The 55,471-nt window shown below is 71.9% G+C and carries 59 protein-coding genes and 4 pseudogenes (2 of these 63 only partly in view); 29 read left to right on the top strand and 34 right to left on the bottom strand.

Annotated features, from left to right (window positions below; genetic code table 11):
- Positions 1-738 carry the final stretch of an MFS transporter gene (locus tag OG562_RS00780; protein ID WP_266392205.1) on the top strand. Its footprint begins 780 nt before the window's first position, so the window shows 738 of its 1,518 coding nt (coding positions 781-1,518); its start codon lies off the left edge, out of view; it ends in the stop codon at positions 736-738.
- Positions 739-887: 149 nt separating this feature from the next.
- Complete coding sequence (locus tag OG562_RS00775; protein ID WP_266392202.1) at positions 888-1,793, top strand: hypothetical protein; 906 nt, start codon at positions 888-890, stop codon at positions 1,791-1,793.
- Position 1,794: 1 nt separating this feature from the next.
- On the opposite strand, the gene OG562_RS00770 is transcribed toward OG562_RS00775, so the two are convergent.
- The 8 genes from OG562_RS00770 to OG562_RS00735 form a co-directional block, all read right to left on the bottom strand.
- Positions 1,795-2,607 carry an SDR family NAD(P)-dependent oxidoreductase gene (locus tag OG562_RS00770; RefSeq protein ID WP_266392199.1) on the bottom strand — a complete coding sequence of 271 codons (813 nt, stop codon included), beginning with the start codon at positions 2,605-2,607 and terminating at the stop codon, positions 1,795-1,797.
- Between the two features lie 40 nt (positions 2,608-2,647).
- Positions 2,648-3,643, bottom strand: a complete 996-nt coding sequence (locus OG562_RS00765; RefSeq protein WP_266392196.1) for a LysR family transcriptional regulator — start codon at positions 3,641-3,643, stop codon at positions 2,648-2,650.
- A 148-nt stretch (positions 3,644-3,791) separates the two neighbouring features.
- Positions 3,792-4,748 (bottom strand): fumarylacetoacetate hydrolase family protein, encoded by a 957-nt coding sequence (locus OG562_RS00760; RefSeq protein WP_266392193.1) that lies wholly within the window; start codon positions 4,746-4,748, stop codon positions 3,792-3,794.
- 3 nt (positions 4,749-4,751) lie between these two features.
- The gene (locus OG562_RS00755; RefSeq protein ID WP_266392189.1) at positions 4,752-6,125 is read right to left on the bottom strand and encodes an FAD-binding oxidoreductase; all 1,374 of its coding nucleotides are present in this window, start codon (positions 6,123-6,125) and stop codon (positions 4,752-4,754) included.
- 11 nt (positions 6,126-6,136) lie between these two features.
- The gene (locus tag OG562_RS00750; RefSeq protein ID WP_266392186.1) at positions 6,137-7,105 is read right to left on the bottom strand and encodes a cyclase family protein; all 969 of its coding nucleotides are present in this window, start codon (positions 7,103-7,105) and stop codon (positions 6,137-6,139) included.
- Positions 7,102-8,109, bottom strand: coding sequence for an amidohydrolase family protein (locus OG562_RS00745; protein ID WP_266392183.1), 1,008 nt, complete (start codon positions 8,107-8,109; stop codon positions 7,102-7,104). Before OG562_RS00745 ends, OG562_RS00750 begins: the two co-directional genes overlap by 4 nt.
- Complete coding sequence (locus OG562_RS00740; protein WP_266392177.1) at positions 8,106-9,230, bottom strand: FAD-dependent monooxygenase; 1,125 nt, start codon at positions 9,228-9,230, stop codon at positions 8,106-8,108. The genes OG562_RS00745 and OG562_RS00740 overlap by 4 nt, the downstream gene beginning before the upstream one ends.
- Positions 9,231-9,273: 43 nt before the next feature.
- The gene (locus OG562_RS00735; RefSeq protein ID WP_266392174.1) at positions 9,274-9,576 is read right to left on the bottom strand and encodes an antibiotic biosynthesis monooxygenase; all 303 of its coding nucleotides are present in this window, start codon (positions 9,574-9,576) and stop codon (positions 9,274-9,276) included.
- A 263-nt stretch (positions 9,577-9,839) separates the two neighbouring features.
- Between OG562_RS00735 and OG562_RS00730 the strand changes: the two genes are divergently transcribed.
- From OG562_RS00730 to OG562_RS00705, 6 genes are all read left to right on the top strand, one after another.
- Complete coding sequence (locus tag OG562_RS00730) at positions 9,840-10,808, top strand: fumarylacetoacetate hydrolase family protein (protein ID WP_266392172.1); 969 nt, start codon at positions 9,840-9,842, stop codon at positions 10,806-10,808.
- Positions 10,805-11,737 (top strand): VOC family protein, encoded by a 933-nt coding sequence (locus tag OG562_RS00725; RefSeq protein WP_266392169.1) that lies wholly within the window; start codon positions 10,805-10,807, stop codon positions 11,735-11,737. Before OG562_RS00730 ends, OG562_RS00725 begins: the two co-directional genes overlap by 4 nt.
- A 29-nt stretch (positions 11,738-11,766) precedes the next feature.
- Positions 11,767-13,068, top strand: a complete 1,302-nt coding sequence (hisD, locus tag OG562_RS00720; RefSeq protein WP_266392167.1) for a histidinol dehydrogenase — start codon at positions 11,767-11,769, stop codon at positions 13,066-13,068.
- Entirely contained in the window at positions 13,065-13,835 is a 771-nt protein-coding gene (locus OG562_RS00715) for an SDR family NAD(P)-dependent oxidoreductase (RefSeq protein ID WP_266392164.1), read from the top strand. Before hisD ends, OG562_RS00715 begins: the two co-directional genes overlap by 4 nt.
- 239 nt (positions 13,836-14,074) lie before the next feature.
- Positions 14,075-15,976 carry a hypothetical protein gene (locus OG562_RS00710; protein ID WP_266392161.1) on the top strand — a complete coding sequence of 634 codons (1,902 nt, stop codon included), beginning with the start codon at positions 14,075-14,077 and terminating at the stop codon, positions 15,974-15,976.
- A gap of 135 nt (positions 15,977-16,111) precedes the next feature.
- A complete protein-coding gene (locus OG562_RS00705) occupies positions 16,112-17,401 on the top strand; it encodes an acyltransferase (RefSeq protein WP_266392158.1) in 1,290 nt (429 codons plus the stop codon).
- Between the two features lie 12 nt (positions 17,402-17,413).
- On the opposite strand, the gene OG562_RS00700 is transcribed toward OG562_RS00705, so the two are convergent.
- Positions 17,414-17,821 carry a nuclear transport factor 2 family protein gene (locus OG562_RS00700; protein WP_266392155.1) on the bottom strand — a complete coding sequence of 136 codons (408 nt, stop codon included), beginning with the start codon at positions 17,819-17,821 and terminating at the stop codon, positions 17,414-17,416.
- Between the two features lie 162 nt (positions 17,822-17,983).
- Between OG562_RS00700 and OG562_RS00695 the strand changes: the two genes are divergently transcribed.
- On the top strand, positions 17,984-18,721 hold the full coding sequence (locus tag OG562_RS00695) for a class I SAM-dependent methyltransferase (protein WP_266392152.1): 738 nt from the start codon (positions 17,984-17,986) through the stop codon (positions 18,719-18,721).
- Positions 18,722-18,725: 4 nt separating this feature from the next.
- Here the strand turns inward: OG562_RS00695 and OG562_RS00690 are convergent, their stop codons facing one another.
- From OG562_RS00690 to OG562_RS00665, 6 genes are all read right to left on the bottom strand, one after another.
- Positions 18,726-19,559: an alpha/beta hydrolase gene (locus OG562_RS00690; RefSeq protein ID WP_266392149.1), complete on the bottom strand. Its 834-nt coding sequence runs from the start codon at positions 19,557-19,559 to the stop codon at positions 18,726-18,728.
- 124 nt (positions 19,560-19,683) lie between these two features.
- Positions 19,684-20,850, bottom strand: coding sequence for a serine hydrolase domain-containing protein (locus tag OG562_RS00685; RefSeq protein WP_266392146.1), 1,167 nt, complete (start codon positions 20,848-20,850; stop codon positions 19,684-19,686).
- 124 nt (positions 20,851-20,974) lie between these two features.
- Positions 20,975-21,943, bottom strand: a complete 969-nt coding sequence (locus OG562_RS00680; protein WP_266392143.1) for an acetylxylan esterase — start codon at positions 21,941-21,943, stop codon at positions 20,975-20,977.
- Between the two features lie 87 nt (positions 21,944-22,030).
- Positions 22,031-22,618 (bottom strand): hypothetical protein, encoded by a 588-nt coding sequence (locus OG562_RS00675; protein WP_266392141.1) that lies wholly within the window; start codon positions 22,616-22,618, stop codon positions 22,031-22,033.
- Positions 22,619-22,740: 122 nt separating this feature from the next.
- Positions 22,741-23,508, bottom strand: coding sequence for a ferredoxin reductase (locus tag OG562_RS00670; protein ID WP_266392139.1), 768 nt, complete (start codon positions 23,506-23,508; stop codon positions 22,741-22,743).
- A gap of 63 nt (positions 23,509-23,571) precedes the next feature.
- A complete protein-coding gene (locus OG562_RS00665; protein ID WP_266392136.1) occupies positions 23,572-24,177 on the bottom strand; it encodes a sulfite oxidase-like oxidoreductase in 606 nt (201 codons plus the stop codon).
- Between the two features lie 210 nt (positions 24,178-24,387).
- Here OG562_RS00665 and OG562_RS00660 point away from each other — a divergent pair, with 210 nt between their 5' ends.
- Together OG562_RS00660 and OG562_RS00655 are read left to right on the top strand one after the other, a co-directional pair.
- A complete protein-coding gene (locus OG562_RS00660) occupies positions 24,388-25,320 on the top strand; it encodes an NADP-dependent oxidoreductase (RefSeq protein WP_266392133.1) in 933 nt (310 codons plus the stop codon).
- Positions 25,317-26,045, top strand: a complete 729-nt coding sequence (locus OG562_RS00655; RefSeq protein ID WP_266392130.1) for a GNAT family N-acetyltransferase — start codon at positions 25,317-25,319, stop codon at positions 26,043-26,045. Before OG562_RS00660 ends, OG562_RS00655 begins: the two co-directional genes overlap by 4 nt.
- Before the next feature lie 75 nt (positions 26,046-26,120).
- Here OG562_RS00655 and OG562_RS00650 read toward each other — a convergent pair whose 3' ends face one another.
- On the bottom strand, positions 26,121-26,558 hold the full coding sequence (locus OG562_RS00650) for a MarR family winged helix-turn-helix transcriptional regulator (RefSeq protein WP_266408930.1): 438 nt from the start codon (positions 26,556-26,558) through the stop codon (positions 26,121-26,123).
- Positions 26,559-26,797: 239 nt separating this feature from the next.
- Here OG562_RS00650 and OG562_RS00645 point away from each other — a divergent pair, with 239 nt between their 5' ends.
- Positions 26,798-27,646 carry a putative protein N(5)-glutamine methyltransferase gene (locus tag OG562_RS00645; protein ID WP_266392127.1) on the top strand — a complete coding sequence of 283 codons (849 nt, stop codon included), beginning with the start codon at positions 26,798-26,800 and terminating at the stop codon, positions 27,644-27,646.
- On the opposite strand, the gene OG562_RS00640 is transcribed toward OG562_RS00645, so the two are convergent.
- Together OG562_RS00640 and OG562_RS00635 are read right to left on the bottom strand one after the other, a co-directional pair.
- On the bottom strand, positions 27,639-28,343 hold the full coding sequence (locus tag OG562_RS00640; RefSeq protein ID WP_266392124.1) for a hypothetical protein: 705 nt from the start codon (positions 28,341-28,343) through the stop codon (positions 27,639-27,641). The two genes, OG562_RS00645 and OG562_RS00640, sit on opposite strands and share 8 nt — an antisense overlap.
- Before the next feature lie 168 nt (positions 28,344-28,511).
- Positions 28,512-30,584, bottom strand: a complete 2,073-nt coding sequence (locus OG562_RS00635) for a SpoIIE family protein phosphatase (protein ID WP_266392121.1) — start codon at positions 30,582-30,584, stop codon at positions 28,512-28,514.
- A 332-nt stretch (positions 30,585-30,916) separates the two neighbouring features.
- On the opposite strand from OG562_RS00635, the gene OG562_RS00630 reads away from it, so the two are divergent.
- From OG562_RS00630 to OG562_RS00615, 4 genes are all read left to right on the top strand, one after another.
- Complete coding sequence (locus OG562_RS00630) at positions 30,917-31,801, top strand: hypothetical protein (RefSeq protein ID WP_266392113.1); 885 nt, start codon at positions 30,917-30,919, stop codon at positions 31,799-31,801.
- A gap of 86 nt (positions 31,802-31,887) precedes the next feature.
- A complete protein-coding gene (locus OG562_RS00625; protein ID WP_266392105.1) occupies positions 31,888-32,256 on the top strand; it encodes a hypothetical protein in 369 nt (122 codons plus the stop codon).
- Between the two features lie 131 nt (positions 32,257-32,387).
- Complete coding sequence (locus OG562_RS00620) at positions 32,388-34,403, top strand: NADPH-dependent 2,4-dienoyl-CoA reductase (RefSeq protein WP_266392102.1); 2,016 nt, start codon at positions 32,388-32,390, stop codon at positions 34,401-34,403.
- A 22-nt stretch (positions 34,404-34,425) separates the two neighbouring features.
- Positions 34,426-34,983 (top strand): PadR family transcriptional regulator, encoded by a 558-nt coding sequence (locus OG562_RS00615; protein ID WP_266392099.1) that lies wholly within the window; start codon positions 34,426-34,428, stop codon positions 34,981-34,983.
- Here the strand turns inward: OG562_RS00615 and OG562_RS00610 are convergent.
- A complete protein-coding gene (locus OG562_RS00610; RefSeq protein WP_266392096.1) occupies positions 34,980-35,537 on the bottom strand; it encodes a hypothetical protein in 558 nt (185 codons plus the stop codon). The genes OG562_RS00615 and OG562_RS00610 overlap by 4 nt on opposite strands.
- A gap of 165 nt (positions 35,538-35,702) precedes the next feature.
- Positions 35,703-36,665 (bottom strand): fibronectin type III domain-containing protein, encoded by a 963-nt coding sequence (locus OG562_RS00605; RefSeq protein ID WP_266408927.1) that lies wholly within the window; start codon positions 36,663-36,665, stop codon positions 35,703-35,705.
- 367 nt (positions 36,666-37,032) lie between these two features.
- Here OG562_RS00605 and OG562_RS00600 point away from each other — a divergent pair, with 367 nt between their 5' ends.
- On the top strand, positions 37,033-37,845 hold the full coding sequence (locus OG562_RS00600; RefSeq protein WP_266392093.1) for a glycoside hydrolase family 75 protein: 813 nt from the start codon (positions 37,033-37,035) through the stop codon (positions 37,843-37,845).
- Between the two features lie 133 nt (positions 37,846-37,978).
- Here the strand turns inward: OG562_RS00600 and OG562_RS00595 are convergent, their stop codons facing one another.
- Positions 37,979-38,740: an SDR family NAD(P)-dependent oxidoreductase gene (locus tag OG562_RS00595; RefSeq protein ID WP_266392089.1), complete on the bottom strand. Its 762-nt coding sequence runs from the start codon at positions 38,738-38,740 to the stop codon at positions 37,979-37,981.
- Positions 38,741-38,884: 144 nt separating this feature from the next.
- Between OG562_RS00595 and OG562_RS00590 the strand changes: the two genes are divergently transcribed.
- Positions 38,885-39,523 carry a TetR/AcrR family transcriptional regulator gene (locus tag OG562_RS00590; protein WP_266392086.1) on the top strand — a complete coding sequence of 213 codons (639 nt, stop codon included), beginning with the start codon at positions 38,885-38,887 and terminating at the stop codon, positions 39,521-39,523.
- A 21-nt stretch (positions 39,524-39,544) separates the two neighbouring features.
- On the opposite strand, the gene OG562_RS00585 is transcribed toward OG562_RS00590, so the two are convergent.
- The 10 genes from OG562_RS00585 to OG562_RS00540 form a co-directional block, all read right to left on the bottom strand.
- Entirely contained in the window at positions 39,545-39,955 is a 411-nt protein-coding gene (locus OG562_RS00585; RefSeq protein ID WP_266408925.1) for a PTS-dependent dihydroxyacetone kinase phosphotransferase subunit DhaM, read from the bottom strand.
- A gap of 52 nt (positions 39,956-40,007) precedes the next feature.
- Entirely contained in the window at positions 40,008-40,607 is a 600-nt protein-coding gene (gene dhaL, locus OG562_RS00580; RefSeq protein WP_266392083.1) for a dihydroxyacetone kinase subunit DhaL, read from the bottom strand.
- Between the two features lie 144 nt (positions 40,608-40,751).
- Entirely contained in the window at positions 40,752-41,744 is a 993-nt protein-coding gene (gene dhaK / locus OG562_RS00575) for a dihydroxyacetone kinase subunit DhaK (RefSeq protein WP_266392081.1), read from the bottom strand.
- A gap of 415 nt (positions 41,745-42,159) precedes the next feature.
- Positions 42,160-42,738 carry an IS3 family transposase gene (locus tag OG562_RS00570; protein WP_266408923.1) on the bottom strand — a complete coding sequence of 193 codons (579 nt, stop codon included), beginning with the start codon at positions 42,736-42,738 and terminating at the stop codon, positions 42,160-42,162.
- 39 nt (positions 42,739-42,777) lie between these two features.
- A complete protein-coding gene (locus OG562_RS00565) occupies positions 42,778-43,002 on the bottom strand; it encodes an IS3 family transposase (protein WP_266392078.1) in 225 nt (74 codons plus the stop codon).
- A 67-nt stretch (positions 43,003-43,069) separates the two neighbouring features.
- Entirely contained in the window at positions 43,070-43,456 is a 387-nt protein-coding gene (locus OG562_RS00560) for an enoyl-CoA hydratase/isomerase family protein (protein ID WP_266392075.1), read from the bottom strand.
- Between the two features lie 10 nt (positions 43,457-43,466).
- The gene (locus OG562_RS00555) at positions 43,467-44,036 is read right to left on the bottom strand and encodes a TetR/AcrR family transcriptional regulator (RefSeq protein ID WP_266392072.1); all 570 of its coding nucleotides are present in this window, start codon (positions 44,034-44,036) and stop codon (positions 43,467-43,469) included.
- A 233-nt stretch (positions 44,037-44,269) separates the two neighbouring features.
- Positions 44,270-44,431 (bottom strand): hypothetical protein, encoded by a 162-nt coding sequence (locus OG562_RS45910; RefSeq protein WP_323187462.1) that lies wholly within the window; start codon positions 44,429-44,431, stop codon positions 44,270-44,272.
- Between the two features lie 374 nt (positions 44,432-44,805).
- Positions 44,806-45,555 carry an MFS transporter gene (locus tag OG562_RS00545; RefSeq protein WP_266392069.1) on the bottom strand — a complete coding sequence of 250 codons (750 nt, stop codon included), beginning with the start codon at positions 45,553-45,555 and terminating at the stop codon, positions 44,806-44,808.
- Positions 45,552-46,304, bottom strand: coding sequence for an MFS transporter (locus tag OG562_RS00540; RefSeq protein WP_266392066.1), 753 nt, complete (start codon positions 46,302-46,304; stop codon positions 45,552-45,554). Before OG562_RS00540 ends, OG562_RS00545 begins: the two co-directional genes overlap by 4 nt.
- Before the next feature lie 495 nt (positions 46,305-46,799).
- Between OG562_RS00540 and OG562_RS00535 the strand changes: the two genes are divergently transcribed.
- From OG562_RS00535 to OG562_RS00495, 9 genes and pseudogenes are all read left to right on the top strand, one after another.
- The gene (locus OG562_RS00535) at positions 46,800-47,501 is read left to right on the top strand and encodes an SDR family oxidoreductase (protein WP_266392063.1); all 702 of its coding nucleotides are present in this window, start codon (positions 46,800-46,802) and stop codon (positions 47,499-47,501) included.
- Positions 47,502-47,532: 31 nt separating this feature from the next.
- The gene (locus tag OG562_RS00530) at positions 47,533-48,432 is read left to right on the top strand and encodes an alpha/beta fold hydrolase (RefSeq protein ID WP_266392060.1); all 900 of its coding nucleotides are present in this window, start codon (positions 47,533-47,535) and stop codon (positions 48,430-48,432) included.
- A 10-nt stretch (positions 48,433-48,442) separates the two neighbouring features.
- The gene (locus OG562_RS00525; protein ID WP_266392058.1) at positions 48,443-48,580 is read left to right on the top strand and encodes a hypothetical protein; all 138 of its coding nucleotides are present in this window, start codon (positions 48,443-48,445) and stop codon (positions 48,578-48,580) included.
- 11 nt (positions 48,581-48,591) lie between these two features.
- Positions 48,592-49,128 carry a CocE/NonD family hydrolase gene (locus OG562_RS00520; protein WP_266392055.1) on the top strand — a complete coding sequence of 179 codons (537 nt, stop codon included), beginning with the start codon at positions 48,592-48,594 and terminating at the stop codon, positions 49,126-49,128.
- Positions 49,129-49,183: 55 nt separating this feature from the next.
- On the top strand, positions 49,184-49,411 hold the full coding sequence (locus tag OG562_RS00515) for a gas vesicle protein (RefSeq protein WP_266392052.1): 228 nt from the start codon (positions 49,184-49,186) through the stop codon (positions 49,409-49,411).
- Positions 49,408-49,687 (top strand): annotated as a pseudogene (locus tag OG562_RS00510) (gas vesicle protein K). The gene OG562_RS00515 and the pseudogene OG562_RS00510 overlap by 4 nt, the downstream one beginning before the upstream one ends.
- Positions 49,688-49,843: 156 nt before the next feature.
- Positions 49,844-49,999 carry a DUF6131 family protein gene (locus OG562_RS00505; protein WP_189713852.1) on the top strand — a complete coding sequence of 52 codons (156 nt, stop codon included), beginning with the start codon at positions 49,844-49,846 and terminating at the stop codon, positions 49,997-49,999.
- A 394-nt stretch (positions 50,000-50,393) separates the two neighbouring features.
- Positions 50,394-50,543 (top strand): annotated as a pseudogene (locus OG562_RS00500) (SRPBCC family protein); the annotation flags it as partial.
- Positions 50,541-51,522: pseudogene (locus tag OG562_RS00495) on the top strand (phytoene desaturase family protein); the annotation flags it as partial. The pseudogenes OG562_RS00500 and OG562_RS00495, both read left to right, overlap by 3 nt.
- 712 nt (positions 51,523-52,234) lie before the next feature.
- Here the strand turns inward: OG562_RS00495 and OG562_RS00490 are convergent.
- Both OG562_RS00490 and OG562_RS00485 read right to left on the bottom strand, forming a co-directional pair.
- Complete coding sequence (locus OG562_RS00490) at positions 52,235-52,621, bottom strand: hypothetical protein (RefSeq protein WP_266392045.1); 387 nt, start codon at positions 52,619-52,621, stop codon at positions 52,235-52,237.
- A 236-nt stretch (positions 52,622-52,857) separates the two neighbouring features.
- Positions 52,858-53,568, bottom strand: a pseudogene (locus OG562_RS00485) (NAD(P)/FAD-dependent oxidoreductase); the annotation flags it as partial.
- A gap of 146 nt (positions 53,569-53,714) precedes the next feature.
- Between OG562_RS00485 and OG562_RS00480 the strand changes: the two are divergent.
- Positions 53,715-54,191, top strand: coding sequence for an SRPBCC family protein (locus OG562_RS00480; RefSeq protein ID WP_266392042.1), 477 nt, complete (start codon positions 53,715-53,717; stop codon positions 54,189-54,191).
- 94 nt (positions 54,192-54,285) lie between these two features.
- Here OG562_RS00480 and OG562_RS00475 read toward each other — a convergent pair whose 3' ends face one another.
- The gene (locus tag OG562_RS00475; RefSeq protein WP_266392039.1) at positions 54,286-54,525 is read right to left on the bottom strand and encodes a hypothetical protein; all 240 of its coding nucleotides are present in this window, start codon (positions 54,523-54,525) and stop codon (positions 54,286-54,288) included.
- A 438-nt stretch (positions 54,526-54,963) separates the two neighbouring features.
- Here OG562_RS00475 and OG562_RS00470 point away from each other — a divergent pair, with 438 nt between their 5' ends.
- Positions 54,964-55,471: the 5' end (the start) of a YihY/virulence factor BrkB family protein gene (locus tag OG562_RS00470; RefSeq protein WP_266392036.1), read on the top strand. The gene runs 554 nt beyond the window's last position; only the first 508 of its 1,062 coding nucleotides appear in the window; it begins with the start codon at positions 54,964-54,966; its stop codon lies beyond the right edge, outside the window.

Here is a 55,471-nt window from a genome sequence, read left to right as displayed (position 1 = left end):
CTGAAGATCCCCTCGTTCGCGGCGGCCGCGGTGGTCGCGCTGGCCGGCATGTTCGGCTTCATCGGCACCGCCTACTGCGTCTCCATCCGCCTCGGGGCCGTCATGCACCTCAGCGCCCTGCGGGCCGGCATGCCCTTCGTGATCCTCCAGCTCGTCCCGCTGCTCCTGGCCCCGGTTCTGAGCCGGATGCTCACCCGCGTCGAACCGCGTTGGCTCCTCATGGGCGGTCTGCTGCCCATGGCCGCCGGCCAGTTCTGGATCGCCGCGCTGCCCATCACCACCACCTCCCTCGCCGCCTTCATCGGCCCGGTGCTGCTGCTCGGCATCGGCTTCATCTGCGTGGTCTCCTCGCTCACCTCGGCCGCCGTGAACGCCGTACCGCTGCACATGACCGGCATGGCCAGCGGTGCGACCAGCCTGGTGCGCGAGTTCGGGCAGGGACTCGGTCCCGCCGTCATCAGCACGGTCGCCATGAGCGCCGCGTCCGCCGCGCTGGTCGGCAAGCTCAGCGGGGCCGACGCCGGGATGGAGGCGGCGGCCGGACCCCTCGCCGTCGTCAACGCCGGCAGCGAGTCGGCTCGCACGGCCGCCCAGACCGCCCTCGGGCACGGGATGGCGGTCGGCGTGGTGATCTGCGGCTGCGCCTCCCTGCTGGGCGCCGTGGTCACCCTGCTGCTGGTCCGCAAGAACACGGCCCGGGTACCGGTCGGCGCGCCGGTGCAGGCCGCCTCTGTCTAGCCGACCGCACACACGACAGAGCCGGGGCGACCGCTGCCGCCCCGGCTCTGTCGTCGTCTTGTGTCATGGACCTGTACCAGATGTCCCCAGACCATAACGATCCGTGACGACAGGGGACTTGACCACCATCATTGCCTTATCTTCACGTCATGTCCACGCCGCCTCAGCCCCCGCAGCAGCCCGATCAGCCGTCCGAGGCGCCGGCTTCGCCGAGCGCATATCCGTATCCGCATCCTCAGTCGCCCGGACCGGCGCCCGTGCCCCCGGCCGCGCCCGGCCAGCAGAACTTCTACGGCCAGCCGACCCTGGTCGGGCAGCCGGGCCAGCCGGGTATTCCGGGGCAGCCGGGTCCGCCCCAGTCGGTCAACCCGTACGCCCAGCCGGGCCCTTACCCCGCGATCGCCCCGCCGCCGGGCGGCGGCAGCGGCGGCCGTGCCGGGCGGGCGGTCCTGTGGGCCGCCGTGGGAGCGGTCGTCGCGTCCGCCGCGTGGGCGGGCGGAGTGTTCCTGCTCGGCAGCGCGGGCAAGGACGCGGACCTGCGCGGGTACACCGCGCCGTCGAACTTCTGCAACTCCGCGGACTACTCGTCGTTCAAGACCGAGTACCCGGACAACGACGGCTCCCCGACTCACACCACCCTGAAGGCCGACGCCCTCGACGAGGGCTACTGCAGCCTCAGCCTGAAGAAGACCACGTCGAGCTACGCCGACGCCTACCTCTCCGTCCAGGTGGACCTGCACAAGAAGACCGACCCGGGGCCGGAGTTCACGGCCACGTGGGAGAACTACGGGGACAGCCACACGGGTTACGACGTGGACACCGTCCCGGGCATCGGCGACGAGGCCTACCTGGTCTCCGAGGACACCACCAGCGGCTCCACCAGCGGCTCGCTCTACGCCACCATCGCCGTACGGGACGGCTGGGTGACGTACACGATGAGCTACAGCGCCTACCTGTCCTCCTATGACGACGACAAGGACCCGCCCACGCTCGACGAGGTCACCGACTGGCTGAAGACGGACTCCAAGTCGACGCTGGAAGGCCTCAAGGACTGAGCTACGGACGGCTCACGACGGGGTTCACGGCGGGGCTCACGGCGGCGACGGCGTCCAGGGCGTTCGTGATCGCCTTGACCCCGCCGTGCGCCGCGTACCCGCCGTCGACCGTGATCTCCGCGCCGTTGACGTACGACGACTCGTCGGACAGCAGGTAGACGACCAGCGGCGCGACCTCCTCGACGGCGCCGGGGCGGCCCTGCGGGGTCATCGACAGATGCGCCTCGACGAACACCGGGTTCGCGGACGCCATCAGCGGGGTCTCGATGTACCCGGGGTGCACCAGGTTCGTCCGGATGCCGCGCGGCGCCCACTCCAGGGACGCCACCTTCGACAGACCCCGCAGCGCCCACTTGCTGGCCGTGTAGGCGACCGCGTGATGGGCCGTCAGGGCCGCGACGGAGCCGACGTTGACGATCGCGGAGCCGGGCGGCATCAGCGGGGCGAGCGCCTGCATGCCGAGCAGGGCGCCGGTCGTGTTGACGGCGAACGCCCGCTCCCAGTCGGCGAGTTCGACCTGTCCGAGCCTGGCGCGCACGGCGATGCCCGCGTTGTTGACCAGACCGTGCACGACCTCCAGCTCGCCGGCCAGGGCAGCCCAGTCGTCCGGCGACGACACATCGAGGCGTCGATAGCGCACGTCCAGGCCGTCCGCGCGCAGGGCGGCGGCCAGCTTCTCGCCGGCCTCGTCCAGGACGTCGGTCGCGATCACCGTCGCGCCCTCGCGGGCGGCCGCCGTCGCCTCCGCGGCCCCCTGCCCCTGCGCTGCTCCGGTGACGACGACGGTACGGCCCGCCAGACGCGTACGGCTCACGGCTCCTCCTGGGGAAGCTGCGGGATGGGTCCCGTCCACGTTAGGAAGCCGCGGACAGCTCCGGAAACGCGCGTTCCCCATGGCTGCCATCCGCGCCGGCGATCTCCGGGCCGGCGATCTCCGGGATCTCCGGCTCGTCCAGCGACGCCCCGACCTTGCGCACGGTCTCCCGCAGCCAGCGGTGCGCCGGGTCGGAGTGCCGGTTGTGGTGCCAGTACATGGCCTCCACCAGCGGTACGTCGGGAAACGGCGTCGGTACGACGGCACAGCGCGCGAACCCCTCGTAGCGCCGGGCCAGCCGCTCCGGGACCAGGGCCACCAGGTCGGTGCCGCTCACCAGGAACGGCAGGACGTTGAAGCCGGGCGTGCTCACCTGCACCCTGGGCGTGATGCCGAGCGTCTCCAGCTGGCGGTCGGCCGGGGTGAGCTTGCCGATCCCGCAGGCGGCGTGCGGCATCTCCGCCAGGTCGCGCAGGGCGAGCCGCCCGTCCGTCAGCCGAGGGCTGTCCGGGTCGACGAGACAGACGAACCGGTCGTGCATCACGGCCTCGCTGACGCCCGGCAGCTGATAGCCGAGCGGCACGATCATCAGATCGTGACAGCGCAGATGCGTCTCCGTCTCCAGCTGTCCGTCGACGATGGGATGGAAGTCGATGCGCACCCCCGGCGCCTCCTGCGCGATCACCCGTAGCAGCGGCTCCACGAACACCGTCATCACGTAGTCGGACATCACCACCGAGAACCGCTGCCGGCTGCGCCCCGGGTCGAAGTGCCGGGTCAGCGACAGCGCCTCCTCGGCCTTGTGCAGGGAGGCCTGCACGACGGGCAGGAGGCGCTCGGCCAGGGGCGTCAGCTCGTACTCGCGGCCCACCCGGATCAGCAGCTCGTCGTTGAAGTGCCGACGCAGCCGGGCCAGGGAGCCGCTCATCGCGGACTGGCTGGTCGACAGCCGCACCCCCGCGTGGGTGACGTTCTTCTCCTCCAGGAGGGCTTCCAGCGCCACCAGAAGATTGAGGTCGATCGCTCCGAGACCCACGTATGTCCCCTTCCGGCCGCGCCGCGTCCTTGAAGCTCGGTGGACTCGGAGCGTAACCACCGCGTTCGCGGCGAGGAAGACTCCGGGAGGCAACTCACAGGGATCCGATAGCAGCCATCGGATCCCTGGATACCCGCAGGTCAACGAATCAGGGCCGGGGTGTGCGGCCCCGCTTGCGGGCCCGCGGGAGGTAGGCGTCCGCGCGGCCGGGCACGATCCGGTTGCGCAGGGTGCCCAGCCGCTCCACGGTCAGCTCCACCTCGTCGCCGGGCACGAGCGGCGCCGGGACGCGCTCCCCGACGCGCCCCCAGAACTCCGCCAGCGCGCCCCAGCCGCAGGTGCCCGAGCCCAGGACGTCCCCGGGGCGCACCCAGGCGTCCCGGGAGGCGTAGGCGACCATCTCGTCGAAGGTCCAGGACACGTTGGCCAGCGTGTCCCGGCCGATCAGCTTCCCGTTGAGGGTGACCGTCATCTCCAGGTGCAGGAACCCGTCGGGATCGCGCCGGTCCGCCACCTCGTCGGCGGTCACCAGATACGGGCCCAGGGTGTTGGCGAAGTCCTTGCCCTTGGAGAAGCCCAGGCCCAGGTTCTTCTCCGGCTTCTGCAGGTCACGGGCCGACCAGTCGTTGAAGACGAGGTAGCCCACAATGTGCTCGTGCGCCTCCTGCGGCGTGAGGTCGCGCCCCGCGCGCCCGATCACCGCACCGACCTCCAGCTCGAAGTCCAGCACCGAGCAGCCCGCCGGGACGGCCACGTCGTCGTGCGCGCCGTGGCCGGCGTGCGGGTTGGTGAAGTAGAAGTTGGGCGCCCGGTACCACTCCTCGGGCACGTGCTCGAGGCCGTCCAGCGACTTGGAGACGCCCTCGATGTGCGCCTCGAAGCCCACGAAGTCCCGGATGGAGGGCGGCTTCAGCGGCGGCAGCAGCCGCACCTGATCCACCGTCAACTCGCTCGGCGTGCGCAGCGCTTCGACCCCGGCCGGGTGCAGCACCCCCTGCTCGACCAGCGTCAGCACGGTGACGCCCTCGGGCAGCGGATGGACGACCCCGTCCCGCACCGCCCCGGCGCGCTCCACGCCCTCGTGCTCGTATGTCGCGAAACGCATCGCTCACTGCTCCCAGTGGTTGGCATTGGTGACGGCCCCCGTGCTGAGGTAGCCCGTGAACAGGCCCTTGGGGTCGCGGACGGCCCGGATCTCCTTCAGCCGCTCCCACTGCGCGTCTCCCATGAACCTCAACTGCCGTACGGTGAAGTCGGAGTCGCCCAGATACTGGCCGACGGTCACCGGCCGCATGGCCGCCGTCGCCGAGTCCAGCCAGGACCGCAGCTCCGCGTCCCGCTCCGGGCCGTCGTCGTGGACGACATAGGTCGCGCAGTAGATCTCCGACTGCAACGAGAAGGCCATGTCGGGCAGTTCGCGCAGGGGCGCCATGGAGAACCAGATGGTGAAGGTCTGCCGGGTGGGATGCTCGGTGAACGCCTTGCGGATCGCGGGGACGACCTGCTCGGCCGGTCCGGTCAGCCAGGCGTTGTCGACGAGATAACGGTGGCCCTCGGGGTTGGCGGCGCGCTGGCCCGCGAGCTGCTCGGCGAGCGTGGTGGGCTGCGCCTCGACGCGGAACAGGGCCCGGTCCGCGTACGGGTTGGCGTGCAGCGGGGCCAGCGCCCGCGCCGCCTGCTCGGGGGTGTCCGTCATCGAGACGCCCGTGACCAGCAGGACTGGCCCGTCGAAGCCGGTCGGGGTCTGTGTGAGGGCGACGATCTCCACCAGGTCCGAGACGGTGTGGTGCATGCCGTGCAGCCAGGTCATGACCTCGTCGAACAGGGCCAGGGGGTAGGCGTGGACCGTGTGCGCGAGGTGCCTGGGCAGCGGGCGGGTGCGCAGATGGAAGCGCGTCACGATGCCGAAGAAGCCCGGGCCCGCCCCGCGCGCCGCCCAGAACAGGTCGCTGTGGTGCTCCTCGTCCGCGCGCACCAGCTCGCCCTCGGCGGTGACGACGTCGATCGCGACGACGTTCTCCGCCGCCCAGCCCCAGCCGCGCGCGTTCCAGCCCTGCCCGCCCTGGAGGAGGAAGCCGCCGATGCCGACGGAGGGACAGTGCCCGCCGTTGAAGAAGCGGCCGAACTCACCCAGATACGGGTTGAGTTCGTCGCCGCCCTTGACGCTGGGCGTGGCGGTCACGATCTCGGCGCCCGGGTCGTAGGCGAGCTCCCGGAAGCCCCCGAGGTCGATCAGCAGCGCCTCCTCGCGCACCGACCAGGCGGCCCAGCTGTGCCCGCCGGAGCGGACGGCGACCTGCCAGCCGCGCTCCAGGGCGAGTCGTACGCCCTCGACGACGTCCTGTTCGCAGACGGCTTCGAGCACGGCGGCCGGCGTACGGTCCGAGGGGCGGCGGGCGTTGAAGACGCGGCCGAAGCACGCCTCTTCGAAGGCGGCGTCCCCGGGGACGTGCAGGGTTCCCCTGAAACGGTCGGTGTTCACCGCGGGCGTCCTCACTTCAGTGCGATCGGGTTGACGGGGGCGCCGACCGCTCCGGTCACCGGCAGCGGCGCGGCGATCAGCAGGAACTCGTAGACGCCGTCGGCCGCGCAGTCCTCGGATAGGGCCTCCAGGTCCCACATCTCGCCCAGCGGCAGGCCCATGTTGGGGATGGCGATCTGGTGCAGCGGGGACATCGCCGGCTCGGCGAACTCGTAGGGCCGTACCTCAAGTCCCCAGGTGTCGGTGGCGATCGCGGCGATCTCCGTGCGGTGCAGCCAGCCCAGGGTGGTGAAGGACAGGCCCGGCGCGTCCCCGGCCGCGTATCCGCCCCACGCCCCGAGCCGTCGTACGCGGCCCAGCTGGCCGGTGCGGACGAGGACCAGGTCGCCGCGGCGGACGGTGGAGGTCGCGCCCTGCGCCTCGACGGCGGCGCGCAGATGCTCCTCCAGGATCGGGAAGCCGTCCGGGAGCTCGCCGTGCTCGTCGCCGACCACCCGGCCCACGTCCAGCAGGACGCCCCGGCCGGTGAACGCGTCCGCCATGTGCTCGATGCCGGTGACGGAGTCGCCGTCGCCGTTCACGATGGTGCACGAACGGCCGTTCCACGCCTGCTTGTTGTCGAAGATATGGCCCAACCCGTCCCACTGGGTGGAGGCCTGGAGAGGCATCACGACATGGTCGTCCGCCCCGCCGAAGCCGTGCGGGAAGCCCTGCGTGCCCGCGGCCGCGTCCGACCCGGTGTCCTTCATGTAGTGCACGGGGTTGATCCGGCCCCGGAAACCGCGCTGCGGCCCCGACTCGTTGAACTCCAGGGCGAGGGAGAAGGACCGCCCGCGGCGGACCAGCCCCGCCGCGTGGGCCCGGATCGCGTCGTCGAGGAAGTTGAGCGTGCCCAGCACGTCGTCCGCGCCCCAGCGACCCCAGTTGCGGTACGCGGCACGGGCCTTGGCCAGCTCCTCCTCGATGGGGCCGAGCGTCATCGGGTACGTCCTTTCAGCAGCAGGTCGAGGGCGTTGCCGCCGGCGACGGCGGCCCGGTCGGACGGGGCGAGCCCGGCGGCGTCCAGCCGGGCCAGCGGGTCGTCGACGCCCATGTCGAAGGGGTGGTCCGTGCCGAGCACGACCCGGTCGGCGCCCACCTCCGCCACCAGGAAGCGCAGCGCCCGGGGCGTGTAGACGAGCGCGTCGAACCACATTCGGCGCAGATAGGCGCTCGGCGGCTCGGCGCACCCGCGCGCGTCCTGACGCACCCGCCAGGCGTGGTCGGAGCGCCCGATGTACGTCGGCAGATAGCCGCCGCCGTGCGCCGCCACCAGCTTCAGCCGGGGGAAGCGGTCCAGGACGCCGGTGAAGATCAGCTGCGAGAGGGCCACCGTCGTCTCCACCGGCTGCCCGACCGTGTTGCCCAGGTAGTGCGTGGCCAGCCGCTCGCCCAGCGAACACCCCCACGGATGCACGAACACCACGGCCCCCGACTCCTCGGCCGCCCGCCACACGGGGTCGTGCGCCCGGTCGGCCAGCTCCCGCCCGTTCACGCTCGTGGAGACGCTGATCCCGTACAGACCGTGGACGCCGACCGCCTCCTCCAGCAGCGTCACGGCCAGGTCCGGATGCTGGAGCGGCACGGTGCCGAGCCCGTACAGCCGCTGCGGCTCCAGGGCGCAGTGCGCGGCGACCGCCTCGTTGACGGTGCGGGCCAGACGTCGGGCGGTGTCCCGGCCCGTCCAGTAGTGGTGCATCGGCATCGGGCCGACGACCTGGAGGTCGACGCCCATCGCGTCGAGGTCGGCCAGCCTGGCCGTCACATCCGTCAACTTCGGCAGGAGCCGCTGGAGTTGGGCCCGGTTGACGGAGAGGGAGGCGGGAGAGTGAGCGCGTTGTTCGACGGCCAGCTCGGCGGCGAAGCCGGGCGTGCCCGCGACGAGCGCGTCGGCGGCGGGGACGGCGAGGTGGCCGTGGAAGTCGACGACGGGAGCGGCGTTCACGCGGCCGCCGTCAGCGAGCGCAGGGTCTCGGACATGATCCGGGCCGGGTCCGCGCCGGGCGTCTCGGGGTGGATCTCCCACTCGGCCAGCCGCAGCGAGTTCTCCAGCACCATCCGCACCCGCGGCAGCCGCCGGGCCATGAAACGGTCCAGGGCCCTCTCCAACGGGTCGTCCCCGCAGACGAGTTCGGCCAGGAGCACCGCGTCCTCCAGGCACATGGCCGCGCCCTGCGCGATGAGCGGCGGACAGGCGTGCGCCGCGTCCCCGATCACCATCGTCCGGCCGCGGTGCCAGTCCCCGTCGACCAGCACCGACTCGATCCAGCGGTAGTCGACCGCCGTGTCGTCCGGCAGCGAGGCGATGATCTTCCCCCACAGGCCGTCGTAGCCCGCCCCCCGTTCGCGCATCAGGGCCAGCGGGGCGCGCGGGCCGACGAGGGAGGGGTCCAGGTTCTCGTCCAGGAGGTAGGCGTAGCAGCGGTCGGCGGCGATCGGGCTGTAACCGGCCTTGAAGCGCGGGCCGCCGTAGTACACCTCGTGGCAGACCATCTCCGGGGGACGGTACGCGACCACCCGGAAGATCGACATGCCCACGGGAGCGGGCCTGGTCGGGATGCCGATCAGTGCGCGCATCCGGGAGTTGATCCCGTCGGCGCCCACCATCAGGTCGTAGCGTCCCGTGGCGCCGTCGGTGAACGTCACGTCCACATGGCCGGCCGACTGCTCCAGCCGTGCCACGCTCAGACCGAGCCGCACGGTGACGCCGTGCGCGTGCACGGCGTCACACAGTGCGTCCTGCAGATCCGACCGCAGCGCACCCGCGGTCGAGGGCAGATCCGGCCCCCCGGTGTGCGGAGTGGGCAGCTCCGCGATCAGTGCGCCGTCGGCGCGCAGCAGCCGCAGCACGTCGAACGGCACCGCCCGATCGAGGACCCGGTCCAGTACGCCTACGGAACGCAGCGCCTTGAGCGCGTTGCCCTGGAGGGTGATGCCGTGGCCCACGCCGAACCACTGGGGGGAGATCTCGACGAGCTCGACCTCCGCGCCCCGCTGGGCGAGGGCGAGGGACAGCACGCTTCCGGTGATGCCGCCGCCGACGACGAGCACCTTCTGTACGGGCATGGCGATCCTTGCGGACGTAGGAACAGGTGGGGGAGGGGCACGTTCAGCGCGGGAGGGGTTCGGGTTCGTCGTAGTGCTCGACGGCCGGCGGCGCGGCGAAGTACGGACCGACCAGCGCCCGCCACCGCCCGAAACGCTCGGACTCCCGGAAACCCACCGTGTGGGCCTCCACGGACTCCCAGCCGACCAGCAGCAGAAACGTCCGCGGCCGCTCGACGCAGCGCAGCAGCCGCGCCCACCGGAAGCCGTCGGCCTGCGCGATCACCTCCCGCGCCACGGCGAAGACCTCCTGGAACTCTTCCTCCCGACCGGCCTCGACGGTCAGCTGGGCATGCTCGACGACCACGGCGATCTCCGTTGGATTCCTCGGGACGGGGTGCTCCGAGCCTGGTCGGCGGCCGTGCCGGGGTCAACGGATCGAGGCATCGCCAAGGGGGACGTCATCCATCCCGTACGACGATGGAGCCGCCGCCCGGCGCCGCCGCACCCCGATGCGGCCAGGGCCGGGGCGCACGGTGATGGCAGCCATCGCGAACGGCCATTTCCGCACCCGGCGTCGGCTCCCTAGCGTCAGGGGCAAGCACCCGAACCGTACGAGGAGAGCCGCCCGTGCCCGACGATCCCCTCCCCGCCCACGCCGGCCCCTTCGCGCTCGGCACGTTCCGCGGCCCCGGCGGCCCCTTCCCCGGCCTGGTCGCCGGGGCACGGGTGCGTGACCTGTCCGACCTGACGCCCTCCGTCCGCGCGCTGGTGGAGGACTGGGACGCCTGGCTGCCCCGGCTCGCCGACCTCGCCGCCTCTCCCGACGGCGGCTGGCACGACCTCGCGGCACTCGACGTCCTCGCCCCGATCGAGCCCGGCCAGATCCTGCAGAGCGGCGCCAACTACCGCAGGCACGTGGTCGACCTGGTCGCCGCCGAGAAGGAGAGCGTGCACGGCGCGACCCCCGAGGAGGCCCGCGCCGACGCCGAGAAGATGATGGACGAGCGGATCCGCAGCGGAGTGCCCTACGTCTTCCTCGGCTCGCCGCGCGCGATGTGCGGCCCCTACGACGACGTCCTGCTGCCCGCGCTCGGCGAGCAGCACGACTGGGAGCTCGAACTCGCCCTGGTCATCGGGAAGCCGGGCCGCCGCATCGCGGCGGAGGACGCCTACGACCATGTCGCCGGATACACGATCTGCAACGACCTCACCACCCGCGACCGCCTCTACCGGCCCGACCTCAAAGCCATCGGCACCGACTGGTTCACCGCCAAGAACGCCGACACCTTCCTGCCGACCGGCCCGTTCCTGGTCCCCGCCGCCTTCGTCGGCGACCCGGACGACCTGCGGATCACCCTGCGCCACAACGGGGTCGTACGCCAGGACGAGTCGACCAAGGACATGATCTTCGACATCCCCCGGCTGATCGCCTACGTCTCCACGACCACCACCCTCCACCCCGGCGACCTCCTGCTCACCGGCTCCCCGGCCGGCAACGGCGCCCACTGGGGCGTCTTCCTGCGGCCCGGGGACCTGCTGGAGGCGGAGATCACCGGCCTGGGCCACCAGCGCAACAGTGTCAGGAGCGCCCTGTGACGTCCCTCATCACCCACCTCCGCCATGTCGACCTGGCCGTACCGGACTTCGACACCCAACGCGCCTTCTACGGCGGTACCTGGGGCCTGACCGAGGTCGCGAGCGACAGCGGCCTCGCCTTCTTCGCCGCGGAGGGCAGCCCCGAGAGTTACGTCGTCCGCATCCGCAGGGACGACCGGAAGCGGATGGACCTGGTGGCCTTCGGCGCGGCCTCCCCGGCGGCCGTCGACGAACTGGCGCTGCGACTGGGCCGGGCCGGAGTCCGACTCATCGGCGAGCCGAAGGAGTTGGACACCCCGGGCGGCGGATACGGGCTGCGCTTCTTCGACCCCGACGGGCGGGTCGTCGAGGTCTCCGCCGACGTCGCCGTCCGCGCCCACCGCAGGATCGAGGAGCGCGAGGCGATCCCCGTACGGCTCTCCCACTGCGTGGTCAACTCCCAGGACCCCGAGCGGCTGCGGGACTTCTACGTCGAGCACCTCGGCTTCCGGCTCACCGACACCCTGTACTCCACGCACATGGGCGACCTCATGTACTTCCTGCGGTGCAGCCCCCTGCACCACTCCTTCGCCATCGCCCGCGGACCCCATGTCTCCCTGCACCACGCCTCGTTCGAGATGCGGGGCGTCGAGGAGTACATGCGCGGCACCGGGCGGGCGCTACGGGCCGGGACCCGGCTGACCTGGGGTCCCGGCCGGCATCTCGCCGGCGACAACACCTTCTCCTACTTCCACGACCCGCACGGCAACACCGTCGAGTACACCACCGAACTCGCCGTCCTCGAAGAGGACCTGTGGCACCCGGGCCGCCACGACGTGGACGACCCGCAGACACAGGACCAGTGGGGCACCGCCGACCCGATGAGCGAGTCGGTGGCCAAGGAGCAGTTCAACGACCCCGACGTGCTGTTCGTCGCTCCTCCGGTGTGATCCGACTACCCGCAGAAGGGCCGCAAACCGTGGCAACGATCCTGAAGAACGCCGTCCCCAAGGCGGAGGTCACCGCCTCGCTCGACCAGGTCCGCGCGACCGTGGCGGGCGTCATCGCGGACATCCGCGAGCGCGGCGACGACGCCGTGCGCGCCTGCTCCGAGAAGTTCGACAAGTGGAGCCCCGAGTCCTTCCGGCTCTCCGACGAGGAGGTCGAGAAGATCGTCGCGTCGGTCCCGCAACAGGTCATGGACGACATCCGGTTCGTCCAGGACCAGGTGCGCGCCTTCGCCCGCCACCAGCTCGCCTCCCTGGGCGCGTTCGAGGTGGAGACCCTGCCGGGCGTGAAGCTCGGCCAGCGGCACATCCCCGTGCAGGCGGCCGGCGCCTACATCCCCGGCGGCCGCTACCCGCTCACCGCCTCCGCCCACATGACCATCGTGACGGCGAAGGTCGCGGGCGTGCCGCGCGTCGTCGCCTGCACCCCGCCCATCCGCGGCGAGATCCCGGCCGCCACCGTCGCCGCAGCCCACCTCGCGGGCGCCGACGAGATCTGGCTGCTGGGCGGGGTGCAGGCGGTGGCCGCGATGGCCGTCGGCACGGACTCCATGGAGCCGGTCAACCTGATCGCCGGACCCGGCAACGCCTATGTCGCCGAGGCGAAGCGGCAGTTGTTCGGCGAGATCGGCATCGACCTGTTCGCCGGGCCGACCGAGATCCTCGTCCTCGCGGACGACGAAGCGGACCCCTTCGTGTGCGCCGTCGACCTGCTCTCCCAGGCCGAGCACGGCCCCGACTCGCCGGCCGTCCTCATCACCACCTCGCGCGAGGTCGCCGAGCGGACCATCGCCGAGGTCGAACGCCTGTTGCCCGGCATGCCCACCCGGGACTTCGCCGGACCCGCCTGGCGCGACCACGGCCAGGTGCACGTCGTCGACACCCTCGACGAACTGTACGAGCTGGCCGACGCGTTCGCCTTCGAGCATGTGGAGGTGCTGACGGCCGACCCACGGCTGGCGCTGGAGCGCATGACCCAGTACGGGGCCCTGTTCCTCGGCGAGGGCACCTGTGTGTCCTTCGGCGACAAGGTCATCGGCACCAACCATGTGCTGCCCACCCGGGGCGCGGCCCGCTACACCGGCGGTCTGTGGGTGGGGAAGTACCTCAAGACCGTCACCTACCAGGAGGTCACCGACACCGCCTCCCAGGCCCTGCTCGGCCGGCTGTGCGGACGGGCCTCGCGGGTGGAGCTGTTCGAGGGCCACGCCCGCTCCGGCGACGTGCGTGCCGCGCGGGCCGCGGGCGACGAGCTGCCCTGGAACACCGCGTGAGCCTCGCCGGGCGGACGGCGCTGGTCACCGGCGCGGGAGGACCGCTGGGCCGGGCGTTCGCACGCGCCCTGGCGGCCGCCGGCGCCCGGGTGGTCCTCACCGGCCGCAGCGAACCGAGCCTCGCGCAGGCGGCGGAACTCGTGGCGAAGGAGGGCGGTGCGGCCCGTACGGCGGTGTGCGACGTCCGCGACCCGGCCTCCGTCGCCTCTCTGGCCGCCGAACTCGCCGACGAGGACGTCTCGTTGCTCGTCAACAACGCCGGAGTCGCGGGCCCGGTGCGCCCGCTCGTCGACGTCGGGCCCGACGAGTGGGACGCGGTCTTCGCCGCCAACGTCCGGGGCGTCTACCTGATGTGCCGGGCCTTCCTGCCGCCGATGCTCGCCGCCGGCCGCGGCGACGTCGTCAACGTCGCCTCCGTGAGCGGCAAACGCCCCCTGCTCAACCGCACGCCCTACACCGCCTCCAAGATGGCCCTGCTCGGCCTCACCCGCACCCTCGCCGGGGAGGTGGGCCCGCAGGGCGTGGCGGTCAACTCCCTCTCGCCCGGCCCGGTGCGCGGCCCCCGCATGGACCGCAACTTCCGCCTCACCGCCGAACTCACCGGCTGCACCGTCGAACAGGCCGAGCACGACTTCGCCTCCCGCGCCGCCCTGGGCCGTCTCGTCGAGGAGGCCGAGGTAGCCCAGGCGCTGGTGGCGATGCTCGCGATGCCGGGGCTGTGCGGAGCGGACATCGACCTGTCGGCCGGGATGATCGCACCGGCCTGAGGCCCCTCGTTCCGCCACGCTGTGTGAGCCCTGTCAACCGGGCCCCGCGATCCGAGGCATCGGGTTCCCGAATGGGTTCGCACAGCGACTGTTCGCAGCTCCGGAGCGCTGGTTCACTCCCTCGTGCGCACTTTCCGCGCCCCGCACGGAACCGTTGCCGCCCCCTCTTCGGCGGCCGGTCCATGACGCCGAGTGACGGGCGTGGGGTGCGTCGTACCCGATCCCTGGAAAGGCAAGCCATGACGCTGATGACCCGACGCTCCGTCCTGATCGCCGGCACCGCGACGGCCGGAGCCCTGCTGGTGCCCGTGGGCGCCGTCCAGGCCGCGCCGGTGAGGTCGGGAGGGCGGCTCACGGTCGGCTCCGGCGAGACGTACGAGGTCCCCGCGACCACCCGGCTGAGCGCCCTGTCGATCGCCGAGGGCGGCACGCTCACGGCCCCCGCCGGCCACAGCCTCACCCTGACCGTCGGCGGCGTCGAGACCGGCCAGCTGCTGACGGCGACCGGCGGCACCGCCACCCTGATCCGGCCCGGCGGCTACCGGGGCGACCTCGTCCTCACCGTGGCCACGGCCAACGAGGTCGCCTACGAGACCCTCGCCTTCCCCTTCCGGCAGGCCCTGTACGTCGACGCGGACGGCGTCGACCGCGACCGGTCCGTCCTCGCCGCGGTGACCGGCGGCAGGCTCACCGACAACCTCGCCCGGAACGTCTCGATCACCTCCACCGGCGAGTGCTTCGACGGCGTCTTCGTGCAGGACGGCGCGTACACACTCCACAGGCCCGTCATCTCCCTGACGGGCAACGGCCGTTGCGACTTCGCCGGCTACGGCGCGGCGGTCGTCGGCGACGGCTCCGCCACCACCCTGGTCCTGGACGGGGCCCGCATCAGCACCGAGGGCGTCGTCCGCACCGGCGTCATCTCCAACGGCGGCGCGAACGTCGTCGTGAAGAACTCCCGGGTCCGCACCCGCAACGGCATCCTGCCCGCCGACTACCAGGCCACCGTCGAGACCCCGTACATGGAGTCCGTGCCCTGGATGCTCGGCCTCGACGGCAACGTCCGCGCCACCAACCTCATCGGCAGGAACAGCAGGGCCACCTACCTCAACTCCACCGTCTTCTCCGAGACGTGGGGCGCACTGTCGGTGGAGGGCGGCAGCGGACTGAAGCTGACCGCGATCAACAGCCATGTCGGCAACACGGGGGAGTACGGCTACGGCACCTACGCCATCGGCGACGTCACCGTGCGCGTCCTCGGCTCCCGGTTCGACGTCGGCAGCTACGCGACGATCATCGCCGGCCCGGCGGCCGTCGTGCACTACGGAGACAGCACCCGCGAAGCGGTCGCCGCGCTCGACGCCGAGCTGGAACTGGGCCTCACCAAGGCCGAGCTGGCGGCCCTGCCGGTGCGCAACACGGTCGTGAACTCCGGCCACTTCGGCTACATGTTCTTCGGCACGGGCACCCTCACCCTCGACGGCGGCACGGTAATCAACTCCGAGCGGGCCACCTTCCTCAACAAGGGCCAGCAGACCGCCATCACCGTGGACGGCTCCGGCGGCGCCCGTCTGAACCCCCGCGACGGCGTCATCCTCCAGATGATCGAGCTGGACGACCCGGGCCCGGTCCCCGTCAACGGCAAGATGATGAACGTCGGCGTCTACACCGAGCCCACCACCGACCCCGCCAAGGACGCCTCCTTCGACGTCGCCGCCGTCCACACCGCCGACGGAGCCGCCGCCTTCACCTCCATCAAGCTCGAGGGCGACTTCTACAACGGCATGCGCAAGGGCAAGAACATGGTCCTCACCTTCGAGGGCTCGACGGTCCAGGGCGTGATCTCGGCGACCCGGGCCAAGCACCGGGTCCCGTCGATCGACGCGTCCACCTTCTACGAGCTGGGCATCGTCGCCAACACCGTGCAGCCGGCTGTCAACAACGGCGCGATCGTCCGGCTGAACAGCGGCTCCGTCTGGACGGTCACCGGCACCTCGTACCTCACCTCACTGACCCTCGCCGCCGACGCCGCCGTCAGGGCCCCGCGCGGAAAGACGGTGACCCTGACCGTCGACGGGACGCCGACGGCCCTCACCCCGGGCACGGCCTACGCGGGCGCGCTCACCCTCACCGTGGCCTGACGCGGGGGCCCTCTCCGTTCCCCGGGAGCCGATCGGCGCGGGGACCTAGGCTGGAGTGGTGGCCGGGCGCGGAAATCATCGGCCCGCCCGTTGAACCTTCCGGCCAGGTGCGACGTATCGGTCACCATGGGTGGCGTGGCGTCACCCGGACGACAGCGGCGCAGGATCGCCGAGGGGGCGGCTCCGTGCGGCGAGCGCGGAGCCGGGAGAGAGGGCCGAACGATCTCAGCGGTAACCAGCCATCCCACCAGCGGCGAGCTCGACCCGCCCGTCCCGGCACGGCAGCCGGACGGGACGGGCGCGGCGGGCGAGCGCCTTCAGCTGCAGGGCCTCGACGGGCTCCGCGGCCTCGCCGCGCTGTACGTGGTCCTCTTCCACTGCTGGCTCCTGACCTTCCCCGGATTCCCCAGGAACTCGGGCCCCGACTGGCTGGGCTGGATGATGTACGGCAGGCTCGCCGTCGTCTTCTTCCTGGTGCTGTCCGGGTTCTCCCTGGCCATCTCCCCGGCCCGCCACGGCTGGCAGCTGGGCGGGGCACGCCGCTTCCTGAGCCGGCGCGCCTGGCGCATCCTGCCCCCCTACTGGGCGGCGCTCGCGCTGAGTCTCGCGGTCGCCTGGCTGGTGGTGCCCGCCTCGCACTTCGGCCCGCCGACCGGAAAGACGCTCCTGGTCTACGGTCTCGTGGTCCAGGACGTCTTCACGGCGCCGACGCCGAACGGGGCCTTCTGGTCGATCGGCGTGGAGGCGGAGCTCTACCTCCTCTTCCCGCTCTTCCTGCTGATCCGGCGGCGGCTGGGCGCGCTGGTCCTGGTCGGGGGAGTGACGCTCCTGGTGGTGGCACGAGGCCTGGCGGCGCCCGACGCGTCCCCGGTGGAGGGGATGAACTGGCTGACGCCGAATCTCGCCCCGGTCTTCGTCGCCGGGCTGGTCGGCGCGGGGATCATCGTCGCGTCGGAGAAGGTCAGGCGGCTGCCGTGGCACTGGCTCGCCGCCCTGGCCGCCCTGCCGATCGGGTCGCTCCTCGTCGTCAGGGGGTCCGTCTGGACGGCGCGCCACTTCTTCTGGGTGGACCTGGCCGTCGTGCCGGCCATGACGATGCTCATCGTGGCGGTCGCCACCGGCCGGCCCGCCCTTCTCATGCGACTGCTGGCCACCCGGCCCATGCGCAGTCTGGGCAACTTCTCCTACAGCCTCTACCTGATCCATCTGCCGATCGTCATGGTCGTCATCCGGAAGATCGCCCCGCACTTCGTGTCGTCCGGACTGCCCGCCTTCTGGTTCACGCTCCTGCTGGCGGTGCCCGTCTCGGTGCTGGGGGCGTGGCTGTTCGCCGCGCTCTTCGAGCTGCCGTTCAAGCGCCACCGGTCCTGGAAGGCCCTGCTCGCGGCGGGCCGTTCACGCGGGACCCGCCTGAGCGGAAGCTGACTCCGGCGCGGCTCAGGAGGCGGCGGCCGACCGGGCCTCCGCCTCCTTCACGATGTCCTCGAACCGTGCGCCCATCGCCGCCGCGAGCGCCTGTGCACCCGACAACGGCCGTACCATGACGGTCAGTTCGTCGATCAGGCCGTTCTCGTCGAGGTGGATGAAGTCGCAGCCGGTCAACTCGCGCTCGCCCACTCGGGCGGCGAACACCAGGGCGTGGTCGCGCCCGTCGCCGCCGCCGAGCTCACGCTCGTACCGGAAGTCCTCGAAGACCTGTGACACCGTGCGCAGGATCGCCGCGGTGATGGCCTTGCCCGGGTACGGCTTGAACACGACCGGGCTGGTGAACACCACGTCGTCGGCCAGCAGCGCCTCTACGGCGTCGAGATCGCCTGCCTCGACCGCCTCACGGAACGCGCGCATCGGATCACCTCATCGTCACAGTCGTAGACACAGTCTCGAGAGACACCGTCACAGGAGACCTGGTCACGGGAGACATAGTCAATTAGTCGAGTAAGTCACGACGAGCATAATCACCTGCTGTCGACGCGTCCATGGGTCCCACGGGCCCGTAGGGTGACGTGGATGTTCAGCCCCGAAGGCCCCACGCTGCGCGAACTCGCCGTCCAGGCCCTGTCGTCGGTAGAGCACGGCTACGACCTGCTCGCGCCCAAGTTCGACCACACGCCCTTCCGCACCCCTGACTCCGTCCTGGACGCGGTCACCGCGGCCCTGCTGCGGTCGGGCCCGTACGACGACGGCCTCGACCTGTGCTGCGGCACGGGCGCCGGGACCGACGTGCTGACGGCGGTGTGCCGGCGCAGTGCGACCGGCGTGGACTTCAGCGTGGGCATGCTCGACGAGGCGCGGGGGCGGACCCGAGGGCGGGCGCCGGCTGCGGGCCCGCGCGTGTCCTGGGTGCGTGCGGACGCCCGGGCGCTGCCGTTCACGGCCCGCTTCGACCTCGTCGTCAGCTTCGGCGCGTTCGGGCACTTCCTGCCCCGTGAGCTGCCGGGGCTGTTCGCCGAGGTGCACAGGGTGCTGCGGCCGGGCGGACGCTTCGCGTTCCCGGTCCTCGCGCCGCCGCGGCCGACCTCGCCGGCCTACTGGACGCTCCTCGGCTTCGACGCCGTGATGCGGGTGCGCAACGCCCTGTGGCGGCCGCCGTTCGTCATGTACTACCGGGCCTTCCGGCTCGGCGAGGTCCGGCGGGAACTGGAGCGCGCCGGCTTCCGCGTGGACCTCCGTAGGCTCCCCGAGTTCGGGACGAGGAGCGACGGCGGTCCACGCGTTCGGATGGTCGAGGCGCGCCGAGCGGATTAGCGGCTCACACGAAGCGGCGCACGAACGACAGGGCCGTGTCCGCGACCTCGTGCCAGCCGTGGTCGATGGTCAGCGCGTGGCCGCGGTCCTTGATCTCGACGATCTCGGTGATCCCCGGGTTGTGCTGCTGCTTCTTGAAGGAGGCGTTGGCGATCGACCACGGCACGGTGTGGTCCTTCTCGCCCGAGATGATCAGCAGCGGACCCCGGTCGGGGTTCTCCGAGTCCACCTTCGCCTCCGTCCACGGGTTGAGGTTCGCCGTCGCCGCCTGGAACAGCGGCGCGCCGGGAGCGGCCACCGCGAACGTCTCGTACAGCTCCTTGGCCTCCTCCTCGCCGACCGCGTTCGCGAACGAGTACCGGAACTGGTCGTAGGTGAGCGGCACGGCCCGGTTGCGGTTGGCCGGATTGCTCAGCACCGGCGCCGACGCGCGGAGCGCGGAGATCGGCAGCGGCAGCACGCCCCGGAACGGCGCGGGGTCGATCGCCACCGACGCGGCCGACAGCCCGCGCCCGGCGAGGATCTGCGCCAGCAGTCCGCCGAAGGAGTGACCGACGATCGCCGGCTTGCGCGCCAGCAGGCCGATCAGCCCCTGGAGATGGTCGGCGACCTGCCCCACCGTCTTGCCCGCGAACACCTCCGGATGCTCCTTGGCCTCCGCGACGGTCTCCGGGTCGTCCGGCCACGACAGGGTGACCGGCGCGTAGCCCGCCTCCTCGAAGCGGGCCGCCCAGCGGTCCCAGCTGCTCGGCAGCAGCCACAGGCCGTGCACGAAGACGACCGGCGTGCGGTCGGTGGCGTTGGCCGCCTCGATCTGTTGGGCGTCATGGGTGGTCATATGAGGGCTGCTCCCTGGGATCCCGCGCGATGAGAGGTGCGTGGAGGTGCGTCCTGCCACCGATACTCGCAGTGAATGCGGGACCTGAACCCACTCACAGCGCACTGTTTCCCGATCGCACCCCTCACAGGGCGCTGTACAGGGCCTCGATCAGCGCCGTCTTGCGTGGGTCGTCGGCGATGTGCGGGCCCATACGGTTCATCACGTACCCCAGGGACACCCCCGCCTCCGGATCCGCGAGCCCGCAGGAGCCGCCGAAGCCGTCGTGACCGAAAGCGCGCGGGTTGGGCCCGTACGAGCCGTTCGGGCCGCTGAGCCAGAGCCCCAGCGCGACCTCCGTGTCGTGGGCGAATCCTGCGCCCAGCACCAGGTCACGGCAGCTGCCCTGCCCCTCCCGCATCCGCTCGGCCGCCTCGACGGACAGCACGCGCCGGCCGCCGAACGAGCCCCGGCCCGCGAAGATCCCGTACAGCGCGGCGACCGCCCGGGCGGTCCCGTGGCCGTTGGCGGCCGGGATCTCGGCGGCCCGCCATTGCGGCGAGTTGGCCTCGGCGGCGCCGGCTACCGGGTTGGTCAGCGCGGCGAGGGCGACGGGCGCCAACTGGCTGAAGATCGCGGCCTGTTCGCTGGCCGACGCGACCGGCGGATGCACCAGCTCGGCGGCCCGCCCGGCCTCCTTCTCCGGCAGTCCGACGGTGAAGTCGACGCCCAGCGGCCCGGTCACCTCCCGCTCGAGGAAGGCCCCCGGCAGCAGCCCCGAGACCCGCCGCACGACCTCGCCGACCAGGAAGCCGTAGGTCAGCGCGTGATAGCCGGACCGCGTGCCCGGCTCCCACCAGGGCTCCATGGCCGCCAGCCGGGCGACGGTCAGCTCCCAGTCGTAGAGCTGCTCCAGCGAGTGCGGCTCGCGCAGTCCGGCCAGTCCCGCGCGGTGCGACAGCAGATGCCGGACCAGGACCTTCTCCTTGCCGGCGGCGGCGAACTCGGGCCAGTACACGGCCACCGGCGCGTCGAGGTCGAGCAGCCCCCGGTCGGCCAGGACGTGCGCGCACAGCGCCACCGGGCCCTTCGTCGTCGACCACACGTTGACCAGCGTGTCCCGCTCCCACGGGCGGGTGTGCGCCGCGTCGGCCCAGCCGCCCCACAGGTCGGCCACGGTCACGCCGTCGACCGTGACGGTCACGGCCGCGCCCAGCTCGTCCCGCTCCCGGAAGTTCTCCTCGAAGGCGGCGCGCACCGCCGTGAAACGCGCGTCGCAGTGGCCGTGAACCTGTGGCACGTGCTCGGACATGGGGCCTCCGTGGTCCGCCGGAACCCCGGACCGCGACGGTGCGGCCCGGACCCCCCGAACATACCGACTGGTCGGACTGGAGGGAAGGACCGGGGACTGGGGCGCTCGGCGCACCCGGACCCGCTCAGACGTACGACCGCAGCCAGCGCAGCTTGGCCGCCTCCTGGTAAGGGCCGCCGCCCTCATGGTCGTTGAACTCGTACACCTCGATCGTCTTGTCGTCGTGCGCCCAGGCGTTGAACGCGGCGAACACGGTCGACGGCGGGCAGGTCTGGTCCTCCAGGGCCGTCGAGAAGAGGGCGGGCGCCGTGCCGCGCGCGGCGAAGTGCACGCCGTCGAAGTAGGAGAGGGTGCGCAGGGCGTCCTCGGTGCGGCCGCGGTGGGTCTTGAGGAACAGGCCGATCTCCCGGTACGGGTGACGGTCCGTCAGTACCGCCGCACGCGGGAAGTCGCACAGGAACGGCACGTCCGGCGCGATCGCCGCCAGGCCCGGCACCAGACCGCCCACGGCGATCGTGATGCCGCCGCCCTGGCTCCCGCCGAGCGCCACCGTCCGGCTCGCGTCGGTCAGCGGGTGCGAGCGGGCCGCCTCGACCGCGCGCACCCCGTCCGTGAACACCCGCCGGTAGTAGTAGTTCTCGGGGGCGTCGATGCCCCGGGTCATGAAACCGGGGTAGGCGGGCGCGCCGCCCACCGGATCGGCGGTGCCGCCTCCGCCGCCCCAGGCGCTGCCCTGGCCGCGGGTGTCCATGATGAAGTGCGCCCGGCCCGTCGACGCCCACAGCAGATGCTCGTGCGGCAGGCCGCGCCCCCCGCCGTACCCGACGAACTCCACGACCAGGGGCAGCGGCTCCTCGGCCGCGGCGGGCACCGTCAGCCAGCCCTTCACCGGATGGCCGCCGTACCCCGCGAACGTCACGTCGTACACCCGCACCGTGGCCAGACCCGTGTCGACCGGCTCGAAGCGGGCGTCCAGGTCGTGCTCGCGGGCCTCCTGGAGGGTCTTCGCCCAGAACGCGTCGAAGTCCTCGGGCTCGGCGGACGCGCTGCGGTACTCGTGGAGTTCCTCGAGGGACAGGTCGAACAGAGCCATGAAGGACCGCCTTTTGTTAAGTGGCCGTACGAATGATCACAAGGTACGTGGCCGCCACGAGCCCTCGCCAGACCACGTCGTCGGGCTTCACGCGGGCCGGCGGCGGGTCCACTCCGGCTCGGTGCGCTCCCACGCGCGGTCCCACTCCGTGAGCCGGTGCCGCATCGCCACCCGGCGGACGACTCCGTGCCCGAGCAGCACCAGGGCGGCCGTCCCGCCCGCCGCGCACACGCCCATCGTGACCGCGTGCTGCCACACCACCGTCCCGGTGGCCGGCGGCGCCACGCTCCGACCCCGCGCGTCGAACCACACGGTCACCACGTCACCCCGGCGCGTGCCCTCGGGCACCCGGGCCGTCGCCGTACGCGCCTGCTCGCCAGGCGGCGTCCAGCGCACCGCCACGCTGTACATCCGCACCCGGACGCCGTCCGCGGAGGGCATCGGGTCCGGCACCCGGCCGACGACCTCCGCCCGCACGCGGTGGCGCTCCGCCCGCTGCTCCGCCACGACCGCGCGCGCGTCGTCGTGGGCCCACCGCCCGGCCAGAGCCCCGGCCAGCGGCACGGCGACCAGCAGCAGCACGGCGACGGCAAGGGCCGTCCACGCCTCCACGACGTCCGACCGGCGCCGCAACGGATTGCTCCGCCAGCGCCAGCCGCGTATCCGGGTTCGCATGTCGACCTCCTCGCCGTCACGCGAGCGCCCACATGCAAGTCGTACCCCCAATGGAGTACAACCGCCACACAGAGCCCGCCGAGCGCACGCAGAGCCCGCCTCGGCCGAACCGGTCCCGGCTCTCAGCCGTACCGCTCGATGCGGATGCGGTCCACCGGCTGTCCGGCCTCGACCAGCAGCCGCGACGCGTGCTCGGCGAACGCGTTGGACCCGCACACGTACGCCTCCCAGCCGCCCGCCGGCCCGTCGGCGAACAACGGCGCCACATGACCGGCGTCCAGCCGCCCCACGGGCGCCCCCTCCGGCGCGCTGCGCGTGAACACGGGCGTCGTCTCCGCGCCGTACTCCCGCGCGTAGATCAGCTCCTGCGGGCCGCGCGCCGACACCAGCAGCCGCAGCGGCACGTCGAGCCCGCGCGCCCGACGGTGGCGCACCATCGACATCAGCGGTACGACCCCGGAGCCGGCGCCGATCAGCAGCGCGGGCCGGTCGCCGGGCCAGGCGAAGAAGCCGCTGAGGGGGCCGCGCACCTCGACCTCGTCGCCGGGCCGGGCGACGGTGTGGAACCAGCCGGAGACCTCGCCGCCGTCCACGTGGTCCAAGGTCAGCTCGATGTGCCCGGCGTCGTCGGGCGCGGAGGCGATCGAGTAGTGCCGCTGGGCCGTGTAGCCGTCGCCGGCGGTCAGCCGCAGCATCAGGTGCTGGCCAGGCAGATGTCCCGCCCAGGCCGGCGTCGCGAACCGGAAGGTGGCCGCGTGGGGCGTCTCGCGGCGGATCTCGGTGAGCGTCGCCGTCTGCCACACGGCGGCGGCCCGGTTGCTCACGGCGATCCGGCCGGGCACGGCGAAGCGCGTCTCGGGGCGCGTCCCGGAAGCGAGGTTCTCGGTCATCGACGTACCTCGGTCATCGGAAGTACCTCGGCCGTCGGAACCGCCTCAGTCACAGGAACCGCCTCAGTCACCGGAGTACCTCTGCTCCTGCCACGGGTTGCCGCGCGCGTGGTAGCCGTTCTGCTCCCAGAACCCCGGCTCGTCCTGGTCGAGGAGACGCAGGCCCGCGATCCACTTGGCGCTCTTCCAGAAGTACAGGTGCGGCACCAGCAGCCGCGCCGGGCCGCCATGCTCGGCGGCGAGGGGCTTGCCGCCGTACTCCCAGGCGATCCAGGCGCGCCCGCCGGTCAGGTCCGCCAGCGGCAGGTTGGTGGTGTAGCCGGTGTGCGAGTAGGCGAGGACGTGCGTGGCGGACGGCCGCGGCCGGACCACGTCGAAGAAGGCGTCCAGGGACACGCCCCCGAACCGCACCCCGAACTTCGACCAGCTGGTCACACAGTGGATGTCGCCCTCGTAGGCCGACCCCGGCAGTGCGTGCGCCTCGTCCCAGTCCCAGGTCCGGGGGGCCTCGACCAGCCCGTCGACCCGGAAGGTCCAGTCGGCGGGCGCGAGGTCGGGCGTGACCTCGGCGGACAGCACGGGCCAGTCGTCGCCCGCGTCGTACTGGCCGGGCGGCAGTCCGGCGTTGACGACGCGGGGGCGTCCGGTGAAGCCTCGGGTGACGTTCATGGGGATCCAGCGTGAGGGCGACGGTTGCTTACGCGTTCCACCGTACGTGCATGTCAGCCGTGCCGTGGACCCGGTCCGCCCGTCGATCGTTAAGCGCGTATGAACACTCCCGCGCCCCGGGAATAGCCACCCGGTACCGCGCCCTTGCAGGTGACGTTGCGGATCCAGCGGTCCGGCGACGGCGAAGGAGCGAGTGAAGGAGTGGGAGCAATGGCGAAGGCGTACGTCTTCACCCGGTACGGCGGCCCGGAGACCGAGGCGCTCGTCGACCTGGACCGGCCTCGTCCCGGCCCGGGCGAGGTGCTCGTCGCGGTGCGCGCGGCGGGCGTCAACCCGGTCGACTGGAAGCAGCGCACGGGCTACCGGCGTCCCGGCGAGACCACCGAACGGATCTTCCCCTCCGTCCTGGGCAACGAGGCGTCCGGCGTCGTCGAGGAGACCGGTGAGGGCGTCACCGGCTTCGCGCCCGGCGACGAGGTGTTCGGCACCGCCGTCGCGGGCGGCTACGCCGAGTACGCGCTGCTCGCGGCCGGCATCACCGCCCACAAGCCCGCCGAGCTGTCCTTCGTCGACGCCGCGACCCTCCCGGTGGCCGCCGCGACCGCCTACGACGGCGTCCACCAGCTCGCCCTGCCCGCCGGGGCCACGCTGCTGGTCACCGGCGCGGGCGGCGGAGTCGGCGTGGCGGCCGTGCAGATCGCCCGCTCCCTCGGGCTGCGGGTGGTGGGCGTGGCCAGCGAGCGCAAGAAGGACGTCCTCGAGGCGCTGGGCGCCGTGCACGTCCCGTCCGGCCCCGGCTGGGCGGACGCCGCGCGCCTGGCCGCCCCGGACGGCGTCGACGGCGTCTACGACCTGGTCGGCGGCGACGTGCTGCACGAGGCCGCCGCCCTCCTGACCGACCGCTCCCGACTGATCACCGCCGGCGCCCCGCCCGAGGAGGTGGAGCGCCTCGGCGGCGCCCGGGTCGCCCGCGCCCGCAACGCGGCCGTCCTGAGCGCGGTGGCCGACCTGGTCGTCTCCGGCGCCCTGAGCCCGCACGTCACCCTCACCTTCCCCCTGGACCGTGCGGGCGAGGCCCTCCGCGAGGTCGAGAACGGCCACGCCCAGGGCAAGGTCGCGATCGAGGTCGGAGCGGACGTATGAGCGACATCGAGCCCCGGCACATCCTGGACAATCCCGCCCTCGCCTCGCTGACCGGCCCGCACGCCCGCTTCGCCGAGCGTCGGGGGCGGATCCTGCGCTACCCCGTCGACGTCTCGCCCTGGCTGGCCCTGCCGGACGAGCCGGACGCCGACGACTGGGCGGATCTCGCCGCGCTCGCCGGACCCGGTGCGGAGGTCCCGTTGCTCGGATTCCGGGGTGAGATCCCGCCCGGCTGGGAGATCACCTTCCGGGCCGAGGGCGTGCAGCTCGTCGACGACGGTCTGGTCACCGCGCCGGACCCGGAGGCCGTCCGCCTCGGCCCCGCAGACGTCCCCGAGATCCTCGACCTGGTCGCCCGCACCCAGCCGGGCCCCTTCGAGGCCCGCACCATCGAACTCGGCACCTATCTGGGCATCCGCCGGGACGGCGCCCTCGTCGCCCTGGCAGGCGAGCGGCTCCACCCGCCGGGCTGGACCGAGATCAGCGCCGTCTGCACCGACCCCGCCTTCCGCGGCGAGGGCCTCGCGACCCGCCTGGTCCTCGCCGTCGCCCACGGCATCCGCGAACGCGGCGAGACCCCCTTCCTGCACACCGGCGCGGCCAACACCAACGCCATCCGCCTCTACGAGTCCCTGGGCTTCCGCCTCCGCCTCAGAACGGCGTTCCTGGCGGCCCGGGTGCCCGAGCGGCTGGGGGAGGGACGGGAGGCGGTTCCGGTGGCGTAGGGGAGCGGACGCAGGGGAGCGGGGCGGGGGGAGCGAGCGGCGGCGCGGCTACTCGTCCCCGCTCCGGCGGCGAGGCTACTCGTCCCCGTCCGCCCCGCCCCACGCGTTGTACCGCTCCAGATACTCCGCGAACCGCTCCAGATCCCCCGCCGGCCATCGTGCGAGCCGTTCCCGGAAGGCCGCGCGGCGGCTCTCGGTGACCTGGGCGAGGATGCGGCGGCCGGCGTCGGTGAGGTGGAGGACCTGGACGCGGTGGTCGTCGGCGTCGGGGCGCCGCGCGATCAGACCGCCGCGCTCCAGGGCGGCGACCTGGCGGCTGACGGTGGACTTGTCCAGCGCGTAGTGCGCGGCGAGGTCGGTGGCCCGGCAGCCGCCCCGCTCCTCCAGGTGGCCCAGGAGCGTGTACGACACCAGGGACAGCTCGGGATGCAGCCGCCCCGCCGAGGCACGGGCGCGACGGGCGAAGATCGTCATCTCCCGCTGGATGGTCTCCACGGCCTCGGCGGTCTCCACGGCCTCGACGGTGTCCATGGGCGCTCCCTCATGTCTCTGGTTGCAGAATACAACTCGACGGTCGGGACTGCGGTAGGGTGATCGCCCGGCTGCGGATCTGCCCAGCCGCGTGAGGCCGAGGAGGTGAGACCCATTACCGCAGTGACAGGTGGGGTGCTCTCTCCTCGTAGCGGCGCGGATCGCCGCCCGTAGGTGACTGCGGGAGCGCCCTTCGACTCCCGAAAGGCTCCCGGCTTCCCATGCCCTCAGTTTCCCCGTCCTCATCCTCCTTCCCCTCTGCTTCGTCCTCGACCTCGACCTCTTCCTCGTCTCCTTCGCCGTCCCGTGACGACGTCGTCGCCGCGCTGCGCGCCGCCGGGTGCGTCTTCGCCGAGGACGAGGCGGAGTTGATCCTCGCCGCCGCCCGCACGCCCGGCGAACGCGACGCCATGGTCGCGCGCCGCGTGGCCGGTCACCCTCTGGAACTCGTCGTCGGCTGGGCCGAGTTCCACGGGCTGCGCATCACCGTCGAACCCGGCGTCTTCGTCCCCCGCCGCCGCACCGAGTTCCTCGTCGAGCAGGCACTCGCGCACGCGCCGCACGCGTCCGTGGTCGTGGACCTGTGCTGCGGCTCGGGAGCGGTCGGCGCGGCCCTCGCCGCCGCCCTCGGCCCCGTCGAACTGCACGCCGCCGACATCGACCCGGCCGCCGTGCGCTGCGCCCGGGCCAACGTCGCCGCCCACGGCGGCCACGCCCACCAGGGCGACCTGTTCGAGGCGCTGCCCGGTCGCCTACGGGGCCGGGTCGACATCCTGGCCGCCAACGTGCCGTACGTCCCCACCGGCGAGGTCCCCCTGCTGCCCGCGGAGGCCCGCGACCACGAGCCGCTCACCGCGCTCGACGGCGGCGGCGACGGGCTCGACGTACTGCGCAGGGTCGCCGCCGAGGCCCCCGACTGGCTCGCGCCCGGCGGGATCCTCCTGGTCGAGACCAGCGAACGGCAGGCCCCGGACGCCGTGGAGGCGTTCACCCGCGCCGGTCTGACGGCGCGGCCCGCCGAGGACCCGGAGCGCTACGCCCATGTGATCGTCGGGACCCGGGTCAGGTAGGCGCGCCGCTGCTCGTGGGGCTGGGGGAGCGGTCGTCGCCCCGGTCCCACGGGCCGTGCCCGGGGAAGCCGCCGCGCCGGTCGTTCCCGTTCGGGCCGCGGTCGGTGAAGTCACCGGACATCACGCGGGTCGCCGTGTACGTGCCGTCCGAACGGGACCCGATCACGAACACCGTGTCGCCCTTCTTCAGCGCGCCGGCCCCGGAGTCGGACGACGTGCCGTCGGTGTGCACGGAGACGTCCGAACCCACCGTCCACGTCCACGAGACGCCGTCCTCGCTCTTGACGCCGACCTGGTCGCCGTCGACCTTCTCGACGGTCCCGCGCTGCCAGACCCGTACGACCCACTCGCCGGTGTCACGGTCCTTGACGGTCGCCTCGCCGTGCGCGGCGTCGCCGCCGACACCGAACATGAACCCTGGGCCGCCCCGGTCGTGCCCGTGCCCGGGACCCTCCGAGGGGGACGAGGACGAGGACGACGACGGGGACGTCGCGGACGCGGAGCCGTCGGCCGAGCCCCCCGACGTCGCCGCGTACGCGACCGTGCCGCCGAGGGCCAGGACCGCGACGGTCGTCGCCGCGATCACCGCCCGCCCGCGGGCCGACCGCCGTTCCCACAGCGCGCGCAGGGCGGGGCGTTCCTTCTCCTCGCCGCCCGGCCCCGCGAGCACCTCGACCTCTTCAGGCTCCTCGATCACGGCTGACCCACCTCGACTCCCAGGCCATGACGACGGCACCGATGCCACGCCTCACTGTGATTGTCCGCAGCACGCGGTAAAGGGCCGGTAACAAAGACCTGTGAATCGGCGTGCACGGCACGGCCGGGCACAGCACAGCACGCCGCGCCGCGGCACGCCATGGCGCCGTCACTCGCTGTCCCGCTCCAGCGCCCGTGCCACCAGCAGCGCCACGTCGTCGTGGTTGTCGGGGTGGTGCAGGGCGGTCAGGAGCAGGTCGCACAGGTCCTCAAGGGGGCGGGCCGGGTCGTCGAGGAGGGCGAGGAGCGCGTCGAGGCGTTCGTCGAGGGAGTGGCGGCGGGTCTCGACGAGGCCGTCCGTGTACAGCACGAGCTGGTCGCCGGGGGCGAAGTCGACGTCGGTCGTGGAGAACGCCACCCCGCCCACGCCCAGCGGCACACCGGTGGGCAGGTCGAGCAGCTCGGGCGGCCGGCCGGGGCGGACGCGGGCCGGCGGCAGATGGCCGGCGTTGGCGATCCGGCACTGTCGCAGCCGGGGGTCGTGGACGGCGTACACGCAGGTGGCGATGGAGTGGTCCAGGCCCTGGGTGATCCGGTCGAGATGCTCCAGGAGGACCGCCGGGTCGAGGTCGAGGGAGGCCAGGGTGGTCGTCGCGGTGCGCAGTCGGCCCATGGTGGCGGCGGCGTCGATGCCGCTGCCCATGACGTCGCCGACGACGAGCGCGGTCTTGCCGTCCGGCAGCGGGATGACGTCGAACCAGTCGCCGCCGACCTCGGTGGTGGCGCCCGCGGGCTGGTAACGGGAGGCGACCTCCAGGCCGCCGATGACCGGCGGGTGGCTGGGCAGCAGACTGCGCTGGAGGGTGAGGGCGGTGGTGCGGGCGTTCTGGTACCAGCGGGCGTTGTCGATCTGCACGGCCGCGCGGGAGGCCAGCTCCCGGGCGAGGAGAAGGTCGTCGCGGCCGAACGGCAGGGGGTTGTGGGTCCGTTTGAGGTCGAGGGCGCCGAGCACCTCGCCGCGGGCGATCAGCGGCACGGCCAGATAGGAGTGGACGCCCGCCCGGGCCAGCAGTTCGGCCGACTCGGGGGAGCGGGCAATGCGCGCGAGGTCCTCGTCCTCGACCTCCGCGACCATGACAGGACGGCCGGTGCGCACGCACTCCGTGACCAGTCGCTCGGGTCCGTAGCGGGCGACCTGCCCGGGCGGGTCGGCGGCCTGGAGGGCCTCGGGTGAGTTGTACACCCGTACGGCCAGGGCCCGGATCACGGCCGACTCGGCGGGCCCGAGGCTGGTGCGCCGGCCGTCCACCACCGCGTCCAGCAGATCCACGGCCGCCACGTCGGCGAGCTCCGGCACGGCGACGTCGGCCAGTTCGCGGGCGGTGCGCTCCAGGTCCAGGGTGGTGCCGATGCGGGCGGAGGCGTCGGCGATCAGGGCCAGCCGGCGGCGCGCGGCCTCGGCCTCGACGCCCGCCCGGTACTGGTCGGTGACGTCCCTGATCGAGGCGGCCACGCCCAGCACCGTGCCGCGCGCGTCCTCCAGGCGGTACAGCGAGATCGACCAGGCGTGGTCCTCGTCCGGCTTCGCGGGGGTGCGTCCGATCGTGGACCGGTCGACGACCGGCGCCCCCGTGCGCAGCACCTCGCGGACCGCCGACTCCAGGGCCTGCGCGTCCAGCAGCGGCAGCACCTCGCGCAGCGTCCGGCCCACGTGCTCCTCGGCCGGCACCCCGCTCGCCCGCTCCAGCGCGGGGTTGACCGAGACGAACCGCAGGTCCGTGTCCAGGACGGCCAGACCGTTCGGGGACTGTGCGACCATCCGGGTCGACAGCGCCACGTCCCGCTCCAGCCGGCGCACCGTCGACCGGTCCGCGGCGAGCCCCAGGGCGTACACCTTGCCCCGCTCGTCCAGGAGCCGCATGTTGCGGAACTCCACCAGCCGGGTCGTGCCGTCCTTGCGCCGGATGGGGAACGCGCCCGCCCAGCTCTGGCCGGTGGCCATCACGTCGGCGAACAGTTTCACGACCAGGTCGACATGGCGCTCGTGGACCATCACCTGGGCCGCGAACCGCCCCAGCGCCTCCGCCGCCGTGTAGCCGAACAGCTCCTCGGCCTGCGGGCTCCACAGCGCGATGCGGCCGTCGGTGTCGAGCACCACCGAGGCCACGTTGAGCACGTCCAGCAGCCCGCTGGGCCCGGTCGGGCCGGCGCCCTCGGCCGCGGACGATCCGGCTGCCGTCATGCCACGCACCGCCTCCACGCCTCGACGCGGCACGTCGTCCCCCGTGCCGACTCCCCTGTTCTACCGCGCTCCACCCTTTTCTCCCACGCCTTGGCGGCCTTCTCCCGCGCTTTGGAGGGCCTCCTCCCACGCCTTGGAGGGCCTTCTCCATGCTCCTCCAGTACGGCTGCGCGCGCCGTTCTCCTCAGGGTCCGCATCCGTCCGTCGAAACGGTCCGCATCCGTCCATCGAATTGGTCTGTACATGCCGATCGTGGCGCGCCAGACTGTGCGCCGAACGCACGCCAGAGCGTGCGCCGCACGCGCCCCCACCCCCCACCGAGGAGCTTCCGCATGCCCCTGCGCCCCGCCCGGCCTCGCCGCCACGCGGTCCGCACCGCCCTGGTCGCCCTGGCCACCGTGGCGGCCGCCGTCCTCGCCTCGGCCCCGCCCGCCCAGGCCGCCGACACCTGGACCGAGGTCGGCTCCGACCGCGCCGATCCGCTGACCGAGAGCCAGGGCCTGACCTCGGTCGAGGTCCCGGCGAACAGCGCCAACCGCTACACCGGCATCGGCACGATCCCGCTCTCCCTCTCCACCCGGGGCTGGAACCACGTCGGCGACCCCGACGCCTCCTACGACGGCTACTACGTCGAGCCCTACCAGGCCGACTCGGGCACGTCGAAGATGTACCGGGTGCAGGCGCCGGGCGGCGCCTGGTCGGAGTACGTCCACACGCTCGCCTCGGGCGAGGCCCTGAACAACTCATGGTCGGCGATCACGCCCAGCGGCCAGTGGATGCTGTCGGGCGAGTACGGCACCATGACCCGCTTCCTCGTCTTCCCGACCCCCGGGGTCAACGCGAGCACCTCCCCCTCGGCGAACCTGCCGCTGGTCTCCACCGTCCGCCTGGACCACGCCGTGCGCGACGTCCAGGGCTGCGACTTCACCGGCCCGACCACCCTGCTGTGCTCCTCCGACGACCCGGCGGGCGCCCTCTTCGGCGTCACCAAGCCCCTCCTCCAGATCGACCTCTCCGCGGAACCCAACGGCACGGCCGACGTCACCGGCCATGTCACGGCGCTGCGCCAGCTCCCGCTGCGCAGCTCCTGCTCGGGCACCTTCGAGGCGGAGGGCATCGACTACGACCGTCGGACGGGCACCCTGCGCGTGATCGTCGTCTCGCCCGGCTTCTGCGTGCTGACCGACAGCAAGACGTACCGCTTCACGCGAAGCTGAGGCTTTCAGTCGACGCTTTCAGGGGATGTACGCGGTTCGCGGGGAACCCGGGTACCGCGCACATCCCCATGAAAGGAGTGATCACGATGGACCGTGAACGGCTGCACGACGAGTCCGTCTCCGTCGAGATCAGCGGATACAGCGAGAAGGACGCCCGGATCGTGCTCGACGCGCTGTGCGCGTGCTTCACGTCCGACCGGGGCGCCGACGAGGCGCCGCGACGGTTCCACGAGACGCGCCCGATGGTGTGGCTCGGCACCTTCGAGGTGACCGACGCCCGCGAATGCGCCCACCCCGCCCGGCTCTCCGCCGCCGTCGAGGCCGACGCCCAGGGCGGCTACTGGGCGGTCGAGCGACTGCGTACGACGCTGGACTCCCTGTTCGCGGTACGCGACCTCTCCTCGGCCTCCGGAGACCAGGAGCGGGAGCTGCACGTCCTGCTCGAAAGCCGGTGAGCAGGCAAGCCGATGACCGCGAAGGCCGGTGACCTGCGGCACACCGTCCCCCTGCTTTTATGCAACTAGTTGCACAACCCGTGCGCGGTCCTCTAGAACTGGAGGAGACGACATCGCGCACGGAGGCCGCCATGAGCCGTTACCCCCACCTGCTGAGCCCGCTCGACCTGGGCTTCACCACGCTGCCCAACCGCGTCCTGATGGGCTCGATGCACGTCGGCCTGGAGGAGGCCGAGCGCGGCTTCGAGCGCATGGCGGAGTTCTACGCCGAACGGGCGCGCGGGGGAGTGGGCCTGATCGTCACCGGCGGCATCGCCCCCAACGACGAGGGCCGCCCGTACGAGGGCGGCGCGAAGCTCACCACGGACGCGGAGGCCGAGCAGCACCGCACGATCACCGACGCCGTGCACCGCGCGGGCGGCCGGATCGCGATGCAGATCCTGCACTTCGGCCGCTACGCCTACCACCGCGACCTGGTCGCCCCGAGCCCCCTCCAGGCCCCCATCAGCCCCTTCCCGCCCCGCGAGCTGACCGACGCCGAGGTCGAGCGCACCATCGACGACTACGCCCGCGCCGCCCGCCTCGCCCGAAAGGCCGGCTACGACGGCGTCGAGATCATGGGCTCCGAGGGCTACCTGATCAACGAGTTCATCGCCGCGCAGACCAACCACCGCACCGACCGCTGGGGCGGCTCCTACGACCACCGCATGCGCTTCCCCGTGGAGATCGTGCGGCGGGTGCGCGAGGCGGTCGGCGAGGACTTCATCGTCGTCTACCGGCTGTCCATGCTGGACCTCGTGCCCGGCGGCTCCACGCTCGACGAGGTGATCGCCCTCGCCCGGGCCGTCGAGGCGGCCGGCGCGACGATCATCAACACCGGCATCGGCTGGCACGAGGCCCGCATCCCCACCATCGCCACCTCCGTGCCGCGCGGCGCCTACACCTGGGTGACGAAGAAGCTCATGGGCGCGGTCTCCGTCCCGCTCGTCACCACCAACCGCATCAACACCCCGGAACTCGCCGAAGAACTGCTCGCCGACGGCTGCGCGGACATGGTGTCGATGGCCCGCCCGATGCTCGCCGACCCCGCGTTCGTCAACAAGGCCGCCGCGGGCACGCCGGAGGCCATCAACACCTGCATCGGCTGCAACCAGGCCTGCCTCGACCACACCTTCAGCGGGAAGATCACCTCCTGTCTGGTCAACCCGCGCGCCTGCCACGAGACCGAGCTGGTCCTCGCCCCGACCCGGCTGCGCAAGCGCGTCGCGGTCGTCGGCGCGGGCCCGGCCGGCCTCGCCTGCGCGGTGTCGGCGGCCGAACGCGGCCACGACGTCACCCTCTTCGACGCCGCGAGCGAGATCGGCGGCCAGCTCAACGTCGCCCGCAAGGTCCCCGGCAAGCAGGAGTTCGACGAGACCCTGCGCTACTTCCGCCACCAGCTCGACGCCCACGAGGTGGACGTACGGCTGAACACGCCCGTCGCCGCCGCGGACCTGGCCGACTACGACGAGGTCGTCGTCGCCACCGGCGTCAGCCCCCGCACCCCCGACATCCCCGGCGTCGACCATCCGAGCGTCGTCGGCTACCTCGACGTGCTGCGCGACGCGGCGCCCGTCGGCGACCGGGTCGCGATCCTCGGCGCGGGCGGCATCGGCTTCGACGTCGCCGAGTTCCTCACCGACGGCGGCGACAAGACCAGCGAGGACCCGGCCGCCTACTTCCGCCAGTGGGGCGTGGACCTCGACTACCAGGCCCCCGGCGGCCTCGCCGCCCCCGAGCGCCCGGCCCCGCCGCGCACCGTCCACCTGCTCCAGCGCAAGACCGGCAAGGTAGGCGCGGGCCTCGGCAAGACCACCGGCTGGATCCACCGCACCGAGCTGAAGCACCGGGGCGTGACCATGGTCCCGGGCGCACGCTACGACCGCATCGACGACGCCGGACTCCATGTCACCGTCGGCGAGGAGAGCACGGTCCTGGAGGTCGACACCATCGTCCTGTGCACCGGCCAGGACCCGCGCCGGGACCTGTACGAGGAGCTGGTCGCCGCCGGCCGCAGCGCGCACCTCATAGGCGGCGCCGACCTGGCCGCCGAGCTGGACGCCAAACGGGCGATCAAGCAGGGCACCGAGGTCGCCGCGACCCTCTGAGCGCGGTCCCTAGGATGACTCCATGTCACTCCCGCACGCGATCCTCACCGCCCTGCTCGAAAAGCCGTCGGCGGGGCTGGATCTGACCCGCCGGTTCGACAAGTCGATCGGGTACTTCTGGTCGGCGTCGCACCAGCAGATCTACCGCGAGCTGGGAAAGCTGGAGGCCGAGGGCCACATCCGCGCGCTGCCCGCCGAGCAGCCGGCCCGGGGGCAGAAGAAGAGCTACGAGGTGCTGCCCGCGGGCCGCGCCGAACTGGAGCGGTGGACGGCCGCGGCCCAGGACCCCAAGCCGCACCGCGACGCCCTGCTGCTGCGGCTGCGCGCCGCCGCGGTCGTCGGCACCGCGGGCCTGGAGTCCGACCTGCGCCGCCATCTCGACCTGCACCGACGGCAGTTGACCGAGTACGAGGAGATCGAGAAGCGCGACTTCCCGCCCGGCGACGACAGCGCGCAGACCAGGCTCCAGCACCTGGTCCTGCGCGCGGGCATCGAACTCGAGACCTTCTGGACGCAGTGGCTCACCGAGGCGCTGACCCAACTGCCGGATCTGCCGGACCTGCCGGACCCAGAGGCTTAGAGCCGGTACGGCTTCGCGCGGCGGCGCAGGAACCAGGCCGCCGCGATGACGCCCGTCCCCACCAGCGCCCCGCCCACCGCCATCGTGACGGTGCCGTAGTCCCGCGCCGCGCCGCCGAAACCGCCCATGACGCCGCGGGAGGGCGAGGCCGTCGCGGAGATCGTCGGGGTGGACGCCGCGGACACGATCACGGACTGGGTGCCCGCGGTGCTGCCGCTGGAGCACATGACGACGACCGTGTACGTGCCCGGCGAGACGCCCGACCAGGCGGCCGACTGGCTGACGGTCGTCCCCGACAGCGCCACCTGGCGCCCTTGGGCGAAGCTCGCCTGGCTGCTGGAGAGCAGGGCCGCCGTGCCCCAGCTGCCGTTGATCTGCGTGCAGACGCTGGTCACCACGGACACCATGGAGCCGGTCGTGCTGACCGAGATGCCCGTGGCCCGGGCGGCGGCCGGCTGCGCGCTCAGGGCGAGCGGCAGCGCGGCGGCCGCTGCCAGGGTCAGTCCTGAGCGGACGAGAGGTCGGGGAGGACGGGGAGGACGGGAGGTGCGCATCGGATTCCCTCCGGCGGCACGGTTGGCGGTACGTCCGTTGCGCCGCCGAGGGTCGGGTACGCCCGTGCTGCCTCAGGGGCAGCCAACGTGCCCCCGGCCCGTCCCGCACGCGGACCGCCGCCGGGCAGGTGACGGATTCCTTCGGACGGCCCAGGTCGGCCGCACTCACGAGGGGTCGCCCGTGGTCACCGTCCGCTCCGCCGAGTACGCGCCCCATGTGCCGTCCGGCAGCCGCGCCCGCAGCCGCACCCGGTGCCCGACCCCGGCGTCCCGCCCGGCGTAGAAGCTGTAGGCCGCCCTGCCGCGCGGCGGGGTCCCGCCCCAGACCAGCGAGGTGGCCGGCTCTCCGTCGAGCTGGACGCCGTACTCCGTGACCACGCCGTCCACGCGCGGCGCGACCCAGGACAGGTCGATGTAGTACGCCCCGTCGGCGGCCCGGTGGGTGCGCGCACGGAAGTCCACGGGCGCGGTGTCGGGCCCCTCGCCCGTGCCCGGCGCGGTGGTGAGGCGCACGGGCGGGCCGGCGGGCGAGACGTTGTCGGCCGCGTCCCGGGCCCGGACGGTGAAGGAGTAGCGCATGCCCGGGCGCAGTCCCGTGACGACCGTCGCCGTCTGGTTCCCGCCCACACTGTGGATCTCCGCCGCGCCCTGGTAGACGTCGTACGACACCACCGCGCGGTCGTCCGTGGACGCCGACCAGGACAGCTGGACCGCCCGGCTCCCTGCGGCGCGGCCGGTGACCCCGGTCGGCGGGGTCGGGGCCGAGCGGTCCGCCGCTGCCGCCGTCGGCGTGGTGGCCCGCACCTCCCGGCTGGGCGGACCGAGCCGCCCGTCCGTGTCGCGGGCGCGCACCGTGAAGGCGTACGCGGTGGACGGCGTGAGGCGGACGACGTCCAGCATGTGCGCGGAGCCGGGCACGTCCCCGACCTTCGCCGTGCCCCGGTAGACCTCGTATGCGCTGATCGCGGGCCCGGCGGGGCCCGCGGCGACGGCGTTCCACATGACGTACACGCTGGTCGCGCTCCCGGCCCGCGCGGTGACCCCGGTCGGAGCGCCGGGCGCCCGTCCGTCGTCGGCGGCGGCCCCCGCGCACCCGCAGGACAGGGTCAGCACCGCCACCCACGGCACAACGCGTCGCACTGCTCTCGCCTCCCGGGCCGGCACGGCGGCAATGGTCCGGACCAATATGGCGCGAGCGGGCGGGCGCGGCAAGAGTGCGTCAAGCGGCGCATCGTTACGTATGCTGAGGATCCTCCCGGCACGAACTCTCCCTTCGGGCTGATGAGTTCGTTCCGGTGGCGCGGACCGCTGTCGTCGCTGTTCCCGCGCCGGCGCAGTGGCCCGGGGGCCGGAGCCGCGACGGCTCCGGCCCCCCGGCCCCTGTCGGGCCGTCAGAAGCCGTGCACCGTACGGCCCCCTCAGGGTGGCCCCCGAACGCGCCCGACACCAGATTGGGCTGGGTGTCCGTACCCGTCCCCATGAGAGGGTCCCTATCGTGCGCGCCCAGTCGCTGACACTGGCCGCGGCCGGCCTGGTCCTGCTGGCCCCGGCCATGCCGCCCGCCTCCTCCCCGGCCCTGGCCGCCGCGGGCGCGCCGGCGCCCCGGCAGGAGGGCTCCGTCCGCGCCGCCGACCTGCTGTCCCGGGTCCGCGCCTGCACCCCCGTCTCCCGCGGCCGCTACCGCACCGACGACGACACGCCGGCCGACATCCCGGTCTGCGGCGCCGGCGAGGCGGTCTTCTGGAAGGCCGACATGGACATCGACTGCGACGGCCGCCCGAGCACGCACTGCAACAGCGACACCGACCCGCTCTTCTCCGACGCCACCGCCTACCAGCAGTCCGACGGCCGCCAGTTGAGCGCCGAGGGCCTGCCGTACATCGTCGTGCCCGGGGTGAGCAGCATCTGGAACCACCGCGAGCACGGGGTGTACGGGGGCTCGGTCGCGGCCGTCGTCTACGGGGACCGGGTGCAGTACGCGGTCGTCGGCGACGTGGGACCGGACGACATCATCGGCGAGGCGTCCTACGCCACCGCCAAGGCGCTCGGCATCCGCCCCGACCCGCGCGGCGGCGGCACGCCCTCCGGCGTCACGTACATCGTCTTCAAGGACTTCCGGGCGACACCCATCGAGAGCCACGCCTCCGCGGTGGAGGTGGGGGAGCGACTGGCCCGGTCGTTCGTGACGCAGACGCAGACGCAGACGCAGACGCAGACGCAGACGCGGACGCAGGCACGGACGCAGGAGCAGGAGCAGGAGCAGGAGCCGACGTGGGAGGAGGCGGAGCCGGGGGCGGGCGTGGAGTGACCGTGCGGTGGCCGCCGTGGCCCGGGGTGCAGCCGGGGCACGGCGGCCCGCCGACGGCCGGACGGCCGTCGGCGGGCGAGGCGGGTGGCCGAGAGGCCGTCCGACGGGGGTCGGGGCCCGCGCCCCGGGGCCGTCAGACCGCCGACCAGCCGTCGTCGACCGGCAGGATCGCGCCGTTGATGTTGCTCGCCGCGTCCGAGGCGAGGAACACGATCGCGGCGGCCTGCTCCGCCGCCTCGGCTACGCGGCCGACGTTGACGAAGTGCGGGCCGAGCGTCGACGGACCATGCGCGCCCTGCTCGGCCTCCACCACGATCGAGGTGGCGGTCCCGCCCGGCGCGATCGCGTTGGCGCGGATGCCCTTGCCCCGGTACATCACGGCGAGGGACTTGGTCAGCCCGACCACGCCGTGCTTGGAGGCGGTGTACGCCGCACCCGCCGCGCTGCCCCGCAGACCCGCCTCGGAGGCCGTGCTGACGATCGCGCCCTTGCCGGCGGCCAGCATCAGCGGCAGCACCGCCCGGGTGAGCAGGAAGGGCGCGGTGAGGTTGACCCGGATGACCCGCTCCCACTCCGCGTCGCTCACGTCCGCCAGCGCCGACATACGGTCCATGATCCCGGCATTGTTGACCAGTACGTCCACCCCGCCGAAGCGCTCCACCGCGGTGGCGGCCACCCGGTCGACGACGGCCTGCTCGCTCAGGTCGCCGGTGACGGCCACGGCCGTGCCGCCCGCCTGTTCTATCTCCTTGACGACGGCCTGCGCGCCGTCGGCGTTGAGGTCGGCCACCAGGACCCGCGCCCCCTCCGCGGCGAAGGCCAGGGCCGCGGCGCGCCCGATGCCCGAGCCCGCTCCGGTGACGACGACGCTGCGGCCTTCCAGTCCAGTGGCCATGAGGTGCTCCTAGCTGTGATCCGTGCTCTGGTCCGTGCTGCTGGTGAGGCCACCCTACGACTTAATGTCTTCGAGTGACATAAAGTCGTGGGGGGAGAATTCACGAATCATCGAGGAAGTGATCACCGGATTCCGGAGGACGGCATGACCGCATCGCGCGGACGCACGGGGCGACCGCCCCTGACCGAGGAGCGCAGGGCGGAGATCCGGCTGGAGATCGCCCGCGCCGCGGTGGACCTGTTCGTCGACCAGGGCGTCGCGGCGACCACCGGCGAGCAGATCGGCCAGGCCGTCGGCGTCTCCGCCCGCACGGTCTGGCGCTACTTCCCCAGCAAGGAGAGCTGTGTACGCCCGCTCCTCACGGCCGGCATCGACGTGATCGCCGCCTGTCTGCGCGAGTGGCCCCCCGGCCGCCCCCTCGAAGACGCCTTCGCCTGGCAGCTGGAGGACGACGAGCGCCTCCTCGTCGGCCCCGACCCCACCACCGTCGGAGCGCTGGTACGACTGACCCGCACCGAACCGGGCCTGCGCGCGGTCTGGCTCCAGACGCACGACGAGGCCGAACCGGCGTTCGCCCGCGCCCTCGCCGAACGGGCCGGCCTGCCGGACGCCGACTTCCGGTCGACGGTTCAGGCGGCGATGTTCAACGCGGCCCTGCGCGCGGCCGTGGAACACCATGCGTGGCGCGCCACGGACACCCCCGCCGACCGTGCGACGGCGCGGACCGAGCTGGCGGAAGCCCTCCGCTCGGCCCTCGCCGTCGTGGCCCGCGGACTGACCTGAGCCCGGCGTCACACCTTCCGGTCACGCCTTCCGGTAGCCGTACGCCTCCGCCGCGGCCGCTTCTACGGCGTCCAGGTCGGCGCCCGTCGCCGCCGTGACCACCGCGGCCACCGCGCCCTCGACGAACGGGGCGTCGACCAGACGGGCGCCGTCGGGCAGCTCGTCGCCCTCGGCGAGCAGCGCCTTCACCGTCAGGACGGCGCTGCCCAGATCGGCGAGGAGGGCGACCCCCGCTCCCCGGTCCACGGCGGCGGCAGCGGCGGCGATCAGCTCGGCGCTCGTGCCCAGCCCGCCGCCCTCGGTGCCGCCCGCCGGAGCGACCGGCACGGCCGTGCCGCGGCCCGCGAGACCCCGGGCCAGATCGGCCACGGCGGCGGCCACCGGCGCGCTGTGCGACACCAGCACGATCCCGACCAGCTTCTCTTCGCTCACCTTCTCCTCGCCCACTCTCTTCTCGCTCACCTTCTCCTCGCTCATCGGCGGCTCACTTCCCGCCCGCCTCGGCCAGCGCGGCGATCAGCAGCGCCGACGAGGTCGCCCCCGGATCCTGGTGCCCGATGCTGCGCTCGCCGAGATAGCTGGCCCGGCCCTTGCGGGCCTGCAGCGGCGTCGTCGCCTCGGCGCCCTGCTCGGCGGCGGCAGCGGCGGCGGCGAAACCCTCGGGGAGGGCGGCGACGGCCGGCACCAGGGCGTCGATCATGGTCTTGTCGCCGGGCGCGGCGCCCCCGAGCTGCATCACGGCGTCCACGCCCGTGCGCAACGCCTCCGTCAGCTGCTCCTCGCTCACCTCGGCCGCGTCGCCGAGCGCCTTCCCGGTCCGGCGCAGCAGCGTGCCGTACAAGGGGCCCGACGCGCCGCCGACCGTCGAGATGAGCTGCCGCCCCGCGAGGACCAGGACGGCGCCGGGCGTCTCGGTTTCCTCCTTGTCCAGCACGGCGGCGACCGCGGTGAAGCCGCGCTGGAGGTTGCTTCCGTGGTCGGCGTCCCCGATGGGCGAGTCGAGGGCGGTGAGCCGTTCCGCCTCGCGGGCGACGGACGCGGCGGTCGCCGTCATCCAACGGCGGAAGAAGTCGGCGTCGAGCACGGGCTCTCCTTGCATGGTCGGTCGGCCTGGTCGGTCTGCGTGGTGGGTCTCGTGGTCGGTACGGTCCGGGCGCGGCCCTCCTGCCCGCTCGCCCGCCCGTTCTTCTGCCCGCTCACATGCCCCAGCGCAAGCTCTTCTGCCCGCTCACATGCCCCAGCGCAGTCCCGCCGTCCGTACCGGCGCGTCCCACAGGCGCAGCAGATCCTCGTTGATCTGGCACAAAGTCACCGAGGCGCCGGCCATGTCGAGGGACGTGACGTAGTTGCCGACGAGCGTACGGGCGACGGCCACCCCGCGCTGGGTCAGCACCCGCTGCACCTCGGCGTTGAAGCCGTACAGCTCCAGCAGCGGTGTCGCGCCCATGCCGTTGACCAGGACGAGCACCGGATTGCGCGGGGTCATGTCCTCCAGGATCGCGTGGACGGCGAAGTCGGCGATCTCGCCGGACGTCATCATCGAGCGCCGCTCCCGTCCCGGCTCGCCGTGGATGCCGATGCCCAGCTCCAGCTCGCCGGCCGGGAGGTCGAAGGTCGGGCTGCCCTTGGCCGGCGTGGTGCACGCGCTGAGGGCCACGCCGAAGCTGCGGGAGTTCTCGTTGACCTGCGCGGCGACGGCCTGGACGCGCTCCAGCGGCTGTCCCTCGTCGGCGGCGGCCCCGGCGATCTTCTCCACGAAGAGCGTCGCGCCCGTCCCGCGCCGGCCGGCCGTGTACAGGCTGTCGGTGACGGCCACGTCGTCGTTGACCAGCACCTTCGCGATCTGGATGCCCTCGTCCTCGGCGAGCTCGGCCGCCATGTCGAAGTTGAGCACGTCGCCGGTGTAGTTCTTGACGACGAACAGCACACCGGCCCCGCTGTTCACGGCCGCGGCGGCCCGCAGCATCTGGTCGGGCACCGGGGAGGTGAACACCTCGCCGGGACAGGCCGCCGAGAGCATCCCGGGGCCCACGAACCCTCCGTGCAACGGCTCGTGCCCCGAGCCGCCCCCGGACACCAGGGCCACCTTCCCGGCCACCGGGGCGTCCCTGCGCACGATCACCCGGTTCTCGACGTCCACGGTCAGCTCGGGGTGGGCGGCCGCCATACCGCGCAGCGCGTCCGCGACCACGGTCTCCGCAACGTTGATGAGCATCTTCACGGTTGCCTCCAGGTGAGACTAGTAGAAGAGTCCCTGACGTTTATTTTTCCAGGTCAGGCCGGGTTAGGCCACTTAACGATCTTGGCGGTCCGTGGCGCTCCGAAGCGGGCTCAGGCTGCCGGAAGCGTCGACGGTGCGGCTGTGGTGGTCGCCTGAGCGGCTGCGAACGCGGCCGGCTGCGACTGCGCGGCTGGAGTGTTGCGGGTGGGCGTGGTAAGCACTTCGCGTCTCGATCCCAGGCTCGGGAGTCTTCCCTTCCATGCAGGCCTGGCGGGGGAGCCCGCTTTCGGCCCGCTGTACCGAGCATCCCCGAAATACTGGCTGACCACCAGGCACTGGTGTTACAGAGTCGACGGACAGGGCTGCCGCAGCCTTGGCGGGGATTTCTCAATCCCCTCGAATCGTGGAGACCTTCCTATGCAGCCAGCCCCTTGCTGAGGTCGGCCCAGTAGTCGTTTTCGTAGTCGATCGGACTCTTGAAGCCACACACGCTGTGTAGCCGTCGAGCGTTGTAGAAGTCGGTGCTCCAGGTCGCGATCCGGATCGGGGCCTCGGCACGGGTGGCGAAGGTGCGCCGGTGGGTGTACTCGACCTTGAGCACGCTGTTGAACGCCTCGCTGACGGCGTTGTCGAAGCACGAGCCGACCCGCCCCATGGACTGGGTGACGCCCCGCTTCCGGCAGGCACGGCGGAACTTCCGCGACGCGTACTCGCTGCCGCGGTCGCTGTGGAAGATCACACCGTGGACGTCCCCGCCGCGGGTCGCGGTGGCCATGTGCAGGGCGGCGACGACCAGGTCGGCGTCGTGTCGGGCACCCATCGCATAGCCCAGCAGGCGGCGGGAGAACAGGTCGATGACCGTGGCCAGATACAGCTTGCCCTCGCCGGTGTCGATCTCCGTCATGTCCCCGCACCACACCAGGTCGGGGGCCTCCGCGGTGAAGTCGCGGCGCACGAAGTCCGGGCTCGCCGGCCGCTTGCCGGGCCGGGTCAGCCCCCGGCGTCTGCGGACTGTGCGGCCGGCCAGGCCGAGCTAGGCCATGATCTTCGCGATGGTGTTCACCGAGACGCGCCAGCTCTTGCGGACCAGCGTGATCCAGACTCTCGGTGAGCCGTAGGCGCCACCGGAGTCGGTGAACTCCTCCTGGACAGCCTGCACCAGCCGCGGGCGGCGAGCCTGCCGCCCGGTGGGCTCGCGGCTGCGGTGCTTGTAGAACCACGACTCGCCCATGCAGCGTTTGAGCACATCACGCTCCATGACCAGTTCCTTGTTGTCCCGCTTGAGCTGGGCGTTCTCCCGTCGCAGCCGCTCCAGCTCGTCGCTCTCACCGGTCGGCGCGGTCCCCGGCCCGGCGGGCCCGTGACACCCAGCTGGCCAGGGTGGTCTCGTTGATGCCCAGGTCCTTCGCGACCTCGACGATCGGCCTGCCGGTCTCCAGCACGCGCTTCTCGAAACGGCTCACGCGCTCGGCGAAGGCGTCGACGAACGCGTCGACGAACGCGTCGAGTTCGCTGCCGGGAACGGCCCGGTTGATCCAGCCGTATCGTTCGGCGATGTCCGCGTCGAAGTCGTCCGCGCCCAGGACGATCTCGAGGGACCTTGAGCGTCCCACCAGGGCGGCGAGCCATTCGACGCCGCCGCCAGAAATGCCCGGGTCGCTGGAGGCCGGCCGTGACTCGCCGAGCGCATCGCTCGCCGAGACTGCCCGCAAATGCGATGCGTCAGCGCAGGTCCGCCGCATCGAGCAGGACGGCCACGGTGGGAGCGATGAGCCCTGTCGGCGTGTCGGCCTTGATTCCCGCACGGGCACTGGCGCCGTCGAAGACGAGGATCAGCTGCCGGGCCAGCAGATTCGGATCGCTCGCCCCACCGTGTTCGGCCTCGGCGCGGAAGAAGGCTGTCAAGTTCTCCTTGACCCGGTGGGCCACCCGGCTCGCAGGGTGGCTCTGGTCTTTGAGCTCGATCTGCACGACGAGGTACCTACACCCCTGGAAGTCGGGCGCACCCGCCTGTGACGCCAACTGGTCGAAGACGTGCATGATCCGCTCGCGGGGTGACCGGTTGTCGTCCGCCGCAGGCAGGAGAGTCGCCACGTAGGCGGAGGCGCGTTCCTCCAGGCTCGCGGCCAGCAGTTCGCCTTTGCTCTCGAACAGTTGGTACATGGAGCGCTTCGACACCCCCGCCGCCTTGCACAGCGCGTCGACGCCGATGCTGACGCCGTCTCGGTAGATCAGCGTGGCTGCTGCCTCCAGCAGCCGCTCTCGGGGACTTGGCTTCGCGTCGGTGGTCATATTGCGAGGTTAACTCGATTCCGGCCAATTGAAAACCGATCGGTTTACGACGCTTGCCGAGGTGATCTTCGACGCCGCCCACGGCCGAGAGGGTATATGAATACGGTTCCCGCTACGTTGGGGTGCAGGTCTTCTCGGCTTCGTCTCCACGAGGGCGCGGTGCAGCCCCTGGCAGTCGGACCAGGCCGTGCCCTCGAAGCCGAGGAGCGCGGCCACAATGAGGCCGACAGCCGTCATCGCCCTACCCGGGCCGGGCCCTCGTCTCCCGGGGCGCCGCAGTAGAGGATTGAGCGGACGCCGCCGGTGGTCTGCCGCAGCGGCTCGAACTCCGTGAGGAAGCGGTAGAAGCCGGGCAGCGCCTTGATGGGGTGGCGGCCGGCTGTCGGCACCGTCATCGCGACACAGAACAACGTGGCCGCCGGCATGCCGGGCGTGCCGAATACGGCAAAGAAGGTGAGCGCACCGATCCAGCCACAGCAGCGGGAGGTGGAAGGCGTCCATCCCCAGGCCGACCGCGGCGGCCATGATCAGCGTGCCTATCGGCCTCGGGAATTGAGCCCACATCGTGGGTGACCGCTACCTGTGATGAGCGGCGCCTGCTGAAGGCGCATCGCGCGGGTAGCGGGTAGAGGCGGGCGCCATCTCGGAGATGAGATGCCCTGTCTACCTGCGATGATTTGTGCCTTGAGGACACCTGTCAGCGCAGTTAGCAGGGCATTTCCCACAGTCCACTCGTGGTGACCAGCGTGTATCCCCGGTGGATTCAGGCTCAGTGGGCGATCACGGGCTCGCCTTCCGACGGCGTCAGAGCCGAATTCGGCATCGGGAACGCCGTGAGCACCGCACCGACCACGAAGATCCCGGCGCCCCACGCCAGGGTGGCCGTGTAGCTCTCGACCCCGGCCTGGGCCACGGTCAGCGCCCCGGGCTTGTGCGAGGACAGGTAGTCGGTCGCGGCCGACGAGGCGACGGTGGTCAGCAGCGCCGTGCTGATCGAGCCACCCACCTGCTGGCTGGTGTTGATCAGCGCCGAGGGGACGCCCGCGTCCTCGTGGTGCACACCTGCGGTCGCACCCTGGAACGCGGTGGTCATCACTGCACCGATACCGAGACCCAACAGGATCATGCCCGGCATGATGTCGGCGACGTAGCCGCTGTCCAGCGTGAGCCGGGTCAGCAGGGCCATACCGGATGCGGAGACCAGGAAGCCGGCGCTGACCACGATCTTCGGACCGACCTTGGGCAGCAGCAGCGAAGGCACCGTGGTCGACGAGGCGACGATGCCCCCGACCATCGGCAGGAAGGACAGACCGGCCTCGATCGGCGAGTAGCCGATGCTGGCCTCCAGGTAATAGGTCAGGAACAGGAAGATCGAGAACATCCCCATGCCCAGGACGAACACAGCCAGGAACGAACCGCCGCGGGTTCTGTCCAGCACGACTCGCAGCGGCAGCAGCGGATGCGCGACCCTGAGCTCCAGCCATGCGAATACCGCGAGCAGCACCACGCCGCTGATCATGGATCCGAGGGCGACCGGTCGGTCCAACTGGTGGATTCGACGTGCGCGAACCCGTAGACGATGCCGAACAGTGCGGCGCTCACCACGACGGTGCCAGGAATGTCTATTCGGGGTCGCGCGGTGACCACGGGCTTGGCCAACAGCAGCAACGCGCCGACCAACGCGACACCCGCGAAAACGACGTTCACGTACATCACCCAGCGCCACGACGCCCATTCGGTGAGCATGCCGCCGAGCAGGAGTCCGACCGCGGCGCCCGCACCGGACAACGCACTGAAGATGCCGAAGGCTTTCGGCCTTTCGGTCGGCTGGGTGAAGGTCACGCTGAGCAGCGAGAGCGCCGCGGGCGCGAGCAGCGCGGCGAAGAGGCCCTGGGCAACGCGTGCCGCGACGAGTATGTCGAAGCTGCCGGCCGCGCCTCCGACGACGGATGCCGCCGCGAAACCGATCAGGCCGGTCACGAAGGTCGTACGTCGGCCGAACAGGTCACCGAGTCGGCCCCCGAGCAGTAGCAGGCTGCCGAAAGCCAAGGCGTACCCCGTGATGACCCACTGCCGGCTGCCGTCGCTGAAACCGAGGTCATGTTGCGCTTCGGGCAGCGCGATGTTCACTACGGTCGCGTCGAGCGTGACCATGAGCTGCGCCGTGCCCAGCACGACAAGCACCCACCAGCGCACGGCATGTGAGCCGCGGCGGGCCGAATCTGTTTTCCCGGAGGCGGGCGCCCCGCGGTCGAAGGTGGTACTCACTTTTCCCCTTAGCTGCCGGCCATAGACCGACCATCGGCCGGAAACCGATCTGTTTCCACCGAAGAAAACAGATCGGTTTCCACGGTGCAAGTGACCGGGTCGCTTCCGACCAAGGCGCGACTCGACAAGGCCGAAGCCCGCCCAGGCCGGCGGTGCTGTCTCGACGCGCGACTCGTTGCCCGACGTCGCAGCACGGCCGTTCTGTCGGCGGAGCGTCCACATCGGCGTCGACACCTTGTGTCGTACGGCCGGGACCGCGGGCCGCCCGGGCGTACTTGGGCGGCGAGCCGGCTGACTGCAGCGACACCCGCTCGACGTCCGCACTGCGAGGCGACCGCATCACCATGTACGTCGAGAGCTGGAGGGCTCGTCATCCCAGGGGTCCATGGGTACGGAACGCCCCGGTGAAGCCGGGGCCCTGCCGGACTTGCGCCTGGAAACCGATCGGTTTATCGTGATGGAAACCGATCGGTTTCTCATTCTGTGGAGAGAGTCATGACTGCTTTGAAGGGCGCAAACGTCTTCGTCACCGGCGGCAGCCGAGGCATCGGCAAGGCCCTGGTGGAAGAGCTGTACGCGCGCGGCGCCGGCAAGGTCTACGCCACGGCCCGCGACCCGCGCAGTGTGACGCACCCCGACGCCTTCCCGGTGGCGCTGGAGGTCACAGACCCGGCTTCCGTGGCGGCCGCCGCCGCGCAGGCGCAAGACGTGACCGTGCTGATCAACAACGCCGGCGCCTCGGTCGGCGCGTCCTTCCTCGACTCCCCGGTGGATGACGTACGCCGGGAGTTCGAGACCAACTTCTACGGCCCGCTGCTTCTCACCCGCGCCTTCGTGCCGGTCATCGAGCGCAACGGCGGCGGCCATCTCCTCAACGTGCACTCCGTGCTCTCCTGGATCGCGCTCGGCGGCTCCTACAGCGCCTCCAAGGCCGCCCTGTGGTCGCAGACCAACTCCCTGCGCCTGGAGCTGCAGCCGCGCGGTATCGCCGTCACCGGACTGCACGTGGGATACGTGGACACGGACCTCGCGGCAGGCGTCGAGGCGCCCAAGTCCGACCCCCGTGAAGTCGCCGCACTCGCCCTCGACGGCGTCGAGACGGGCGCGTACGAGGTGCTCGCCGACGACATCTCGCGGCAGGTCAAGGCGGGCCTGGCCGGCGACCTGGCAGGGCTGTATGCCCAGCTGGCGAACTAACCTCTTCTCACTCACACAAGGAGACCGCGAGATGCGCGCCCACGAGTCACGTCCCACGATCCACATCCCAAGGACCACCAGCCACACCCTCGCCCCGCGCACGGGACGTGAGGGCCGCGAGGGAACCCTGCGCTACCTCAAGGCGGGCACCGGCGCCCCCCTGGTCCTGCTGCACACCGTGCGCACCCAGGCCGAGCACTTCCGCCTCCTCATCCCGCTGATTGCGGACCGCTACACCGTGTATGCCCTCGACCTGCCGGGGATGGGCTACTCGGAGATCGTGCCCGGTGCGTCGTATGACGAGCCAGCGATGCGCGCGGGCGTCGAGCGGCTCCTCACCGAACTCGACCTGCACGACGTGACGTTGGTCGGGGAGTCCATGGGAGCGGTGCTCGCCCTGACCACCGCGGCCGATCTCCCGGAGCGGGTCCGGCGCGTCGTCGCGGTCAACACGTACGACTTCCGCGGCGGAATCGCCCGGTCCAGTCTCCTCGCCCGTGTGGTGATCAGCGGGGTTCTCGCCCCGGGAGTGGGCCCGGTGATCGCCGGGGTGGAGCCCAAGGCCGCCCTCAGCAAGATCCTGCAGGGCGGGCTCGGCGACAAGAGCGCGCTGCAGGAGGACTATGTGGACGAGCTCCTCCAGGTGGGCAGCCGTCCCGGCTACCCGACCGTCGCCCGGGCCGTGTACCAGAGCCTGCCCAGCCTCATCGCCGCCCGCTCGCGCTACCGCGAGGTCAAGGCGCCCGTCCACCTCGTCTACGGGGAAAAGGACTGGTCCCGGCCCTCGGACCGGGAAGCCAACAAGCGACTGCTTCCGGCTGCCGACTTCACACAGGTTTCCAAGGCAGGCCACTTCATCGCTCTGGAACGGCCCGACGTGCTGGCCGACCTGTTGAACGCGGTGGCCTGGCCTCCGGGACCACTGACCTAAGGAGCAGTGCATGGCGGAGATCGAGTTCGATGTTCCGGCGGAGATGCGTGACGGCACGGTGCTGCGTGCGGACGTCCACCGGCCCGGCGGTACGGGCCGTGGCCGGTGCTGCTGGGTCGGCTGCCGTATGGCAAGCACACGCCCATAGCGTCCGTCGGCATGTGCGGCGGCAGCTACTTCGGCAACACCCAGTGGATGGCGGCGCTGTCGAAGCCACCGGAGCTCAAGGCGATCGCACCGCTGATCACGTGGTCCGATCCGGACGACGGACTGTGGACGCGCGGCGGCGCGATCGAGCTCGGCATCACCGTGCCCTGGTCCCTGATGCAGGGAGCCGACACCCTGATGCGCCGTCACCGCACCGACCTCGACGGACTCGTGAGCGGAATCACCGGCCTCGTACAGGATCTGGACGGTCTGGCGAGCGGCGGTTACGCGGAGCTGCCCGCCGGGCATTTTCCCGCGTTCGCCCGGCACGATCTCCCCGAGCTGGGCTACGAGGGTTCCCGGCGGGAGCCCGACGGGGCGGCGTCCTGCCGCGTCGCGGGCCGGCACGACGAGGTCGACCTGCCCACCTTCCAACTCGGCGGCTGGTACGACATCTTCAGGCAGGGCGCCCTCGACAACTTCACCGCCATGCGCCGGGCCGGCCGGTCCGCCACGCTGGTCATGGGTCCGTGGACGCACACCAACTGACGGCACATGGTCGGCGACGTCAACTTCGGGTTCAGCTGTCGGCGAGGTGTACACCGTGACGCATGAAGTGGTGCCCTGGGACAGCCCCGGGCCCCTGGATGATCCCATCGGGGTGCCGCTCGTCGACCTGCTGGACCGTGTCCTGGCGACCGGCGTAGCGATCAGCGGTGACCTGGTCATCGCCATCGCCGACGTTCCGCTGGCGCGACTGTCGCTCCATGCCCTGCTGTCGTCCGTCAGTGAAGGCGTCCCGGTGCCGTGGGCGGATGGGGGCCCGCTTTGACCGGCTCCCGGCTCGACCTGGACTCCGACCGGGTGGGACGGTGACCTCGTCACCTTGGTTGTCACCGTGGTCGAACTCCTCCGGCAGCTGATGGAGCGCCAGGCGATTCGCCGTGTCGAGCAGGGCGATCTCAGTGATGAGCAGGCTGAAGAGATCGGGACCACGTTGATGCTGCTCGACCAGCGGATGACGGAACTCTGCGAGCAGCACGGAGTGCGTCCGGAGGATCTCAATCTCGACCTTGGGCCACCCGGAACCCTTTTGCCCCAAAAGTGAAGGTGTCGGTGCGCATCGGCCCCGGTCACGGCCTGGGGGCAGTCTCACGGGCGTCCCCGGGTGCGAGGACTCCGGCCGACCTGGGACGTCACCACCGCGGGATCGGACGGAGCTACTCTGGAACGAGGGGAACCTGGCTCACATCGGAGGCCCCCCATGATCGTCCTTGGAGTCATTCTCCTCGTTGTCGGCTTGGTGGCCGGCCTCGGCATCCTGTGGACCATCGGGATCATCCTGGTTGTCATCGGCATCATTTTGTGGATCCTGGGATCGGTGGGGCACGCCGTCGGCGGACGTCGGCACTACTGGTAGCGGTCGTGCGCCGGGCCTTCACGGCGCATCCTCAGCTGAGCGACACTGGGCGCGGTTTTCAGGTACGGCCTGTCCCGCTGTACTCGAGGGCCACGCGGATCCCGCGAGGTTTGTTTCCCGGGAGCAGTTCCCCGTGTAGGGGCTCAGTGGTGACAGCCGTGGGGCGTATGTCACTTCCGGTCGCTGCTGAGTGCCCTCGGGCGTCCTCGTATGGCCCACAAACGGCCGAGCGTCCATCGGGCGCGGAACCTGCCGGTCGGACGACGGCGGGTCTACGGATCAGGCGAGGCGCGTGTGTGCCTTGCCGCGTGAGCGTTGCTCTGGTGGGTCGTTCTGGTTGGCATCCCTCGATGTGGGCACTTGGCGAGGAACGTGACGACTGCGGGAGGTGCCCGTGGCAGTTCGGTATCGGCTGGTCAAGGCGAGTCCGCGGACGGTGTGGGCTGTTCTGTCGGACGGCGACCGCTACACGGAGTGGGTGGTGGGGACCTCGGCGTCGCGACAGACGCGGGGTCGGTGGCCGCAGGTGGGTGCTGCGCTCCAGACGTACGGCTTCCCTGTGCCGGTCGGCGGCTCCGGCGCCCTGACCGATGCACCGGTACGGCGGCTGCACGCCCGTGGTGGCGCCGTGCGCCACGGACAGCGTGTCAGCCGGATCGTCGTCCGCGACGGGCGGTCCGCCGGCGTACGCACCGCCGACGACGACAGCCTCGCCGCCCGCCGTGCCGTGCTGGCGATGTGTCGGTGCCCGCGCTCTACGGCGACCTCCTGGACCCGGAGCATCTGCCGGCCCAGCTGCTGGAGAACCTGAAACGGTTCGAGTGGGACTTCGCGACCTTCAAGGTCGACTGGGCGCTCGACGCTCCCGTGCCCTGGCAGGCGGATCGGGCCGGCCGGGCCGGCACCGTTCACCTGGCCGACGGGCTGGACGAGCTCACCCGGTTCGCCGCCCAGATCGCGACGGGCGCCGTGCCCGACCGCCCCTTCGCGCTGATCGGCCAGATGACGACCGCCGACCCCACGCGTTCGCCCCGAGGGACCGAGTCGGCCCGGGCCTACACCACGTGCCCCAACGGATCACCTCCGACGCCGGCGACGAAGGGCTGACCGGCGTCTGGGACTCGAAAGAGCAGGAGGCGATGGCCGACCGGATCGAACGCCAGGTCGAGCGATTCGCTCCCGGGTTCCGGTCCTTCATCCGGGCCCGGCGCATCCTGGCTCCTTCCACGCTGCAGATGCTCGACCGCAATCTGCACGGCGGCGCGATCAACGGCGGTACCACCGCCCTCCACCAGCAGCTGCTCTTCCGCCCTCTGCCCGGCACAGGACGCCCGGAGACCTCCGTGCGCGGGCTCTTCCTCGCAGCCGCCGGCGCCCACCCAGGCGGTGGCGGATGCGGCGCTCCGGGCGCCAACGCCGCGCGAGCGGCCCTGCACCGCAACCGGCCACCCGGCCTGGACCGCCTGCAGCGCATCCTGGCCCACCGCGACCGCACCGGGGCCAAGCGATCGCCGATCCGCTGACGCTGCCCGGACGAAGGGAGCAGCTCATGCGCGACAGCCCCTCGACGGCCGCACCATCGTCGTGATCGAGCCGCACGTGGGCTGGGAGCGGCACAAGCACGCGACCTTGCCCGGCGCGGCGCGCACGTGGCGCCGATCGGTCACGAGACCGATGTGACCGCGTGGCGGCGGGTCATCGACGTCAACCTCACCGGCAGAGCCCTGACCGGCGCGCACGTTCGTGCCTCGAAATCCGGCGCGGAAGCCTTCGCGCACGCTCGGCGCGCCGAGGCGGCCCGGCACGGGCTAGCCGTCGGCATCGCCTGCCTGAACCGGATCGACACCGACATGATCCGCGATGCCGACCACCACGCCGTCCTGCGCGAACCGCGTGCCCACATGCCCCTACCCGCCCGGCGCGCCACCCCCCGGACCGCCGTCGCGCACTGCTGGTACAAGCCGCGGAACACCGGCGTACCGCCGTCTACGCCCCCGCCCCTTCCTGCCACGCCTGGAGGCCGACCAGACCCTCCGCCCCACGGGGTCGCTCGGCGTCGGCGGACGAGCCGACGCCACCGCCGAGCAGCAGAGGCCGTGACGCGCACCGCCCTTCACGGTCGACCAGGCATGCGAGCCACCGGCCGGACGCCCACTCCGACGCCCGGCAGCGTGCAGCCCTGGCTCACGCGTGACAAGTGAAGGCGATCGGCCTGGGCGGCCGGCATCTCGGCACCTAGCTTGGGCGGCGCCGGGACGGTGGGTCCTGAGGGTCGACGCCGGTCGTCGCGGAGGCGTCCTTGGTGCCGCTGGGGCGCTGGGAGCGACCCCTTCGGCCCGTGTCCTTCCGGCCTTTCTCGTCCTTGTCGGCGTACTCCTCGCCGCGTGCGCTGACGCTTTCCACCGTGTTGCCCGGTACCGACTTCGTCTCTTCCTTGGACTTGGTCCGTCCAGGGCCTTTCCCGCCGCCGTACTCGGCGGTGTGGAAGGAACGATGGGCGCTGGGGTTGTCCTGCTGATGTGTCTCGTCCACGTCGGGAGACCAGCCGTGCTGTTCACTGCCCTGGTGACGGCTCGGGCCCTGACCGTGCGGTGGCTGGGAAGGCTGTGGTTTCTTCGCCATGGGGTGACCTGCCTGTTCGACGGGGGCGATGCCTGTGCGCCGCCGCATAGAGCCAATTATCCCGCTTTGCGACTTAGGTGTATCTTGCAGCAACTTTCGGTCGCTCCTGTTCCGCGATGTCGCGCTTTCCCAGCGGACGAAGGCAGGACCCTGGATCACCCGCCCGTCCGGGGCGAAGCGCGATCCGTGACACGGGCACTCCCACGCCTGCTCCGCGTGGTTGAACGACAGCCGGGCGGGCTGAGGCGGCTGAAGAGGAGGGCCCGGTCGAAGGCGGGGTAGTGCGTGGCGATCACGACCTCGCGCGCGCGAATGGACACCCCGGCGTCCGTCCGCAGGATGCAGGGTTCGCCCTCGGTGAGGCCGACGACGCGGGTTCCCTCGTACACCGTGCCGCCGCGCCGGGCAGGTCGTCGGTGCGTGCCAGCAGGTACTTACGGGGATGGAACTGCGCCTGCCCGCTCACCCGGACCGCGCCGGCGACCGCGAAGGGCAGCTCGGTCTCGGTCACGAGCTCGGCGGGCGGACCCGCCTCATGCGCGGCTTCGGCCTCCGCCCGCAACTCTGCGACGCGCCGCGGATCCTCGGCGTAGGTGTAGGCCGCCGTCTCCTCCCGCTCGCAGTCGATGCCGAGTTCGTCGACGATCTCGGACGCGTGCCGGATCGCCGCGGTCTGCGAGTCCGCGTACAGGCGTGCGCCCTCGGGGCCGCGGGTGCGGCGCAGGTGGTCGTAGACCAGCGTGTGCAGGGCGCTCGGTTTGGCCGTCGTGTGGCCGGTGACCCCGGCGGCGACGCGGCCGGCCTCCAGCACGGTCACCTCGCGTCCCTGCCGGACCAGCTCCCAGGCCGTGCTGAGTCCGGCGATGCCCGCGCCGACCACGGCGACGTCGACGGTCAGATCACCGGACGGCGGGGGAGCGGGGTCGCCGGGCGGTGCGGGTTTCCAGCCACTAGGACCCTTGGATTCCTGTTGCGCCGTTCATGGCGGCCGAGTGCCTCTCATGGTGAGCGATAAGCCCGATATATAGATCTTCTTTCCTGTGTGCGCGGGTACTCGGTGTTGTGTGGAACGACCATCAGCGAGGAGGAGACCATGAGCACGGTGAAGGAAGCAGTGGACGTCGAGGTCCCCGTCCACACGGCCTACAACCAGTGGACGCAGTTCGAGGAGTTCCCGAACTTCATGGAGGGCGTCGAGGAGGTGAGGCAGCTCGACGAGCGGCACAATCACTGGACCACCAAGATCGGCGGGGTGCGGCGCGAGTTCGACACCGAGATAGTCGACCAGTTGGTGGACGACCGGATCACCTGGCGGGTCGTGGAAGGAGAGACCCGGCAGCGGGGATCGGTCAGGTTCCAGCGGTTGGACGACACCCACACCCGGGTGGAGCTCACGATGGACGTCGAGCCCAGCGGTATGGCTGAGAAGGGCGCGGACATGCTCGGCATGATCGACCGCCAGGTCAAGGGAGATCTGCACCGCTTCAAGGACTACATCGAACAGCGCGGGGGCGAGACGGGCGCCTGGCGAGGACGCATCCGGCCCGGGAATCCCGGCTCGGCCTTCTGACCACTCGGGACGCGAACGGGCCCCCGGGCGGGGAGCCCCCGGCCGCCATGCCTGTGCGGCTCACGCCGAACCCTGATGGGCGTCGTTCGTCGGTTCAGGCCGAGGCCGCGGCTTCCACGGTGTCCCGTACGACCAGCACGGAAGCGACTCCGGTGATCTCCGGAACGCGCCTTGACTGGAGTGCGGGCGCGGCCACCCGCAGGGTCGTGTGCCGGTGGATGCGGAGCAACAGATTCAGCAGCGTCGAATCCGCGAAGGTGATTTCGGAAGCGTTCAGCACCACTCTGCGTCCGGGTTTTTCTCCATCCGTGCCGACGGGGATGCGGATGCGCACGCGCCGATCGGCAGGTGCCGGGCTGCAGTGGTGAGCCGGGGCGTCGATGCCGCGGGGGCGGTCGTAGTGGTGGCGGGCAGTGGGCCGACGGGCGTGCGGGGCCGCCCCGGCTCCGCGGCTCGCCGGCCGGGAGCCGACCTCTCCCACTCCCACGAGCCGGACGCCGCCGCCCTGCTCGAACAGCGCACGGTCACCATCCGCACGGCGGTGACGTGCTCTCCGCCGCTCTTCCCGGCTCCTCCGGCACGACGACCGCCCAGGCATGGCGACGGCTTGATGCAACCGATGGCGATGGTCATCGACCGGGTACACCGGATCAGGCCCTCCACGGCACCCGCCGGCCCATTGGCACTCTTCAAACAGTCCAGCGCAAGTGAACCGAGTGTCCGGTTTGTCTGTATTGAGTATGAGTGTTGTCTCATCGGATACTCGTGTGGCATGACGCGGACGATGAGAAGGCATGGAAGGCACGGCGGGGACGTGACGTCCGGCCAGGAGGCCGAGACCGGGCGGACAGCGGTTGCCGGGCCGGATGAGCAGGTGGAGCGGCAGGCGCCGGACAGTCCGACGGACCTGCCCAAGGGCTCCTGGGGGACGGTGCTGAAAGGCACCCTCAAGGAGTTCAAGAAGGACGAGCTGGCCGACCGGGCGGCGGCGCTGACCTACTACTCGATCCTGGCGCTGTTCCCCGCGTTGCTGGCGCTCGTGTCGCTGCTCGGCATCGTCGGGCAGTCGGCGACACAGGCGGTGCTGGACAACATCCAGAAGCTCGCCCCGGGCGCGGCGCAGGACATCCTGCGCAACGCCGTGCAGCAGATGCAGGGCAGGGGTGGGATCGGCTCGATCATGGCGATCGTGGGCCTGGTGCTGGCGGTGTGGTCGGCGTCCGGTTATGTCGCGGCGTTCATCCGCAGCGCGAACGTGGTCTACGACGTTCCCGAGGGCC

Source organism: Streptomyces sp. NBC_01275 (assembly GCF_026340655.1).
Taxonomy (GTDB): domain Bacteria; phylum Actinomycetota; class Actinomycetes; order Streptomycetales; family Streptomycetaceae; genus Streptomyces.
This window is presented reverse-complemented; position numbering and strand designations above follow the sequence as displayed.

Excerpts from the sequence above, each read along its gene's own strand:
- OG562_RS00620 (WP_266392102.1), top strand. The coding sequence starts at position 32,388 with ATGAGCCGTTACCCCCACCTGCTGAGCCCGCTCGACCTGGGCTTCACC.
- OG562_RS00660 (WP_266392133.1), top strand. The coding sequence starts at position 24,388 with ATGGCGAAGGCGTACGTCTTCACCCGGTACGGCGGCCCGGAGACCGAG.
- OG562_RS00690 (WP_266392149.1), bottom strand. The coding sequence starts at position 19,559 with ATGACCACCCATGACGCCCAACAGATCGAGGCGGCCAACGCCACCGAC.
- OG562_RS00710 (WP_266392161.1), top strand. The coding sequence starts at position 14,075 with ATGACGCTGATGACCCGACGCTCCGTCCTGATCGCCGGCACCGCGACG.
- OG562_RS00775 (WP_266392202.1), top strand. The coding sequence starts at position 888 with ATGTCCACGCCGCCTCAGCCCCCGCAGCAGCCCGATCAGCCGTCCGAG.
- OG562_RS00665 (WP_266392136.1), bottom strand. The coding sequence starts at position 24,177 with ATGAACGTCACCCGAGGCTTCACCGGACGCCCCCGCGTCGTCAACGCC.
- OG562_RS00670 (WP_266392139.1), bottom strand. The coding sequence starts at position 23,508 with ATGACCGAGAACCTCGCTTCCGGGACGCGCCCCGAGACGCGCTTCGCC.
- OG562_RS00595 (WP_266392089.1), bottom strand. The coding sequence starts at position 38,740 with ATGGCCACTGGACTGGAAGGCCGCAGCGTCGTCGTCACCGGAGCGGGC.
- OG562_RS00480 (WP_266392042.1), top strand. The coding sequence starts at position 53,715 with ATGAGCACGGTGAAGGAAGCAGTGGACGTCGAGGTCCCCGTCCACACG.
- OG562_RS00695 (WP_266392152.1), top strand. The coding sequence starts at position 17,984 with ATGTTCAGCCCCGAAGGCCCCACGCTGCGCGAACTCGCCGTCCAGGCC.
- OG562_RS00525 (WP_266392058.1), top strand. The coding sequence starts at position 48,443 with ATGGCGGAGATCGAGTTCGATGTTCCGGCGGAGATGCGTGACGGCACG.
- OG562_RS00530 (WP_266392060.1), top strand. The coding sequence starts at position 47,533 with ATGCGCGCCCACGAGTCACGTCCCACGATCCACATCCCAAGGACCACC.
- OG562_RS00565 (WP_266392078.1), bottom strand. The coding sequence starts at position 43,002 with ATGGAGCGTGATGTGCTCAAACGCTGCATGGGCGAGTCGTGGTTCTAC.
- OG562_RS00520 (WP_266392055.1), top strand. The coding sequence starts at position 48,592 with ATGTGCGGCGGCAGCTACTTCGGCAACACCCAGTGGATGGCGGCGCTG.
- OG562_RS00685 (WP_266392146.1), bottom strand. The coding sequence starts at position 20,850 with ATGTCCGAGCACGTGCCACAGGTTCACGGCCACTGCGACGCGCGTTTC.
- OG562_RS00590 (WP_266392086.1), top strand. The coding sequence starts at position 38,885 with ATGACCGCATCGCGCGGACGCACGGGGCGACCGCCCCTGACCGAGGAG.
- OG562_RS00680 (WP_266392143.1), bottom strand. The coding sequence starts at position 21,943 with ATGGCTCTGTTCGACCTGTCCCTCGAGGAACTCCACGAGTACCGCAGC.
- OG562_RS00615 (WP_266392099.1), top strand. The coding sequence starts at position 34,426 with ATGTCACTCCCGCACGCGATCCTCACCGCCCTGCTCGAAAAGCCGTCG.
- OG562_RS00505 (WP_189713852.1), top strand. The coding sequence starts at position 49,844 with ATGATCGTCCTTGGAGTCATTCTCCTCGTTGTCGGCTTGGTGGCCGGC.
- OG562_RS00490 (WP_266392045.1), bottom strand. The coding sequence starts at position 52,621 with ATGGCGAAGAAACCACAGCCTTCCCAGCCACCGCACGGTCAGGGCCCG.
- OG562_RS00535 (WP_266392063.1), top strand. The coding sequence starts at position 46,800 with ATGACTGCTTTGAAGGGCGCAAACGTCTTCGTCACCGGCGGCAGCCGA.
- OG562_RS00675 (WP_266392141.1), bottom strand. The coding sequence starts at position 22,618 with ATGCGAACCCGGATACGCGGCTGGCGCTGGCGGAGCAATCCGTTGCGG.
- OG562_RS00760 (WP_266392193.1), bottom strand. The coding sequence starts at position 4,748 with ATGCGTTTCGCGACATACGAGCACGAGGGCGTGGAGCGCGCCGGGGCG.
- OG562_RS00655 (WP_266392130.1), top strand. The coding sequence starts at position 25,317 with ATGAGCGACATCGAGCCCCGGCACATCCTGGACAATCCCGCCCTCGCC.
- OG562_RS45910 (WP_323187462.1), bottom strand. The coding sequence starts at position 44,431 with ATGACGGTGCCGACAGCCGGCCGCCACCCCATCAAGGCGCTGCCCGGC.
- OG562_RS00750 (WP_266392186.1), bottom strand. The coding sequence starts at position 7,105 with ATGACGCTCGGCCCCATCGAGGAGGAGCTGGCCAAGGCCCGTGCCGCG.
- OG562_RS00610 (WP_266392096.1), bottom strand. The coding sequence starts at position 35,537 with ATGCGCACCTCCCGTCCTCCCCGTCCTCCCCGACCTCTCGTCCGCTCA.
- OG562_RS00635 (WP_266392121.1), bottom strand. The coding sequence starts at position 30,584 with ATGACGGCAGCCGGATCGTCCGCGGCCGAGGGCGCCGGCCCGACCGGG.
- OG562_RS00740 (WP_266392177.1), bottom strand. The coding sequence starts at position 9,230 with ATGCCCGTACAGAAGGTGCTCGTCGTCGGCGGCGGCATCACCGGAAGC.
- OG562_RS00645 (WP_266392127.1), top strand. The coding sequence starts at position 26,798 with ATGCCCTCAGTTTCCCCGTCCTCATCCTCCTTCCCCTCTGCTTCGTCC.
- OG562_RS00630 (WP_266392113.1), top strand. The coding sequence starts at position 30,917 with ATGCCCCTGCGCCCCGCCCGGCCTCGCCGCCACGCGGTCCGCACCGCC.
- OG562_RS00700 (WP_266392155.1), bottom strand. The coding sequence starts at position 17,821 with ATGCGCGCGTTCCGTGAGGCGGTCGAGGCAGGCGATCTCGACGCCGTA.
- OG562_RS00555 (WP_266392072.1), bottom strand. The coding sequence starts at position 44,036 with ATGACCACCGACGCGAAGCCAAGTCCCCGAGAGCGGCTGCTGGAGGCA.
- OG562_RS00625 (WP_266392105.1), top strand. The coding sequence starts at position 31,888 with ATGGACCGTGAACGGCTGCACGACGAGTCCGTCTCCGTCGAGATCAGC.
- OG562_RS00545 (WP_266392069.1), bottom strand. The coding sequence starts at position 45,555 with ATGATCAGCGGCGTGGTGCTGCTCGCGGTATTCGCATGGCTGGAGCTC.